The sequence below is a fragment of the Neobacillus vireti genome (assembly GCF_001026695.1).
Taxonomy (GTDB): domain Bacteria; phylum Bacillota; class Bacilli; order Bacillales; family Cytobacillaceae; genus Neobacillus; species Neobacillus vireti.
Genome location: NZ_LDNB01000015.1, coordinates 1 through 57,671, shown reverse-complemented (window position 1 = coordinate 57,671; position 57,671 = coordinate 1). Strand labels below are relative to the sequence as shown.

Genomic DNA, 57,671 nt, shown 5'->3' with positions numbered 1-57,671 from the left:
GGTTGAGACATTAAATGTACTTGAAAATAATAAAGGCGTGCTCGGTTATGAGCAGCTTGATGCAGAAAATAAATTAGCAAAGGTATCAATCGTAGGCTCTGGTATGATTTCAAACCCAGGTGTGGCAGCAAAAATGTTCGAAGTACTAGCAAATAATAATATCCAAATCAAAATGGTCAGCACATCAGAAATTAAAGTCTCAGCAGTAGTCGAAGAAAAAAACATGCTAAAAGCAGTAGAAGCCCTGCACAAAGCATTTGGACTTGGGAATAATTAGAAAAAAGTGTCAAGCACCGTCCGAAAACGGACGGTGCCTGACACCATGAAAATGTACCGCGGAATTAAATTCGGTCTTTGTTATCCCATTTGACGGTGAATTGGACTTTATTGGATTTTTTGACTGGGTGCTCAAAGGTTTCAGCGATGACTTCTTTTTGCAGTTGGATTTGTTGGGCAAGGAAGCCTGCTTCAAGCTGGAAAAAGTTCTCGGCTTTTGATTTCACACGAGACACGAATAAAGGGCTGCTTAGTTCAAACTCAATTTCATTTTTATTTTCCTTTTTAATTTCTAGCTGGCCCCATGAAGCATTAGCGAAAAATTCGATGACTTTATCGTAATCAGGTAACGGGAATTTTCGTGCTAGCAGTTTTCCCGCCCAATACAAGATTTCCGGGGTATCTTTCCCTAGAATTTCAGGTAAAAGGATTTCCCTGATTATTTCATAACCGAACATGGAGATGGTTCTTGGTTCTGCGGCATTTAGATTTTGATCAACAACTTGGCTTTCTTTCACATGTTTCCCCTCTTTCTATTATTCTATTATATCAATTTGTGTTTGATTTCAGAACCGTTAACCTTGAAAATCTAAAAGATGACTTTATTATTTTGCGATATTTTTACTTGTTTCCCATCATAATTATCTTTTCCTTACAGATGAAAATTCCTACAGTAAGAAGTTGGCAATTAAAAAGAAGGAAATATAGTTAAATATCATATCTTCTAATGAAATAAAGGGAATAAATGCCAATCTATAATAATATCAATATATTTTAAAAATTTTATTTTTTAGTAAAAAATTGTGTATCCGTTTTCTTGACGCTCCCTGATGTTGGGAGTAAAATGGACTTGTCACATTATTGTCACAGTGGTGGTTTGGTTTTAATTCTTGAAGGGGATTAACAAAGAGGAGAAACTTAACATCATTTTTTACAAATCAAAGGGGGGTAAAATAATGGCAGGTAATCGAGAGTTTTTTAATCGCAGATTGCACTCGCTGCTGGGCGTTATTCCAATCGGAGTATTCCTGGTGCAGCATCTTGTAGTCAACCATTTTATCACAGGAGGACCAGAATCCTTCAACAAGGCTGCAGATTTTATGGGGAATCTGCCTTTCCAGATTGTTCTGGAGACTGTAGTAATTTATTTACCAATACTATTTCACGCAATTTATGGACTTTATATTGCTTTTACTGCTAATAGCAATGTCAACAAGTATGGTACATATAGGAACTGGATGTACATATTGCAGCGTATTTCAGGTGTAATTACTCTGATTTTTATCGCATGGCACGTATGGCAAACACGCGTAGCTGCAGCATTTGGTGCCGAGGTTTCCTATGATATGATGCATGATATTCTATCATCCCCATTTATGTTTGTTTTCTATTTAGTTGGGGTTCTATCAACTATTTTCCATTTTGCCAATGGTTTATGGTCATTCCTAGTTAGCTGGGGAATCACTGTGTCACCTCGTTCACAAGTCATTTCTACATATGTGACAATTGGTGTTTTTATTGTTCTAGCATTTATTGCTGTTCAAACACTAATTGCATTTGTTTAATAGGAAAGCGGAAGCGCCCGTTTAGCGCTGGAGCTGGACAGTTATCAAAGTTCAAAGTTTTGATATCACAAGTTGAGATTGGAAAAATAAGTATTTTTGATTGAGGGAGTGAGTCACGAATGAGTAAGGGTAAAGTGATTGTAGTCGGCGGCGGCTTAGCAGGCTTAATGGCTACTATCAAGGTTGCAGAATCAGGAACACCGGTAGAACTATTTTCGTTAGTTCCGGTTAAACGTTCTCACTCTGTTTGTGCCCAAGGCGGTATTAATGGAGCAGTAAATACAAAAGGTGAAGGGGATTCACCGTGGATTCACTTTGACGATACCGTTTATGGCGGCGATTTCTTAGCGAATCAGCCTCCAGTGAAGGCGATGTGTGACGCGGCACCATTTATTATTAATTTATTTGACCGGATGGGAGTTATGTTTAACCGTACTCCTGAAGGATTACTAGATTTCCGTCGCTTTGGCGGAACACAGCATCACCGTACAGCATTTGCTGGTGCAACAACTGGCCAGCAATTGCTCTATGCGTTGGACGAACAGGTTCGCCGCCATGAAGTGGACGGCTTAGTTACGAAGTACGAGGGCTGGGAATTCCTTGGTACCGTTATTGACGATGATGGCGTATGCCGCGGGGTTGTCGTTCAAAACCTTAAAACGATGGAAATTAAATCGTTCTCTGCTGATGCTGTCATCATGGCAACAGGCGGCCCTGGGATTATTTTTGGCAAGTCAACTAACTCGGTTATTAATACTGGCTCTGCTGCATCAATCGTTTATCAGCAGGGTGCTACTTATGCAAATGGTGAGATGATCCAAATCCATCCTACTGCGATCCCTGGTGATGATAAGCTGCGATTAATGAGTGAGTCAGCACGTGGTGAAGGCGGCCGGATTTGGACATATAGAGATGGAAAGCCATGGTACTTCTTGGAAGAGAAATATCCTGCATACGGAAACCTTGTACCAAGGGATATTGCCACACGTGAAATTTTTGATGTTTGTGTTCGTCAGAAACTTGGAATTAATGGCGAGAACATGGTATTCCTTGATTTATCGCACAAGGATCCGCATGAATTGGATGTAAAACTGGGTGGTATTATCGAGATTTATGAAAAATTCATGGGCGATAATCCACGTAAAGTTCCGATGAAAATTTTCCCAGCTGTTCACTATTCGATGGGTGGACTATGGGTTGATTATGACCAAATGACAACCATTCCTGGACTATTCGCCGCTGGTGAATGTGATTACTCACAGCATGGTGCAAACCGATTAGGTGCAAACTCATTGCTTTCAGCTGTATACGGCGGAATGGTCGCAGGACCAAACGCTGTTAAATATGTAGATGGACTTGAGAAAAGTTCTGAGGCAGTATCGTCTTCCGTGTTTGACAGTCATGTCAAAGAGCAGGAAGAGAAATGGAATTCGATAATGTCGCTAAGTGGTACTGAAAATGCTTATGTTCTTCACAAGGAGCTCGGTGAATGGATGACAGATAACGTTACCGTTGTTCGCTACAACGATCAGCTGTTAAAGACAGACGAAAAGATTCAGGAACTTCTGGAACGTTACCAAAACATTAACATTAATGATACATCTAAATGGAGCAACCAAGGAGCAGCATTCACTCGTCAATTACAAAATATGCTGCAATTGGCCCGCGTCATTACGATTGGTGCATACAACAGGAATGAGAGCCGTGGTGCGCATTATAAGCCTGATTTCCCTAAACGTAACGATGAGGAGTTCTTAAAAACAACAATGGCTAATTTCGTTGATGCGAAGACTGCTCCGGAATTCCATTATGCTGATGTCGATACCTCATTAATAAAACCGCGTGAGCGCGATTATACGAAAAAACATTAAATGAAAGGGGAGTAGGAAAGAATGGCAGAAAATAAAACGGTGAAATTTACAATTATGCGTCAGGATAGCGAAAATTCTGCTGCATATGAGGAAGAATTTGAAATTCCTTATCGTCCGAATATGAACGTGATTTCGGCATTAATGGAAATTCGTAAAAACCCTGTCAATGTAAAGGGACAAGCTACTACCCCAATCACTTGGGATATGAACTGTCTTGAAGAGGTTTGCGGTGCCTGTTCTATGGTTATCAATGGCAAGCCGCGTCAATCTTGTTCGGCACTTGTTGATCAATTAACGCAGCCGATTCGCTTAGAGCCAATGAGGACATTCCCTGTCGTCCGTGACCTTCAGGTTGACCGGAGCAGAATGTTTGATTCCTTGAAAAAAGTAAAAGCTTGGATTCCAATCGACGGAACCTATGATCTAGGACCTGGGCCGCGGATGCCTGAGAAAAAACGTCAATGGGCATATGAGCTTTCTAAATGTATGACATGTGGTGTTTGTTTAGAAGCGTGTCCAAACGTTAATAGCAAAACCAACTTCATGGGACCTGCGGTATTTAACCAAGTTCGTTTATTTAATGCCCATCCAACCGGTGAAATGAATAAATCAGAACGTTTAAATGCCTTTATGGAAGACGGCGGAATGCAGGGCTGCGGTAACTCGCAAAACTGCGTGCAAGCATGTCCGAAAGGAATTCCGATTACGACTTCAATCGCAGCAGTTAACCGCGATGCGACAATGCAAGCATTTAGAAACTTCTTCGGCAGTGATCACGACTAAAATTTAAAAGACCTTCTTTTCTCCTTGGAAAAGAAGGTTTTTTGTTGTTTACTGAGGAAGAATACTTAAATGGTTCTTTCCATAACATTTTGTTATACTTGGAACTAACAATGGCCTATTGAGAAGGAAGGTATGTAAAGGTGAAATCAAAGCTTCCATTAATTATTATTCTAGCGGGTCTGATTTTTTTAGGAATTGGAATCTGGCAACTGGTAGATGTAAAAATACAAACAAAAGCATCTCTTGATAAAGCAAAGGAAATCATCACGGGGCAGTCCGGGGAACCGGCCCAAAAAAGAGATAAAAACAGCCCGCTGCCAGAAATGGGAGATACAGTCGGTCTATTAACGATACCAAAGATCAAAGCAGAATTAGCGATTGTAGAGGGAACAAATCCGGATGATCTTGAAAAAGGTGTAGGTCATTATAAAGGCTCCTATTTTCCAGGCGATAATGGACAAATTGTCTTATCAGGGCATCGGGATACGGTATTCCGAAAATTGGGCGAATTGAAAATTGGCGATTTCCTTAAACTGCAAATGCCATATGGTAATTTTAATTATGAAATTACTCATACAAAAATTGTGAAATCCGATGATACCAGTATTATTACCTTACAAAATAACGAGGAGGAACTAATCGTAACGACCTGTTATCCGTTTCGATATGTCGGTAATGCACCAAAACGATATATCATTTACGCAAAAGCAAAAGAGTAGATTTTTCTGTAAAAAATATCAAGGGTTCTAAAAAGAATGAATTGAAAAATAATTATTAAAATGATAGTCTAATAGATAAGTGAAAACGGTTGCACTGTTTTCTTTTTTCTTGTTAATTTATGCAAACGTTTGCACTAATGCATAAAAAGAGGGAGGTTTTCTTTTGAAAAGGATATTTTCAATGTTACTGGCATTTGTACTGTTGCTTAGCACCTTTATGGTACCGGTTGCGCAAAATGTAAATGCGGCAGACAAAACCTATGACAAGGTTGTATTACGTGGAAATGCTGAAGCACTGGATTGGAGCTCGGATAATCATCCACTAACGTACGATGCCAACGCCGGAGCTTGGAAAAGTACAGCGATTCCATTACAGGGCGGGAAAGAAGTAGAATACAAATTCGTTATGAATGATCAGTGGATGGCTGGTGACAATCTTACGTTTACACCGCCACAATCAGGTGACTACGTCTTCGTTTTTCATCCTGATCAAGAAAGAACGGTCGACGTTAAGTTGGATTTTTCGAAGTTTACGGGGAAATTAACGTTAAATGTAGCTTTGCCCGCGAACACACCGGATTGGGCAGTTCCAACGGTTGGCTCGTCGTTAAATGGTTTTAACTACTCCGTTACGCCATTAACGAAAACTGCTGATGGTACATGGTCGGTAACCCTTGCTGGGAATGAAGGAGAAGAGATTGAATATCTATACTCGTTGGGAGATGCAAAGCTTACTGAAAAAACAGCCGTAAAACGGAAAGCTGTTTTTACGAAATCTGGGAAAGTATATCAGGACACCGTGTCAAGCTGGAATGAAATTCCTGTCGCAAAAGATGTCAAAAATAATAATTCGTATACCCCGGTAATCCCAACTAGTAATGATGATGTAACTGTTAATGTGACTGTAAAGCATTACGGGTCGGTTGATGCAGGGGCGATCTATTATTCTGCAGATGGATCCTTCCCGTCTGGGGGCAGGGGAACAGCCGTTATTGGTAAAGTCGTGAAGCTGGAAAAAAGTGCTGAAACAACCGCGAACGGGCTTACGACAACTGTTTTTAAAGGAGTCATTCCGAAACAGCCAAATGGAACTGCGGTAAAATATATTACCGATGTCTGGAGCGCAGCTGGAGTTGGTTCACAATATGCCGATTCAAATAGTCAAACCCCTGAAGAAGCGACACCATTTGGCTATTATGTTGATCAATTTAAGTCACCGCAATGGGCAAAGGATGCAGTCATCTATCAAGTATTTGTTGATCGCTTCAACAATGGAGATTCCTCCAATGATGATCCAACCACAGTAAACCTGCCGTATGATGAAAAATTAAAAGGCTGGATGGGCGGAGATCTCCAAGGTGTTATCAATAAAATCGACTATATTAAGGGGTTAGGTGTAAATACCATTTGGATTTCGCCAGTCTTTGAAGGGCCATATTCCCATGGCTATCACCCTGCTGATTTCAAGCAAATCGACAAGCGCTTTGGTGATAAGGAGACCCTGAAGAAATTAGTTGACCAGGCCCATGCAAAAGGGATGAAGATTGTCTATGACTTTGTTGCCAACCATACTTCATCACAGCATCCATTTTTCGAGGATGCCAAGGCAAAGGGTGAAGGAAGTCCATATTACAACTGGTATACATTCACTGAATGGCCCAATAAATACAAGTCATTTTCCGGAATTTCTGAACTCCCGGAATTAAATAATGACAACCCCGAAGTAAGGAATTATATCATCAATGATGTTGTCCCATATTGGTTAAAGGATCTTGATTTTGACGGCTTCCGTTTGGATTATGCAAAAGGGCCAAGCTATAGCTATTGGGTCGATTTCCGTCATAAGGTTAAAGAGCTTAAACCGAATGCTTATATTTTCGGGGAAATTTGGGACAGTCGTGAAAAAATCAATTCTTATGCTGGTGAGCTTGATGGGGCATTAGATTTTGGAATGAACGATGCGCTTGTGAATACCTTTGCGAAAGATCAATCAATGGTCGACCTAAGCAAAACCGTGAAGGAAAATATCGCGACATACCCTGCTGAATATGTAGTTTCATCATTCCTTGACAGCCATGATAAGCCGCGCTTTATTTATGAAGCGGGCGGAGATGTCAAAAAAATGGAGCTCGCTGTCGCGACACAGTTCACCCTTCCTGGACCGCCAATCATCTATTACGGTGATGAAGTCGGGCTTTCGATGAGCAAGGATCCAAATTCGGTGCAGGATTGGAAGGATCGCTATTATCGCGAAATGATGCCATGGGAGCCTGAAGCCCAAAACGCGGAGCTGCTTAACCATTACAAGGATTTGATAAAACTTCGTAATGATGTTTCAGCGTTCAGAACTGGTTCGTTTCATTCCTTATTGGCTAATCAAAACCTGTTTGCCTATGAAAGAGCCGATAAAAATGGCCAATATCTTGTCGTTGTGAACAAAGGTTCCAAAGCGGAAGAAATTGATGTCAACCAACTATATAACCAGTTAGAGATTAAAAATGTTTCCTTGAAAAATCAGCTTGAATCGGAAGAACTAAAAAATGATAGCAATGGAAATTTGAAGTTTACAAGTAACGGGAAATCCTTCAAGATCTATAAAGTGGAAGGCTCACTGCAATACAGTGATACACCACTAGATCGAAATAAGCTATATAAAGAGGTTTTATTAAGAGGATCAACACCGCTTTCGTGGGACAGCTCAAATGATAAGCTTACCTATAACTTTGCCGAAAAAGTATGGGAAAGCGAGCCGATTGCCTTAACGAAGGATGCAAAGGTAGAATTCAAATTTGTTATGGATGGCCAATGGCTGGACGGGGAAAACCTCACCTTTACACCGGAGAACTCTGGAAAATATGTTTTTGTTTTCCATGCGCTGGATGAGAGAAAAGTGGACGTCCGTGTGGCACAGCAAAAAGTAACAACCAAGGTAAAAATTCATTATCAGCCAAAAGCAGGTGATACAAAGGATTGGAATCTCTGGGTTTGGGGAGATGGCAAGGAAGGCAAGGTATATCCATTTACCGGTCAAGACAAGTTTGGCAAAGTGGCAGATGTAGAGCTTGATGGCGATTTTAATCGTGTTGGTTTTATTGTCCGTACCGATGCCTGGGAAAAGGATGGCGGCGACCGGATAATTGATCAGATTTGGTACGGAACTGATGAGGTTTGGATAAAGAATGGTGATGATAAAGTATACACCAGTCCGCCTGACGGAGAGTACCGCGATATACCAAAATACGATGATTTAGAAGTTAGCTTCAACTATTATCGTTACGATCTTAATTATGATGATTGGGATATTTGGGTATGGACCGATAAATCCGAAGGTCAAGCATTGTCATTATCCAATGAAACATCATACGGAAAGCAAGGAACGCTCAAGCTTTCTAACTTAAATGGGGCTACGAAAGTAGGGTTTATCGTCCGTAAAAAAGACTGGTCAGCCAAAGATACAGATGGTGACAGATTTATCACCAAATTTACCGCCGATGGAAAGGCGGAGGTTTGGCTTGCTCAAGGACAAGCTCGGATATTTGATAATCCGGCTAAGGTTGACCGCAACCCGCGGATTGTCATGGCAGCGATTGATGAGCTAAATCAAATTACATTTGAAACCAATTTCCCGTTTGCTTTGAGTGATGCTGAAAATGGGGGCATTAAGTTAACCGGGGCTGAAATTGCGAAGGTTGAACCAATCGGGGAGTTAACGAACGGATTAACCAATAAGGTGAAGTTGACAACCAAAGAAGACTTGGACTTGACTAAGGTTTATAGGGTAAGCAAAGAAGGTTTTGGCGAGGCAACCGTTCAAATGGGTAAAGTAATTGGCAGCAAGTCGTTTGAAGACCAATTCTATTATTCAGGAGCTGACCTTGGAAATAACTATTCTAAGGAAAAAACAAACTTCCGTTTATGGGCGCCAACGGCAAGCGCAGCAAAAATAGTAACCTATGAAAAATGGAATTCAGAAACTGGTACAGAAATCCCGATGACCCGTTCTGAAAAAGGCACCTGGACTGCTGAATTATCCGGTGATCAAAAGGGCTTACTTTATACCTATAAGGTGAAAATTGGCGATGCTTGGAATGAAGCTGTCGATCCATATGCAAAAGCCGTTTCGGTTAATGGTGATAAAGGGGCGGTAATGGATGCAGCGGCAACCAATCCGCAAAATTGGAACAGCAAAAAGCCGGCATTTAAAAATCCGGTGGATGCTATTATTTACGAAACACATATCCGTGACCTGACGATTTCAGTTGACAGCGGTGTAAGCGATCAATATAAAGGAAAATTCCTTGGCGTTGCAGAAGCTGGCACTAAAGGGCCGAACGGTGTCAACACAGGGCTGAGTCATCTAAAAGACTTAGGCATCACCCATGTTCAAATTTTACCAATGTACGATTATAATACTGTCGATGAAACCAAACTGGATCAGCCGCAATTTAACTGGGGATACGACCCAAAAAACTATAACGCGCCGGATGGTTCCTATTCAACAGATCCATACACACCAACCGTACGGATCAATGAAATGAAGACCATGGTTCAAGCGCTCCACGATAATAATCTGCGTGTTATTATGGATGTCGTTTACAATCATATGTACAATGCCGGAGAGTCAAATTTTCAAAAGCTAGTACCAGGTTATTATTTCCGTTATAACGAGGACGGCACACTTGCAAATGGAACGGGTGTCGGTAATGACACAGCATCAGAGCATAAAATGATGCGTAAATTCATTGTCGATTCCGTCACTTATTGGGCGAAAGAATATCATATTGATGGTTTCCGTTTTGACTTAATGGGAATTCACGATATTGAAACGATGAAACAAGTCCGTTCTGCGCTAAATAAAATTGATCCGTCGATTATCGTTCTCGGTGAAGGATGGGATTTAAATACACCGCTCGATCCTGAGCTTAAGGCAAACCAAAAGAATGCGACCAAGATGGAAGGCATTGCCCATTTTAACGATGATATTCGCGATGGCTTAAAAGGCAGTGTTTTCGATGAGCTTGATAAAGGGTTTGTAAATGGAAAGACAGGCATGGAGAACCGAATTAAAAAGGGTGTTGTCGGCGGTATCGAATATAGCGACACGATTAAAACCTTTGCTGATGAACCTAGTAAAACCATCACCTATGTTGAAGCACATGATAATTTAACATTGTGGGATAAATTGAAGAAGACGAATCCAAATGATAGTGATGATGTGTTAAAACAAATGCATAAATTAGCGTCATCGATTGTCTTGACTTCACAAGGAACATCATTTATCCATGCCGGCCAGGAATTTTTGAGAACAAAAGGCGGCAACGAAAACAGTTATAACGCACCGGATTCAGTAAACCAATTAGATTGGACACGGCGCAGTCAATTTGCTGCCGAAGTGGAATATTTTAAGGGCTTAGTGGAGGTCCGCAAGGCTCACCCGGCATTCCGGTTGACAACGGCAACGGATATTAAAAACCATTTGAAATTTATCGATACGAAGGCAAACTCTGTCGCCTTCTATCTTGACGGAAATGCAAATGGCGATTCAGCGGAAAAAATCGCAGTTGCCTACAATGCTAATCGCAATCCTGTAGAGATTACCTTACCGGAAATGGGCAGTTGGAAGCTGATTGTTAATGGTGTCAAAGCAGGTACCGAGGCTATCGAAGTGATAAATGGCGACAAAATTACCATTCCGGCTCTAAGCACCTATGTTTTAACGCTTGGTGAAAAGGAGAACGGTGGCGCTAATCCAGGTGATAACAATGGCGGACAACCGGGAACAGATCCAGGAACTAACAATCCAGGTGAAAACAATGGCAGTCAGCCTGGAACAGGTAACGGAAACACAAATCCGGATCAACCTGACAAGACGCCACCAGTGGATTCAAATCATGGACTGCCTTCTACGGCTACCACAATCTATAACTATCTCCTAGCAGGAGGAATCCTCCTATTAGTTGGTGCAAGCATCCTTTTATTTAGAAAAAGAAAAACATATTCATGATTTGAAGGGTTCCTGTATCATTTCAGGAACCCTTTCATTTATTAAATATTGTAAAATTCTTATTTTTATGTAAATAATATAAGGTAAGAAATAAAATGAACAATCATTCATAATTACGAAGGGGTTTGTCAGAATGGCAAAAGCAACGTACATCGAGGATTTCCATCACTGGGAGCAGGAGTTTGTATTTAATATCCCAATAACGGTTCGTTTTTCCGAGACGGATATGTTTGGACACATGAATAATACGGTTCCGTTCGTTTATTTCGAAGCGGCCAGGATTGAATTTTTTCAAGCCATCGGGTTAATGCAAGCATGGACTCGGCCGGAAAGTGAAACGATTCCTGTGGTTGCCGATCTTCAATGTGACTTTTTACAGCAAATCTTTTTCGATGAGAAGCTAACCATTTATGTGAAGGCACAATCTGTTGGGAATTCGTCGGTTGACATTCACTATCTAGCGAAAAAAGAAGATGGCTCTGCCGGGTTTGTTGGCATAGGAACGATGGTGCAAATTTCGAAAAGGACGGGCAGAGGGTTTGAGTGGACAGAGAAAATGAAAAATTTACTTGTCAGCAGCAAAAAAGTTGGAATATAATCAGATTTTTTTTACAAAAACGTTCTCCTTATAGCAAATATAGTCACTTCATTTGTACCCTTCACATAAGATATGGTGACTAAATATATACCCACCCCACGATTCATTACTGGCGAAGGCAAGGAGGGTTACATTACTTGAAGGAGAATGATTATAATCACAAGCCATTACTCACCAAACGAGAAAGAGAAGTATTCGAACTGTTAGTACAAGACAAAACAACGAAGGAAATCGCTGGTGAATTATTTATAAGCGAAAAAACGGTTCGGAATCATATTTCAAACGCCATGCAAAAGCTTGGTGTCAAGGGGCGTTCACAAGCAGTTGTAGAGCTCCTTCGAATGGGAGAGCTAGAACTTTAGACATGGCCGGCATCCATTATTGGAGGCCGGTTATTTTGATTAGAAAATCTATTTTGGAATAATTCATATTATTAAGTTGGTAAATCTAAAAATCTTGTAAATATTTGACTATTCTAAAAAAATCCGATAATATAAAATGGGGATAAAAGAAAATAATACATACTTTCGATAAAAGTGCCATCATACTGTTTTTTTTAAAAGCAGCATAGGGCGAAATTGGGCTGGACAATTCAGTCGAGCTAGACTTAAGCCAGGATGGGACGTTGTCCTATCTTGGCTTTTTTACATATTATTTGGAAAAAATTTAAAGGGGAAGGAACTGAGTAAAGAGAGATGAACAGTTCTATTAAAGTAAGTAAACATGAAAAGAAGCTCCTTTTAAACAATTATCTTGAGAAAAATGTAAACAGGTGCCATACATTGTTGACCAATAACCAAGATGCAATTTTTGCCATAGATTTAGAGGGTTATTTTGTCCAAGTTAATCCAGCATATGAGAAATTAACAGGCTTTTCAGCTGAAGAGGCTGTTAGCATGAAACTTCAGTCGCTTATTCCTGTTGAGAACTTGGATAAAGTATTTCACCATTTTCACAAAGCAGTATTAGGTCAATTTCATAATTTCGATTGCAGGATGACAAACAAAATCGGGCAAATCCTTGATATTAATTTAACAAATATTCCAATTAGCGTGGATGACCAAATTGTCGGGGTCTATGGTGTAGCTAAGGATATTACCCAATTAAAAAGGAAAAAAGAAGAAGTAAGGAAAATGGAGGAAATCCATCGTTCATTGACAGAAAATGTCTTTGATTTAATTGTCAGCACGAATTTGCAAGGGGAACTTCTTTATGTCTCGCCGGCATGCGAACATATCCTTGGCTATACGCGTGAAGAATTGGTAAACCGCAATAGCTTATCATTACTGCATGTCGATGATCGGGACCGGGCATATACGGATTTCAAAGGTGTGCTCATCAACCAAGAAAATGGGAGCGGTACGTATCGGATTAATAAAAAGGACGGAAGATTTATTTGGGTGGAAATACTTTGTAAACCAATTGTTGATCCTGATACTCGTTTTATTGTAGAAGTGGTGAGCGTCATTAGGGATATCTCGGAACGAAAAAGAGCCGAAGAAGAGGCCGAAAAACGTGAAGACACTTATCGAAATTTAGTAGAAAATTCACCTGACGCGGTGATTATTGCCAGAGGGTGTGAAATACTATTTATTAACGAAACGGGAAGGAAATTATTAGGTGCTTCAAATAAAGATGACATATTACAAAAGAATCTCTTAGATCTCATTCATCCTGATTTACAGAAAACTGCAAGAAAACGGGCCGAATTTATTAATGAAGCTTCTATGGATTTTTTTGAATTCAAACTTATCCGTTTGGATGGTACTTTTATTGAAGCGGAAGTAAAAGGCATACCCACCATTTATGAAAATAAGCCTGCCCGGCATATCATTTTTCGGGATATAACGGAAAGGAAAAAAACACAGCAGCTATTACTTAACTCAGAAAAGTTAACGATTGCTGGACAGCTGGCAGCAGGTATCGCACACGAAGTCCGAAATCCACTTACCGCGATTAAAGGGTTTCTGCAGTTAATGGAAGCTCAAATGGATAATAAAACATACTTCACGATTATCCATTCAGAAATGGAGAGAATTGAAATCATCCTCAGTGAGTTATTGTTGCTTGCCAAACCACAGGATATTAAATTTGAGAAAGAAAATCTAAAAGCGTTAATTGATAATGTGAAGACGCTAATTGATACACAAGCAATTTTGAATAATATTCAGGTGGAAATTGTAAATTATTGTGATGATTTAACGATTAGATGTGATAAAAACCAATTAAAGCAAGTATTTATTAATCTCTTAAAGAACGCCATCGAGGCGATGAATAAGGGTGGGATCATTACGATTGAGATAAAAGAATATGGACTTGATAAAGTTAAGATTTATATTAAAGACACTGGAAATGGAGTCCCCAAGCAAATTTTAAATCGGATTGGCGAGCCTTTCTTCACAACAAAAGAGAGCGGGACTGGTTTAGGAATCATGATTTCAAAAAAAATTATTGAAAATCATAATGGAAAGTTCCATTTTTGGAGCGATGGGAATGGAACGATGATAGAGGTTATTTTGCCGATAAGTTAACAAAATCGCAAGCCTTTTTGCATGCTGTCTTTCAACAAGTTGTACTTGAAATTTTAACGGAAAAAGTAGAAAATAAGTACAAGCTATACGATATTTAAATCGGAAAAGTGCTTTGTTTTTTCTTGTCTTAGGGAGCAGCATAAATTAGGAGTGTATTTTAAATGAAACGGGAAAATTCACAACAAGTGAATGGGGAAATTGTCGCAAATATTGAAAAGGATTTGCGCTATATTTCAGGAATTATCAAGCAAAAAGGAAGAGAATTGTTAAGCAATTATAAGATTACTCCTCCACAATTTGTTGCCTTACAATGGCTGTTTGAGGATGGCGATATGACAATTGGAGAGCTTTCTAATAAAATGTATTTGGCCTGCAGTACAACCACTGACCTCGTTGACCGGATGGAGAAAAATGTCCTCGTTGAGCGGGTAAAGGATCCGAGCGACCGTCGTGTGGTGCGGATTCATTTACTTGAAGAGGGCAATAGAATTATTGATGAAGTAATCAAGAAGCGGCAAGTGTATTTGCAGGAAGTATTAGTAAATTTCTCTGTGGAAGAAATTCAAGTTCTTCAAAGCAGCATGATGAAACTGCATCAGGAAATGCGTTAAATGAGGCGAGAAGTTTGAAACAACCAATTGGTGTAATAGATTCCGGTGTGGGTGGACTAACTGTTGCCAAAGAGGTGATGCGGCAGCTGCCAAACGAGAAAATTATCTATTTGGGAGATACTGCGCGTTGTCCATATGGCCCTAGGACTTCGAGGGAAGTTAAACGGTTCACCTGGGAACTAACTACTTTTTTATTAGAAAAAAATATTAAGATGCTGGTTATTGCCTGCAATACGGCAACGGCGGCAGCTCTTGATGAAATTCGCAAGGAACTGAAAATACCTGTCCTTGGTGTTATTAATCCAGGGGCGCGTGCGGCGATTAAGCAAACGAAAAACTATCGGGTCGGCATTATTGGCACGGAAGGAACGGTCAAAAGCGGCGCCTATGAAAAGGCACTGAAATCGCTAAATAGCCGGCTTTTTGTCACCAGTCAAGCTTGTCCAAAGTTTGTTCCTCTTGTAGAGAGCAGCGAATTTGAGGGTCCGATTGCTGAAAGAATTGTTGAGGAAGCCTTAAAGCCGCTGCAGAACCAAAATTTAGATACGCTCATTTTAGGCTGTACACATTATCCATTACTCGAGCCTCTTATAAATAAGGTAATGGGTGAAAGAGTTAGCGTTATAAGTTCTGGCGATGAGACGGCCCATGAGATAAGTGCCATCCTTCAATATAACGGGCTGCTCGACACGGATGATGAAGAGCCGGAGCATGAATTTTACACGACCGGTTCGAGAAGAATATTTTCAAAAATCGCTTCACAATGGCTCGGGATACCGATTAATAATGTGAAAAAAATTAAACTTTGACGTGACCCCCCTTATCAATATGATAGGGGATTTTTATTGTGCCCGTTAGACGGGGAAAATTGGCCGTGACGGTTACAAAAAGGTTGCCACTCCCCCAAAGAAGAGAGTCCATAAAAATTTCTTTCAGAAGGCGGTCTATTTTTTCGCCGGGCTCGTATACATGATAGTACAAACTGTCTTGGGAGGGAATTTATGTGTCGAAAAATAAAGCGAAGATTCTAGGTGTGACTGTGCTTTCTTCAACAGTGATGCTTTCTGGATGCGGCTTGTTTGGCGGTGAAACAAAGAAGAAAATTGATCCGCCAAAAACCGTTGCCATCGGAGATAAAAATGCTAGTAAGGAAACGGCTGCAAAAGAAAAAGGTCAGGTTGAAAACACGGTAAAAACAGAACTTTATTTGATTGATAAAAATGGATATGTTGTACCGCAAACATTAAATCTGCCGAAAACCACTTCAGTCGCCAAACAGGCACTTGAATATTTAGTTGCCAACGGCGCGATCACTAACTTGCTCCCGAATCATTTTCGAGCCGTCCTGCCTGAGGACACAGTGCCTACTGTTGATATAAGTAAAGATGGTGTCGCCACCGTTGACTTCTCGAAGGAATTTAAGAATTATCAGCCTGAAGATGAGATGAAAATCCTGCAATCGGTCACATGGACGCTGACACAATTTAATAATATTAATTCAGTCAAGCTTAAAATGAATGGGCATGAACTGACTGAAATGCCGGTCAACGGAACCCCTATCAGCGAACATCTCTCAAGGGCCTCCGGAATCAATTTGGATACAGCCGATGTTGTTGATATTACCAATACAAAACCTTTGACTGTTTATTATGTTGGCGGCGAAGAGAACTCCTATTACTTTGTTCCGGTTACACGCCGTGTAAGCAATAAGGAAAAGGATAACTATGTGGCGGTCGTTAATCAATTAATCAAAGGACCGAGCGGAAAATCACCGCTAGTGTCGGAATTTATGTCTGACGTGAAGCTATTAGAGGCTCCGAAATATGCGGATGGCACTGTTACCTTGAACTTCAATAAGAATATCTTTGGAGGCATCGAGGATAAAGAAATTTCCCAATCCTTATTGGATGCCCTTGTACTATCATTGACTGAGCAAAATGGGGTGGAAAAAGTCGCCGTTCAAGTTGATGGTAAAGCAGATATCAAAAATGATAAAGGTAAAAAACTGTCCGAACCAGTAACTCGTCCCGAAAAAGTCAACACAGGTAGTTTTTAAAAAATAATTTTTGTTATACTATATAGTGACCATGAAAGAGGTTGGCCCGAATGCCGCCTCTTCTTTATTTGGTATTATCTGTTGTGAGGTTAATACCAAATTTCAAAAAAGGTAAATAAGGGAGGAAGTTTTGTGCGTGTTGATGGAAGAGAGCAGTTGCAGCTGCGGCCGATACATATTGATAGCAATTATTTAATGCACCCTGAAGGCTCTGTCCTTATTTCGGTAGGAAATACGAAGGTGATTTGCACTGCCAGTATAGAAGATAGAGTTCCGCATTTTATGAGGGGGGAAGGCAAAGGATGGATCACCGCTGAGTACTCGATGCTCCCGAGAGCAACAGAAACGAGAAACATTCGTGAATCCTCAAAAGGGAAGGTCTCAGGAAGGACAATGGAAATCCAGCGCTTAATTGGCCGCGCCTTAAGAGCAATTGTCGATCTTGAAGTACTTGGTGAAAAAACAGTTTGGATTGATTGTGATGTCATTCAAGCCGATGGCGGAACGCGAACGGCTTCTATTACCGGTGCATTTGTTGCAATGGCACTCGCGTTGAATTCATATGCTGCGAAAAAGTCATTTTCAAAGTTTCCAATAACCGATTATTTAGCCGCAACCAGTGTCGGGATTTTACAAAATAACGAAACGGTTTTAGACTTAAACTATGCCGAAGATTCCAAGGCTCAGGTCGACATGAATGTGGTCATGACTGGGAATGGCGAATTTGTTGAATTACAGGGGACAGGTGAAGAAGCAACGTTTTCCTATGATCAGCTTCAAGGCCTGTTACATGCGGCTCAAGAAGGAATCGTGGAATTATTTGAACAGCAAAAAGCAGCCCTTGGTGAGGAAATAACAAAAAAAATTGATAGCAGAAGAAAGAAATAAGAGGGGATTACAATGAACGAAGTTATTATTGCTACCAAGAATCCAGGAAAAGCTAGGGAATTTGAGCATATTTTTGCGAGCAGGGGAATCGTGGTCCGGACATTACTTGATTTTCCGGAAATCCCTGATGTGGAAGAAACGGGTTCAACCTTCGAGGAAAATGCTATTTTGAAAGCGGAGGCTGTCTCCAAAGCCCTTAATAAAATGGTGATTGGCGACGATTCCGGTTTGATGGTCGATGCCCTCGAAGGCAGACCGGGAATCTACTCAGCACGTTATGCGGGCGAGCCGAAAAACGATCAAAACAACACTGATAAAGTCCTGTCCGAATTAAAAGACGTTCCAGAGGTGGAGAGAACAGCGCGATTCTATTGTGCATTAGCAGTTGCAGTTCCGGGGCAGGAAACGATAACGGTGTCAGGCACCTGTGAAGGCCGGATTCTTGAAGAACGGAGAGGCTCAAATGGATTTGGCTATGATCCAGTCTTTTATGTGCCAGAACAAGGTTCGGCAATGGCTGAACTATCTTCAGATGAAAAAAATAAAATCAGCCACCGTGCCAATGCGCTAAAAAAATTGGATGTGGTGCTTGATTCAATTTTAAAGAGAGCCGGACAGTCATGAGCAAGGTGTTAGTCGTCAGCGATAGTCATGGATTGACGAAGGAGTTAGAGGTCCTAAAGGAACGGCATAAAGGGGAAGTAGAATTAATGATTCATTGCGGTGATTCAGAGCTGTCACCGGACGATAAAGCTATTTCTGAATATCTGACGGTCTTGGGGAATTGTGACTTCGGTGGAGGATATCCATTGGAGACAACCTCTGAGGTTGCGGGGCGTAAGTTCCTAGTTACCCATGGGCATCGGTATTCTGTAAAATCTTCGTTGATGAATTTAAACTATAAGGCCAAGGAAGTTAAGGCAGATATCGTCTGTTTTGGACACTCGCATGTACTCGGAGCGGAAGTAATTGACGGCATCTTATTCTTAAATCCAGGCAGCATCCGTCTGCCGCGCGGGCGTTTGGAAAAAACATATGTGATTCTCGATTTGCTTGAAGAAAAAATAATTCTATCCGTATTTGAAGCGAATGGCCGGGAAATAAGTGAACTGGCGCGGGAATTTGTATTACCAAAGTGATAGGGGAAAACTCTTCCCCTTTTCTTCTTTAAAAAAATTGAAAAAACCTGTTGACTTTAAATTGCTAGGGTAATATAATAAATCTTGTCGCTGATACTTAAACATGTCCCAGTAGCTCAGCCGGATAGAGCATACGCCTTCTAAGCGTACGGTCGGGAGTTCGAATCTCTCCTGGGACGCCATACTACATACCAAAAAAGCGGTGTAAACCGCGTTGCAAAGCCTTTTAGTTCAAACGGATGAATCGGTCAATGATCGGTCTACCGACGAATTAGGAGGCTATTTTTTATGTCCAAGAAAAAAGCATCATTACATGTTCAAACCGATCTGTCGAATCTGTTCAGCAATCCGCCATCCCAAAAGAATACGGATGGCTATCCGATTGAAAAAGCTCTGGCTGCAATCCTACGTCAGATGAATGCGGCTGGAATGCGTAAAAGAACCATCAGCGACTATCAGCTGCATGTCGAACACTTTGCGAAGATTACAGGAGCAACTGTCATCGAAGAATTGACGACTGACCACATTTACAGATGGCTTTCATCGATGGACGTCAGCAATTCAACGAAGTTAATCCGTCTGAAGTGTTTAAAAGCATTTTTGTCCCGTTGTTTTAAAAATGGCTGGATCACGACTAATTTTTGGGCTGACATAAAGATTAAAGTCGATCAGCCAGTCAAGGAAGGGGCAACAGACCGCGAAATAAATCTTCTGTTATCTTTATTGGATTTGACGAAGTTCGTCGAACTACGGGACGCTGCAGCGGTCCTGTTAATGTACCAGACAGGAGTCAGGATAGGGACTTTATCCCAATTGGAACAAAAGCACGTTGATTTGGAATCGAAACTGCTTCGAATTGATGGCGGAATCATAAAAAACCATGAAGCAATCTATCTACCTTTTGATGATGTTCTGGCGCGAATCCTGGCGGCACTCATGAAGCAAAATGACCTGATCCGTTCGGATTCCAAGATAAATAATGATTTACTATTCATAACTATAAACGGCAGCATGATAACAAATAGTCCAACGAATAATAACATCACGAAAAGACTGTGCAAATATTCCCGTGATTACAGTTTGAAGAATATTAATCCTCACGCCCTGCGACGTGGTTTTGCGAAGAATTTGCTTCACAAGGGGGCAGATGTTGCGTTAATATCAAAAGCGCTGGGACATTCAGATTTGGCGGTCACAACGCGTTACCTGCATTTGTCCAAGGATGAAGTCGTCGACAGTTTAAGAAAATACCTTTAATAAGAAAAATAAATTTAAACATAAAAAATAAATAATAAATTTAAAAATAAAAACGGAAACAGGACGCCAGATAGCGTCCTGTTTCATAGCTTATTATTTTAATTAATGCCTGCCGGAGGCTTTTTCAATCGCTTTTTTGACAAGGAACTAAATAATTTTAAGCTGTAACTCTCTGATTTTATCCTCGTTATTTTCATTCGAGTTGGGGTGATAAATAAATTCAAGCTGTTTTGCCAAGCTGACCACTTCATCACACTATATGAAGAGGCGGGATTGTCCTATGATAAACAGTTAAATCATCCTAGGTAATTTTGTCAAAATTCTGAACCGAAAAAGGTATACAATTGTTTTTTTTAGTAATAATAATGAATACAATTTGCAATTCCGGAGGTATTAAATGAGTTATCTAGCCAATTATGCTAAAAACAAATCAAAAAAAAGTGAAACTGTTACTTCTCGGGTTCCGACCGATGTATATCAGAATTTTAAAAAGCATTGTGATTCATTAGGTTTGACTATTTCGGAAGCCGTTCTATTATTAATAAAAAACGAACTAAACTAAATACATAATTAATATATAACTTACTACGAGCTATAAGGCTCGTTTTTTTTGTTTTACAAAATCATTTTATTCACCTATCAGCTGATTTTATATTTAATTATGTATACAAAAAAATCCATAAAAATACCAAATGTATATTAAAAAATACAATTGGACATAATTGGAATAAGGCACAAAAAACACTACGTTTTAGGAGGAAAATTGTTGAAACGTTATGATATTCATAAAATTTTTGAAGTAGATGATGATGCTGTGTTGACGCCGGAGGAAATTTCCGAAATGTTGGGATTTCACATAGAAAGTGTGCGGCGCTGGTGCAGGTCAGGGAAATTAGATTGTTATAGCTTTGGCGGAAAGTATGTAATTTTAGGTTCAGAATTTAAGGCTTTCATGGAACGATCAAGAAAAAAGGCAATGTAAATGGGGAAAAAATTGCAGGCAATCGCGTTTTTTAAAGCGAGAAAAATTGACTATTATTATGATTCAAAAAAAATGGTCATCGCTTTTCCTTGCCCTAGCTGCGATAACAAGACAGAAATGTCAGCGGTCACAACAGATTGGTCGTGTGATATTTGCGGAGAAAATGGAAATCTAGCAACATTAATTTCCATTCCTTTAAATATTGATTCTAATATCAATGGGGTCAAAATTTATAACCCTAAAAAGGAATGGAGCGATATTAAAAGAAAATTCACTAAATTATCCAAACGCCACGGAAATGACGTTGATACATTATTCGAAAGAGTTAGAAATTTAGTTAACCACTATGAAGAGAATAAATAATCTTGTATAATTGCAATGCGACATATACAACAAACACAACAAAATTAGATTGTAGGTGATTTTTTAATGATAGTAAAAGTTGCGCTAACCGTTCAAGAATTAGAAGCAAAAATCGGTTGCAAGCTTTATACAAAAAGAGAATTCGGTCGTTTGATAGGTGTTAGCAGTACAAAATTTGATCCGTTTTTTCTTGGGGGATTTTTAAAAAATTACTGTTACTACACTTTAAACGAGGATTATGTCGTTCCTGGTGTAAGTCGGAAACCACAATTTTTGTTCCCAGAAACAAGCATCGATTCTTATCGCATGTTTTTCGAGGAAAATGATCGCAGAATGTCCGCCTTGCGAAACAACAATGAACTGATTGATGATGTTCATTTGGGTCAATATTTAGGTTACAGCCTGAAAGAAATATTAGAGGAAATTGAAAGTGGTATTTGGGACGAATACATTGCAGACAAAGGTTTTGCTCATAAGGCAAAACGGACCATCTACTTCTTTCATAAAGATGCTTACAAAAATACTAAATATTGCAGCATCAAAAGACTTCATGAGTTTATTGAAGTAGGCGAGAATGTTCCTTATCTATATTATCGCCAGGGGAAATTAACTCAACCTGAGCATTTAATAGGTTCGAACAGATGGGATATTGAAATAGCAAGGCTTCAAATTGCTCAAATTAAAGAAAACAATTTTATGGAAGGCAGAGAAAAACAAAAAAAATTGGACAATTTTACTTTGTTGAGCGCAGCACAACAGCAACTAATCAATTTATATTTAAAGAAACGTCAAAAAGGTAATGGTTTTCTCTGGGAATCGAAAACATATTACGATCGAGTAGTGGGTAAAAGAGAGAAAGATCGTAAAAGAATCAAAGAAGAATTATCCAAATACTTGATTAAAATGATTGCTGCAAAAAAAATAGAAGGGGAGGAAAATTATTCGATTTTTCCTTCACAGGACGAATCAGTTGATAGGTTTTTTACCGACATGACCGAAGATGAAATTGCGGGATTAGAACGCAAAGCAGCTAAGGTTGATTTGTTCGGTATTACTAAAGACGATATTGAAAAGATGTTGGAAGGATACAACCCCATAAGCGAATGGAATGTTGCAAGTTATATTAAACCATTTTTGTTTTTTCTATTGTCAGAATGGGAATCGAAGTTTCCTATGTGGGAAATCCATCTGGATCAAGAATATCGTTTAAAATATTATTTAACCCGTAAAAATCTTTTTGAAGCAACAACTGTTTTATTGAGCAGAGAACCAAAAACGCCAAAAGAAAAAAAGCGCGGAAAGGCGTTCTTGGTAAGAAAAGAAATTCTTCAAGTTTATTTTGCCATTAGAGCAACAGGTAAAAGAAGACATCCGAGCAAAATGTATCAAAGAAACGCTCTTATGTGGATGATCGGTAGTTTTTGCGCAATTAGACCTATGGAGATAGACGGTCTTCGTATCGAACATTTTGAATTAGACGAAAATGGTTTTGTCAAAAAAATTAATTCCGACGGTTATGGTATCTTAAGGGTTCCGGCTGAAATCAGTAAAGGAACTTATTCAAGATCCCACGATTACGGAACTTTGGTTGTTCCTAATTTGGTAAATTTAATAAATGATTACTTGATAGGTGAAATTTACACACGTCAAAAAACACGTGGGGTAGGGTATTTATTTAGGGGTTTTCGTACTTTGTCAAACCCGGAAATGAAATTGAATCATCCGATAAGCTGGATAAAAAAAGACAAAGACATTTTCAAATTTTTAAGCAAAGAAATGTGGGAGTCATTCCAATTTAAATCATCACGTCATACCTTAAACAACCTGTTTGATAAAACGGGTCTCCGTTCTGCTAGATTAAACGCTGCCAAAAAAAGAGCAGCTCAAATTCAAATGCGTCATGATGTTGAGAAAACATCCGGGAATATTGGTGATGTTTATTATAGTGACGACATTACTATTCGCGATTATATTTCATGCTTAGATGAAGTTCTTAATTTTCCATGGGATCTTGACGATCTTGAAATTTGGGAAAAAGCCAAGGGTTATGATTCGTTTGAAAACGATATGTATTTGAGCAACCCTTATGAACTCAGTAATGATACGACATCCGCTTTCGAGCAGGCACCTGAAAAAACATTTGTTAAAAATGATATTAAAAATATCAATAAACAAATTATTGATAAGGTAATGGCAACAAAATCAAGTCAAAACGATGACCAAGAAAAAAAGAAACAGCGATTAGATATATTGGAAAAGGAATACGCTCAATATCTGCGTAATTCCGCCAAAAAGCTGAAAGTGACAACAGATGAAAGGCAAAACAAGCTAAAAGAGCTTAGGGAAGAAATTGCCTTAATTAAAGCTGAGGTTGCTTCTTAATACAGCGCCAGAGATTTTGGACATTTTAATTGGGGGTAAGCCTGATTTAATTCATGGTTTACCTCATATTTTTATATTTTGCTGCGTAATACTATTATTATCGTTAAAAAAACAGTCAGGGGAAATGAAAATGACATACGATGAATATGTAAAAAAAGCAAAATCAATCGGGACAATGGGAGAGTTACCTGAATATTATCATACTATTGATGACCAGCAGCTATTAACCCCTAATGAAATCAGTGGGATTGTCGGAGTGCACGAAGAAACAGTTAGAAGATGGATAAGGAGCGGAAAACTACCCGCAAAAGGTTTTGCACATTACACAATTATTGGGATTGAATTAAAGAGATTTCTTTTCCAAAAAGATAAAAAAAAATTACCCGTTTGATTTAAATAAAAAACCTGCACGGCAATAATTGCTGTGCAGGTTTTTCGTTGCCAAAAAATAGGCGAACACTACAAACACAATTTTCACAATAAACCCAACAAGTTATGTGTGGGAAAGCGCTATTTTTGTTTTGTGACTAGTTGTGTTTATTGTCAAAAGTGTGTTTGTGGTATTTGTGGTCTTTTGTGATAAACAGGTGTTACGAATATATAAATAATTAAAGAGGGCTAAAATGAACTTTGAAATTTTTAATCAAAAGTTAAACGAATTAAAATTGAAGGGACTTGTCATCCCAAGTTATTATTTTACCATTGATGACAAAACAATATACACTCCAAAGACTATTGCTGAACTATTCCATAAATCACCTAAGGTAGTTCGCGAGTGGTTTAATAAGGGGCTAAAAAAACAAGGTCGTTTACCAAGCATGGATCCATCCCGGCACAAAGTTACCGGCTACGAATTAAAAAAATGGATGTACAAAAAAGATATCGAAAAATTGGCAGACGATGATAAATTCCAAAATCAATTTTAATACAAAAAAGCCATCGTTTTACTTACGATGGTTTTTTTGTGAAAATCGACATGTCCACACGGCTGAACTGCAAATAGGATGGCAACGGAGACCCTAAATGATTTTCACACATACGATGGAGTATAATGTACACACAGAACAACTACACATATGTTGGTATTTATGTACCCTATTAAATCCATACATATGTGCATGGTAAGCAAGTATAACGCTTCGTACGGCATATTGCCCTCTATTACCATATGGACAAGAGTAACGAAATTCTTAACTACCGAAAATACATAAGCACATACACACATTTGGTGGTATTGTATTACGGGGATACTAACGTACAAGTGTGTGTGCGTCTAGTATGACAAATTACACTTACATACTGTACGGATAAGGTAACGGTTTATATACCAATGTAGTGTACATATATCAAGCCGTACATGGTGCAGTATAAAGCCCCTCTGAATAATTCACACATACATGTGGAACATTAAGTATAACTAATATACGGTGATTATCCCTTACATATTGCCGGAAAGGAAGGCAGCCAGAAAATGAAAATTGATTTGGAGGAGTTTGCTAAAAGGAAGAAAAAACTTAAGCGGAAGGATGCCCGCATTGAATTTAGGCTAGACCCTGACCTTCACACTTGGTTCAAAAATTATGTAGAAGGATTGGGTTTAACTATTACTGAGGCTCTCACTTTTTATATGGAGCAACTTCGACAGTCAGCCTCTGAGGAAATAATTGAAGAACAAAAAAATGGAGGCACCGTATCAAATGAATGTGTACAGCAACCGCATGATGAAACCGAAACATCATTAAAGCAAAAACAAATTGATGGTTCTGGGCAAAAGGAAAATAAAACGGCTAACGCAATTGAAGAGCCTTCAGAAATAATAAAAAAAGAAAAGAAAGCTAGATCCAACCTTAATGCTTTTAAAATTGGTAATATTGCCCCTTGCCCATTGTGTCGTGAGTGGACAAATTATTCTAAATTTGTTGACCACCTCCGAAAATATCACGGGATCGAAAAAACAAAAGAAATTCTTAAATCTGATGAAAACCTCAAAATTATGTTCAAAATGTACCTTGTTAAAAAGGAAGAAATAGCACAGGGAAAATAGAATCTGTTAGCTTTTTCTATGAGCTGAGGATTACGGCAGTGATTTTATTTTTAGGAAAATGGGAAAACTAGGAATATGAAAATTATGATTAATCGAATCCGACCATTCGAAGATACGTATCAAGTCTACGGAATGCTATCTGCTTTTGATTTTTTGGTTTCATGGTTTGCTAAAACCAACGACCGCTTTCAAATACAAACGGAGGATGACGTATTTTTACTGGATTTAGTAGGGAAAAACCAGTTCTACACGGAAATGGAAATGAAAAAAGCCGTTCAACAGGAGATCCACCTTCATTTTAAGAATGCGCCCGGTCTGTAAAACTGCATCGTCTTCCATATATAACAGGATTAGCAGACGCCCAGTAAAGGGCGTTTTTTATTTTTAGTAAACAGCTAAATTTTTTCGTTATCATCAAGAACGTCAGTTTGCGTATAATAATATCGAGGAGATGACCGAGATGAAAATACGCGACCGCGGAAAAATTAAATGGCAGCCAGCATCATTTATGCCGGAAGGATTTGCCCTGACACGCGAGATGTTTAAGGTCAGCAGCGGTTGGCAAAGCCGTTGATTGACGACCTGCGCATTGCTTATGCATTGGAGTATCATTTGGCGGTAAATCTATCCGTCTGGGATGACGGCTTTACGGAGCAAATAACGGGTAATGTACATTACGTCGACCCGTTAACGAAGCAGTTGTGTGTGGAAGTTAAGCCGGGTGAATTTGAGCGGCTGGCATTCGATAAAATCGTCGGCGTAACTGTTGTCGATTAATAATAAAAGGTATCACTCTAAGAGCGCCAGTTGATGACGCTTTTAAGTTATCCAATCTCTCGTGATTAATTAAGGTAAATATGGAAATAACTGATGAAAAAATATGCTGGAGGGATAGCGATGGAAGTTAGAAAATATGAGGTATTGGCTTTTCTCGACACTTTAACTTTTCAACAAAAAAAGCAAGGATACGAAGGAATCTTGGCTCAGTATTTAATTGAATTCCAGAAAGGGATTATTCCCGGAGATGAAAGCATGGAATATGAGAAAGTTCTTCATAACATCTCTGATTTTATGAGGAGGAATTTAGAGGGCTTTGATGATGAGTGGTTTTGGGACGATGTTTTTGACAATGCACCAAATATTGACTTGATATTCGATTGGTTTTTGGATGGATTACCGATAGAGAATCCCAAATTTAAATTTTTTGAAGATATGAAGAAACGTTGGGACCTAGATGAAGGGGACCAGTTGGGCGCTATTTAATGGCGTCTTTTTTATACCCATTGATTTCTCCTGAACATTAGCTGCTTCAACGCAATTGTCTTAGGCAAAAAAGCGCCTAAGGATATTTCAAAATGTCCCTCTCAACTAGGAGTAGGGCTTTTTTGTTGTGAATCCCTAAAGCCGGATTCCCCGATGTTTAACTGGCTGGCTCTTCAATTTTAAATCTTTTATCCGATATCCCCAAGAATTGATATTTTTATTTTCATTAATTATCACCCATTAGTATTTTTCCCTCCTTGAGGAGAAACTATTGGAGAAGGAGGTGGACAAATGAAAAAATGGTTAATTGCTTTTTCCTTTCTATTCTTTTTGTATGTTGGACCATCGCTTCATGCGCATGCGTTAACATTTGATCACTTACCAACTAAACAAACAAGTGACCAGTGGTCAGTACAGGTTGGAAAAGCAATGGAATCTGAAAATTCCGTTATATCCGAAAAAGGCAAATTTCACACATATTCATTAAAGGTTGATAACCTTGGAGATGAAATAGCTTCAGTCAAAATTAATATGTATCGAAATGAGCCTGATTCGAAAACAAAATATTCTCTTTTTGGATGTCCCGATGGGCAAGCAAACAAAATAGCCATGAGCAAGCAATAGCTTTAGCAAAACAATTAAATGAAAAGACGCCATATGTATTTCAAAATTTCCTTTTAGCAGAAAAGGCAACAGAATTAGAAGTTGAAATTGTTTGGACCCAAAAAGAAAACCCAGGCAGACCGTTAAAAGAAACATTTTTATTTACCGGAAATTAGGTATAAAAAAGAGATTGGAAATCCAATCTCTTTAATCATATTGTTTTGGAATGTCTTGCTTAAAACTAACTGATTTTACTTCATAACGACTTCCATTCCAGCCGTAAGTAAATTTCAAATAGCCAATACCTCCTCCAATAGTGATTAAAACAGGAGCCTCTGCAATAAGTTTATGATTCAAAACAGTATAATCGGTTTCATCAAGATCAATATATACTTTCGTTGAAGATGGTTTGGCGGTTGTATAATGAAAAGGTTTGACGTTTACTTTATAAGTTTTTTGCTTTGTCTTAATGGTTACAATGTTACCTTCTTTTTTCATCCTCACAAGTCTTTTAACAGCGTCATTAACCGGTTCTACAGGAACTTCCTTATAAACTGAATAAGGTTCCAATACTTGGTTTAAGATGTGAATTGGATCTTGGAAATTATCTAATACAATTATGACATCTGTTAATTTATTGCCATCCAAATCATCCCGGAATAGATAAGTATCATATTTTCCACTTTCCCATTTAGGAAAGTGATAAAGATCCTCTCCTTTGTCACCTACCTGGACCGTAAAATTACGAAAAGTCATCCAATCAATTTTATCCGCCATCAAATAAACATTATTATACCACCTATCGGTATGAAGGCTATTTACAACCACGCGCTCAGCAGCGTAGGCATTTTCAAAAGACATTGCAAAAAACATCATAAGATAAAAGATTAAAATGGACATACTTTTGATCAAAGAACTTCCACCTCCTTACTTATTATTCCCTTTAATTGAAAAAATAAATAAAGCTCTGCAACCTGCGCTTAGCCTTCATTTTATTGTTTAATGATGTGTTGCCAATTTGGAGGAAGTTCATGTGTTTCAAGATGTTCATATTTCTTTAGTTTGACTTTACCAGGAACCGGAGGGGCTATTTCAAATATTAACCTGTCTTTTCCAACGGATATGTGAGGTCCTACGACCGGTGTAGTTTCCAATATGATTAAAAAGCGAAAGGTGCGAAATACACCAACTCTTTTTACATCAACAATATCAACCATGTACGAATAAACTGTCGGTGATTCAGTTAAATATTTTGAGTAATAATCGCTAACCGCTTTTTCTATTTCATCATTTAACAAAACCATTAGGATATCATTGATTATTAATGGTTCCGAATCCTTGGGAGGTTCTACATTTTCATATTTCCATCCAGCCAGGATCCAGTCGAATAGGGCTACTGATTTCAATCGGGTGCTTTTGTTATTTTGGGTGTAGATTACTTCTTCATTTGCTAATGTGCAGATATTTGTTTGGTTTTTTTTGGAACAATTATATGCCGGTCTTATTACTACGACCTCTCCATTTTTCATATTTAATTTCAAAACGACTGGACTTTTGATTTTGTTATTGGCAGTATCTTCTACAGGTATCGCTTCGTTAATCCAATTACCAACTTTTCTAACTACGGGCTCTTCATATCCATCATTTTCTCTAAATATGCGTGATCCTCCAGATAAACGCTGTACTTCAATGAATAAAACATCTTCTGTTTTTAATTGAACGGCAGCCTTTACTGAATATTCTAGGGAAAATAATTCAACAAACAACAGAGCTAATATGGCAAGTGTTTTCAAGTTGCATCATCACCTCCAATTGTTGCTAAGTATTATTATTCCCTTTATGTATCATCTCTAATTTAGAATTTTTTGATAAAAATTTGCCACTTTGGGGACTTTATGTATATAAAGAAAATATAAGAAGATACTAATTTGCTTATTTCGTCACTTATTTTAATGGACATTAAAATTATCATAAAAATTAAATCTAGTAATCAAAGGAGTAAATTCGATGAATACATTTGAAGCTTTGGAATGGCTAAAAAATAATAAAAATCCATCCGCGTTGGCTACTGACCGGTTTGGCGAAACCGCTGATGCCAAGGAGCATAAAAAAGTCGCCGTATCTAAACAAATACGACGACATCCAATCTATAATTCTTTTTTAATAAACTGATTTAATTCAAATAAAATTTCCATTAAATCGTTTGTTGGTTTAGCATTGGAAATGTTGAACTCATTTTTTAAGTTATGGATGTTTTTCCATCCTTTTTGGAACGGATAAGGTTTCTTTTTGTATCTCCACGATATTCGACCATAAGTGTCACCGTCTGCATTAATCACATCTATATCCTTTGAAAACCAATAATCTTGTTTTCCAAGAATACCAAAAATTATTTCTTGGTCATAATACAAAATCTCAAAATCTCGGAAATAATGCTTTGATTGAGCTTCATATTGCAATTGATTTATCAAACTTTTATACAATCTGTTAATTTCTGGAAGATTAATGATTATTCACCTCTGAGATAGTTAGAAAATTACTCTCAACTATATCTTTTAAGCGATAATCAAACAATCCTTCTAGCAACAAACTTTACGAAAACAGCGAAAAAATAAAGGTAATCTTTAGGATAAAACAAAACGAAGAAAGCTATACCTTTTATTTAACGGAAAAAGAAGGCGCAACTTATGAAACTTTGCCTGATTATCTCTTCGATTATTGTATTGATGAAGCTAATCGATTTATTGACTTTAGTATGCCCAAATGGCACTGACCATCCTTCGAACTTATTACAACTTCTGTTTTGCTTGTAAATCAAACCGTGTTATAGAAACCGCTGCCCAACGGATAGGAATTGCAAAAAAGAAATTCAATATAAATGACATCATCTATATGCAGTAATTCGATTGTAAATATAAAGGTTTTCTTCTAATTTTAAAGAAAGAGTAGATAGAGGACCAATGAAATATAGAGGTGTGTATATGAATCTGACGCAAAATTTAATGTATTTAATTCCATTTCTTGTAACTATTGCAATGGGTTTTTTACTTAAGAGTAAATGGTCTGTTAAAGGTAGCGAAAAATATGAGCAATTTTGGAAAGGGTATGCAACTTCAGCTACTCTTTTAACGTTTTTTGCTTTTATGTTCTGGGTTTTGCCAAGTTTATTAAGAAGATAGATAAATTTAAAAGCAGAGGATTTTACATCTCTATGCTTTTTCTATTGCTAAATTATTGTCAAAAGATATGCGAATTGCTTTGAAAATTCAGTTGCAAATTTATGTTTTTAAAAGGCATTGGATATCGTTTTCCAATGCCTTTTTTGTTTTACAAAATCTTCGTATTGTGAACTACTTACTATCAGTAATAACACCTTGATCAATTAATTTTTTATACTTTTCATTAAGCAAATTCCATATATCGCTATATCCATTTTTCGTTGCTGTACGTACTTCATCCACTGTCACAACATCTAATTTTATTAACAATGTAAAAGCTGCTGATAATACTTCTTCTGTAGTTATTTCTCTGTACTTCATATCCCTTTCAGAAACGTCCTTCATCTTTTTTAATGCTTCATCATTTCTATCACATGCTTCATTTGCGAGTTTTCGTATTTCTTCCATTTTACTCTCGATTCTATGATGAAAGTCTTTCTCTTCTTGTTTCCACTTATTTCGTAATTCTTCTAATTTTGTCATTTTTAATCACCTCTAGTTCTTCTTTCCACATCTTCTTTTTAATTGTTCGATTTCTTCTTGTTGCTCCTCAACTGTTCGAATCAGTTCTTCAGCTAGTGAAATTAAATAATTACCATCATTTGTAGAAATATAAGTTTGTGCTGTAATGCCTAATTTTATTTCTTCTAATTTGTCTTTAAATATCTGTAATTCTTCCATTTCCCAAATCCTTCCTTGTATCTAAATATGTTTACTTATTTCCAAACCAACCCTTATTTCCTATAAGCCATACTAAGTAAAGACTTATTGCTACAATTAGCACATTCATCTGATTTCCCTTGTTTACGAGAAGTTCTTACCATTTTTTCTATTTTATCTTTTGTATCCAACCTTTTTATCTTTACTTACAATTCAATATTAGTTCATTTTTGAATTTAATGGTAAAAAACATTAAATTTTTTTGGCGAAGCTTTATGCCGGGTAAACTAGCGAAGAACTCCGTCGAGGAACGCCTAACACCCTAACAAAAAGGAAATTGGAATAAATCAAGCCAAAAATTTCCGTAATAATAAAAAAAAGTTGTGAAAAGTAGAGAGAATTCTATTAAAAAGTATGGGGGTAGATCTATGAAAAATATTTTATTAAGAAATGGTTTGAAAATGAAATTCTGAAAAGAAAAATAGAGGAAAGGAGTGGAAATTGGATGAGATTGTTCCCACCCAAAGAAAAAAATCAAATAAAGATTGAAAACAATAATGAATATAACTATATCTTAGAGTGGTCAAAAAGAAACTCTATAATCAATGATTTAAAGTCCCTTTACGACTTTATCTTTCGTAAATACAGCGAAGAAGAACTAAATAAGTTTGGAGAGGAACCATTAAAAGTAGCTTGGAATTCATTGTCGGATGTCGAACAAAATATTTTAACTTGCGAATTATCAGAAGTTTACAGAAATCGAATAAAATAACTTTTTCCATCACAAAATCCGAACACTTATGTAACTATTACTGTTCAGTTACATTTTTTTATGCACTTCTTCTAAACATCTTTGAAGTGGGAACTCCTGCTCAACGATTAGGTTTAAGGGAAAAGTTTTTTCTTTAAAAGATATAATCTATATGAGATAAAAATTATTCTACAAAAAAAGACCTGAATTCTTTCAGGTCTTATAAAATTTTGATATACAATACAAAAAAACGCCCAAAATGTATTTTGGAAAAATCAGCTCAAGATACTATAATGATCTACCAGTCGAAATCTACGTAAATGGCAAATATATGGAGGTGAAACTTATATGAACAAATTTTGGAAACTGCTTATTGGATTGTTTTTCGTCTTTTCTTTAACAGGATGTTTTGGGGAGAGTTATGATTTTAACCCACCCTCTGTTAAACTTTCAAGCAATAGTAATATTGAGTCAGAAGAATTAGCACAAGCAAATATTGTTTGGCGTGGAGAAGGCAATAAAATTAAAAAGGAACTAAAAATAAAAGACATTTTTTCATTGGCAAAACACCAACAACAAATGAACTTTATTGCAGGGGAAAAAGTTGATTTACTTTTTGAACATACAGATTTTGCTCCTAAAGGGTTAAGTGTTTCGGTTTGGCAAAATGATAAAAAATTTGATTTGGAGGTAAACGACATTTCCTTCTATTTGCCAAAAGATAAGGGTGAGTATGTAATTGAGGTAAATCTTCATACTGATAGAGGGGATGCTCAATATGTTGGGAATATTAACATTGGTGAGTAATAAAGGAAAGCAGGGTGAAATCTTTATGAATTGCCATGCTTTTTCTTTTGCCATTTTAAGTGTTATATTTTGCATCTCAAAAGAGAACCCGTTATTCAACAAACGGGGGCGATTGCTGAACAGCGGCATCGCTTCTTGTGCTAAAGGGGGAAGGATCTTGAGAGGAGTTCTCTCTGTGTCACTATGGGTGATTATGAATAAAACAGTCAATTCTTAATTGGGTTAATAGCAGGAAATTTCCCCCTTTGTTCCGAATTAATTAATTATTATCTCTCATATATATCAATAACGCATTTTTTTACGAGGAATTGAAAGGGGGGATGTTATGAACAGGTTATTTGGACTTTTAATAATTAGTTTATCATTGCTTACAGCCTCAATTGTCTTGCAAGTTGCTTGGCTAATTTTAATTGTTTTAATCTTGGGTATTTTATTGTTAATTCCTAATAGTAAGAACCGAAACAATGAAAATGAATTTGTGCCAGACGAAGAAATAGAGGCAGAAATACTGAATTCGAATCATAAAAATAAATGAAATTGAGGGATGTGCCGTTCCGGTGAAGTCAATGCATTTTTTTAAGCATTAAACAAACGTGGCAGCATTCCTATGATAAGTTTATGAACAAATGTACTTAAGCTAACGGGGGCTTTAGTTGAAAATCGCGCTGCCATTTAGGCGGCGTTTTCTTGTTTAACGAACTGATCATTTTGTTAAAGATTATTTGAAATAATTTGGATTATTTTACTAATAGGGCAAAAAAATAATAATTCGAATAATAATTGCGATGTACGAAAAACGACCGTTTAATCGTTATATTTCCAGAAATCCAAAACGGGTCATTTTTTTGATAAAATAGAGGTAAAATTTGTAAGTAAAAGGGTCCGGAAAATAAAATGTCGGGAAAATTTCCGTTTGACCCTTTTTCTTACAAGAATTGGAGGGAAATAATGAAGCTGGGTTACGCTCGCGTGTCGACTGATGATCAGGACATGTTGATGCAAATGGAAGCACTTAAGGCTGCCGATGTTGAAGAAAAAAATATTTATAAAGAGCATGTTTCGGGAATGAAAAAAGACAGACCGGAATTAAAACGTTTGCTTGATTATGCCCGCGAGGGCGATGGAATCGTAGTGTTTAAGCTTGACCGCATCAGCCGCAGCTTAAAGCATCTGGAGGAACTTGCCGGTCATCTTGAAGAACGAGGGATAGAATTCATTTCACTTCGTGAAAGAATCGATACAACGACCGCCCAGGGAAAACTCTTCTTCCGGATGATGGGGGCATTTGCTGAGTTTGAACGTGACATTATTTCTGAACGAACAAAAGAGCAATTAGCTGCCAAAAAGAAAAATGGCATTAAGCTCGGTCGACCAAAAGTTGATACCGAAAAACTCGAAATGGCGTTAGCGCTTCATGAATCAAAGCGCTATTCCGTTAAAGAAATAACTGAAAAAGTTGGAATTAGTAGAACTACCTTTTATGAGTATTTAAAAAAATCGTCCTAAGACTAGGGCGATTTTTTAGATTAGAAAAAGCACTAAATTATAATGAAATGCAAAAAAATATATTTTTTGCAGGAAATTTCATAAGTATTTCCCTTTCCTACTAAATAATTTTAACCAAATTTTATCATTCAAATTTCTCGCTTTGAAAAATTACCCAATCCAAAATATTAAGAAAAGTTAATAAAGGGTAATGGTAATATGTGTTAAAATTGGAATGTAGATAATATAAGGAAGGATGGTCGTTGGGAACTTTTAAATGGATTATTTTATTTTGATGGATCTCTTTCGGTGTTTCAATCATTTCAATGATATATGGCTTATTTAAACGGTTGTGCATTACTCTATAATTTACCAAATTATTGTAAAGTTAATTTTAGGGGGAAATAAAATGAAAAAAATACTCGCGCTTTTATTAATTACAATACTGGCTTTAACAGCATGTACAGAAACTACAAAAAATGAAGTTGAAAAAAATAAGATTACTAACAATAATTATAAATTTATCGGAGAAAGTGAACATTGGAAAGCTGAATATATTTACAAAGGTACGGAAACATGGGGAGATGAAAACGGAACAACGACTTACAATAACAAAGACAGTTATGAATTTGTATTAAAATACAAAGGTTCTTTAGAAGAGTTATCTTCCATGCAAGAACTACACTATTCCTACAAAACAAATTTCAGTAGTGGGGATTCAAATGCGGAATTTACTGAACCTCCTAAAGAACGAGTATTTACTTCCGGAGGGGGTTCCGAAGGTGGGGCAAATGTTAAAGAAGATGAAGTTATACACGTGAATGTGAAATGGGACCAATTTGAAGAATCATTTGAATTGCATAATAAAAGGAAGTAGCTTTGTTGAACTAACGTGGCAGGATAGTTCAATAAGCATTACCATGGTATTTGTGTTATTTTTAACAAATACTGTATAATTTAAAATGAGAATATTTAACTTTGAGTATTTCTAAAGAATTATTGGGGAGGGAAAAGTTTGTTATATTTAGCCTTATTTATTGGTATCGTTTCAATTGTAATTACAACTAAGCTTACTCAAGCTTTTAAATTATCAAGCATTTGGGGGTTGCTAGGTCAAATTTGTGCGTCACTTGTAATAATAATGGGCGGCAAACTCGAGGTTAGTCATATTAATCTAGGTAATTACATCGAATTAGGATATTTGACGATTCCACTTACTTTAGTATTGCTTGTAGGTTTTACAAATGTGATGAATATGGAAACAGTGCAAAATCCTTCAATATTGCTGTTGCCATGCGTTTCTTTAGTTTGTTTCTCAATATTTGCTTTCTTCACTGGCGATTCATTTGTTTTAATAACGGGAATTTGTGCCAGTTTAACGATTATGTTTATTCTGCTATACGGCTATTTTTCAGGTAAAATATTTGTAGGAAGAACGCTTACTACGTCAATAGGTTTCATAATAGCGGTGCTTTCAATATCCCTTCTTAAAATATCTATTGTAACAATTTATATTCCGATATTTACTTTAGTACTACCATTCACTTTATATTATTTAATTCAAGATAAAATTACGAGTGTACAATCAATTACAGTTACCTCTTTAATAGCTATTTTATTTGGTGTATTAATGTTTATAATTCCTTCTAATATATTATGGTATCTCGTTGTTGGGTTGACGATTATTTTGGTTATCACGCAATTTTCACGTAAATATCGCTTTATTTAGAAACTAAAGTTCTTCTTCAACGAGGGCAAGAGTTGAACAACGGAAGCTGCTTCGGCAGCTTTTTTTGCTTGTTTCACTAAAGTGGCAGGTTAGTGCAAGAAGGAATTTAACCATTCAATAAAGAAATCAATAGATTATGCCATTATAGGAGGATTTAAATGTCCAATTTTATAAATCTAAGGGACTTTAAAAAATGGATATTAAAGAAGGAGTTAGAGCGAGAGACTATTGAAGGGTTTTGGGAGAATTTTAATAGTTGGAAGAAAGAGTGCCCTGAAGAATATGAAGAAAAATTTAAGGAAGGCTTTAAACCTGAGAAACTTTCCATTTATATTAATACAGTTTCTTTTACAATTACAAACTATCCAGATGAGGACTTTAATCACGTAGTTATAAAACTCAATTATGAGTACGATGATTCAGTGATAGGCGAATATAGAATGGTTTTTGATTATGGAACAGGTGAAATATTTGATGATATATTTAGTGTGTATTAATTCTGCACCTTTCTTAAGCTAACGGGGCAGGTTTGCTTAAGAAGGGGAATAAAAAACAAACAGAGAATTATTAATTATATAAAGATACAAGGACTGAGCTACTTACATTAAACTGTCAATAACGGCGGTCTTTATCTTATTGAGATAAAATTTGATGGGAGGAAGGGATTTTATTGAAAATAAAAACAAAGGAAATTGAACGTCTGCTATTGATGCTTTTGGATAAGTTGAATGAAAAAGGTATTAATGAAATTAATACTGAAACCGACAACTATTGGCTGGTTGACTGGGATGATATAGAGGATTTTAACAGTGATTCTCTTGAACTCGGAGTAGGTTCTTTTTATGATGATTGGAATCATTTACAAAAGTTACTCTCAGGTGAATATGAACTAAATGTACTGGATTTACAAAGACTTTCTACTCTTTTGAACATTTTAGGTAAAACCATATACCAATCGGAAGATGTTTTATAAAGAACAAGCCTTCTTGTTTCACTAACGGGTGCGTAACCGATGATGATCGCTGCCGCGGTAATTTTTCTTGTTGAACTAATGGGGCAGGTTAGTTTAAAAAACTCTTTAACTGGAGGTGTGGTTGGTGGAGGAATATGGCACTTTATTTATCCTGTGTATCTTTTTTATTGTATGGACACCAATTTATTATTTTAGGCACATCCGTAAAAGGGGAATAAAATTTCATAAATCCTTTGATTCTATAGTAGCTGCCTGCATTTTCTTGTTTTTCATTGGTTCTTTCACCTATCTTCTTCAGGATATAACAAGTGTTTTAAAACAACGCACAATGGTTTATAAAGGAAGATGCGAAGTTGAAGAATACAATACAGCTAAAAACTCAGGTATAGCAGTCTTATTTGAGGACAAATATATTAACTTTAACCGTTTTAAAGGTGAAGTTAAAGATGGGCAATATGATTGCCGAGTTGAGTATTACCCCAAAACTGAAATTGGGTACTCCTTAGAGCTGTACGAATCTAATAACGGAAGTTTAGTAAAAGAAATTAAAAACTAGGATGCGTAAAAAGGGTTATTCCTGAACCCTTCTAAAGCTATCGGGGCAGCATTCCTGTAATAAATCTAAGTTTGTGAAAGAGTGTACTTAAACTATAGGGGGCTTTATTTAAACAAGAATAAATAATAAATACACAAAAAACACTGTACTAGTTTCGGTGTTTTTTGTGTGAGATTTAACTTGTTATTTGCCCATCTATTTTTCGTTTTGTACTTCAAAACAGAACCCGTTAGCCGTTAGGCGCTTTTTACTTTAAATATTCTGGCTCAATCCGTTTCACCATAACAGCCATTTCATCGAGCAGTGCAACAAGATTCGTTAAGTCGGGCACCATCATTTCTTTATTGTACAGATCATCGCCGATTACCATGCTCAGGATTCCCAGCACCTTTGCTTTAATTGATGCTACTTTTTCTTTTCGTTCAAAATCAATCATAATTTCGCCTTCTTTGTTGTTCGTTTTTCAACATTTTTCCTACCGTAAATAAAATTATTCCCGAGTGAACAAATTGCCGGTGGGGCATTTTATTACAAAAGGAGGATGAAAAATGAAGTTAAGGCTTATGGTTGTTGGTACTGAAACAGGGACAATAGGTTTGCCCATATTCATTCCGAGCGGAATGATAACAATATCTGCTGTATTTGATACAAATTGGAGATTGTTGGATGTTTATACTCATCCAAATGAAATAAACCGATTACATTTAAATGATGATGAAACCAGACTATGTTATAAGCAAATAGATAATTATATTGACTATTTAAAGTCCTTCGTCCGAAAGAATCGTATGAGGTTTCTAACGCGTACGGCTTATGATGAAGATGATTTTATCATGAAAGATTCGTACGATATCACGGATGAAGAGTTAATATATTCGGAGTAATTATTTGGGGCAAAATCGTAACGGGTTTACTTTTGAGGTACAAAATGAAAAAACACAGTATAAATAACAAACACATTCTCACATTTCTCATTATAAATCACGCATCAATTCACAAGAAAAGAGCTTTGGATTCCCAAGCTCTTTTTATTCTGATTATGTAATTTCTCTATTTAAGAAAATCCTGTTTAGTCCGATTGTTTATTCGCTTTGTTCCGCATAATTGTCAGTGACTTTTACATTATTTTCTTTCAGTTTGGCTAATATTAGATTTTCATACGCCTTAAATTCTGCTCTGATAGGTACGGTTATTACTTTTTTATCTTCTGTTATAAATTGATACTCATCTAATTGGATGGCATTTGTCGATTCATTTTTTGAATAAACTATTTTCACTTCCTGAAGTTTTGACCATTCATTCGTTTTTTCATTGAGTGTGTTTAATGAATTGTAATGGACCCCTTTTTCATCGAAATAGTAATAATTCGTTATGCCTCCCATCAAAACGGGGACGCTTAATAAAATAAGCAACAATGTCACCCATTTCATTTTCTTGAACTCATATTTGTTTTGAATGATTAAATGCAATGTCAACACTATCGGAATCCAAAGCATACCGATTAAACAGGCAACGTAGGCTGAAGGAGGTGATATGAAAAACCATTGCGAGCGGCGGTCGTGATAAAGAGTATCTTGTACCAGACCAAGCAATAAAAACGGCGTAAAGAAGCTGCTTAAAAACAATATAATTGTCGAAATCAGAAGAGCAGGTCCTCTTTCAGTATGTCCTTTTTCAGTTTTAGTAAATAAGTTGCTCATTTTATCCTCTCCTTTAATTGTTATTTACTTTTTTATAAATAATCTCTGTATTGATAAAGCATTCCAGCAAAGGTAACAATGGTATAAAACAGCGATGTAATAAAAACCAGATTTGGCGAAAATTCAAATTTTTGATGTTCCATCTTGATACCAGTCGTTGATTGGACCAACATATCCGTATTTTTGGTTGTTATTCCTCCCTTAGAGGTAAAAAACCATATGACTATGGAGACAGCTAAACCTACAAAAAATGAATAATCAAAAAATTTCGATTGGATATAAAGCGATAATCCAAAACTTAAACCTATTAATACTAATAATGTAATAACAATTATTACTAATTTTTTAAACATTATTAACTTCCCCCTTTGCTTTTTCTGTATATTTAAATAATAACATAATAAATAGTTTGGGTTTCCAAAAATAGAAAAAATTGAAAATTTATCGCTCCACTATGATTTGGAGATATATTTCATTTTTCCTCAAAAAAAATCACTCCTGTTGTCTAAAGGAGTGATTTCATTTAAAATACAAAATGTCATTTAGTGTAAATTGTTTGTCTGAAGGTGCGTACCTTTAGAATTGACTACTACGGGAATCAAAAGTATATAATATAGTAGAAACTAAATAACGGTCAGTTGACCGGCAAACGACCGATTCATCGAGCGGACTTAAGCGCGGTATGACAGGATTTTTCGGCATTCGCCAAAAACACACGTCCGGGAGTTCGAATCTCTCCTGGGACGCCATACTACATACCAAAATCATTTAACTCACTTTTATAGTGAGTTTTTTTTATGTTCCATTTATGCTAAACTATTTTTCAACGACAAGCCAAAGGGCGGATTTTTATGAAAAAACGGGAACGAGCCAAAAGAATTGATAATGTTATCTTCTTCCCAGGAATTGAAAAGAGATTAACGGATAAAGGTTTAGAGAGTCTGCATAATAAAAAATTCAACGAAGCGATCACTCTTTTGGAAGAAGCAAAAGTGCTGGATCCTGATAATGATGACATTTTAGTCGGACTTGTCCTTGCCTATTTTGAAGCAGGTTCTTTTAAAAAGGCGAAAAAACTTGCGAATGAAATGCTGTTAAAAGGTATTGGCGACTATTTACAATTGGTGGACTTATATTTGACAATCCTCATTCAACTGCATGAATACCAGGAAATCGTCGAAACAATTGAGGCTTTATTAGAAGAAAAAGAGATTCCGCCGGAGAAAATTGATCATTTTATAACTATCCTGCAATTTAGCAAGAGGATGGCAGAGAATCATCTTCAAGGTGATAGTGAAGATGATCCGGAAGAAAGTAATCACAATAAGCTAAATCTGTTTGAAAACAACAATCTAAACCAACAAATGCTCCTTATTTCAGGTTTGGCGGAGAAAAATATCCGCCCCTATGTCGCGGAAATTGCCGATTATTTAAAAGCTGACAATGGCCATCCCTTTCTCAAAACGATTCTGTTAACTCTATTAAAAGAGCAGGAAATTGATAAAGAATTAGTGGTCAGGAAATTCTCGCTAGAGGAAAACGTAATTCCTGCAAATCTGCCTGAGGTAAGGGGACAGCCCAGGATGGAAGAAGTAAAGGTGTTACTAGAAAGTGGCTTGGAAAGTAATAATCCAGTTCTTTTTGAAAATACCATTGGAATGGTAGAGCGGATTTTTTTTATGAGTTATCCTTTCACGCTTGAACCGGATAGCCCCGCTGCATGGGCTGGAGCCATTCAATTACTAGCCGAAGAATATCTAGGCTTAGATCCGAAAATAGGAGATATTGCGAGGGAATACGCTGTTCACCCGAAAGAAATCGGGCAGGCGATTGTAAAAATAGAGGAAATTGAGAAAATTTCTTATCCTAATATATAGGCTTTGCTGTTGAAAGAAAACAAACCTATGATATAATGTAGGGGTTGCATTGTGTAAAAAATATATTTTACATTTAAAAAATGGAAAAATGGCTTGATGAGCAAGACATTTTTCGACTCAAATTCGTAACGAATGATATGAGAATAGATTGTTGGAGGGAAAAAGGTATGACAGCAAAATGGGAAAAATTAGAAGGAAACCGCGGCGTTCTTACAGTTGAAGTAAGTGCTGAAAAGGTTGGCCAAGGCTTAGACGCAGCATTCCAAAAAGTAGTTAAACAAGTAAGTGTTCCAGGCTTCCGTAAGGGGAAAATGCCACGTGGAATGTTTGAGAAGCGCTTTGGTGTAGAATCACTTTATCAAGATGCATTAGATATTCTTCTTCCTGAAGCATATGGAAATGCAATTGATGAAACAGGAATCGAGCCTGTAGACCGTCCTGATATCGACATCGAGCAAATGGAAAAAGGCAAAGAGCTTATCTTTAAAGCAACTGTTCAGGTTAAGCCTGAAGTGAAATTAGGCGAATACAAAGGTATTGAAGTAGAAGCTTTCGATACCACTGTTACTGAAGAAGATGTAGCTAACGAATTAAAAACTCTTCAAGAGCGTCAAGCAGAGCTTGTTATCAAAGAAGAAGGCACTGCTGAAAATGGTGATACAGTTGTTCTTGATTTTGAAGGATTCGTTAATGGCGAAGCCTTCGAAGGTGGAAAAGCTGAGAACCACACTCTTGAATTAGGGTCAGGTTCTTTCATCCCTGGATTTGAAGAGCAGCTAGTAGGTGTAGCAGCCGGCGAATCTAAAGACGTGGAAGTTACATTCCCTGAAGAATACCATGCAGCTGAACTTGCTGGTAAGCCAGCAGTTTTCAAAGTAACTGTTCATGAAATTAAAGGTAAAGAACTTCCTGAATTAGATGACGAGTTTGCAAAAGATGTTGACGATGAAGTTGAAACATTAGATGCACTTAAAGAAAAAATCAAAACTCGTTTAGAAGACAGCAAGAAGCATGAAGCTGAGCATCACCTACGTGATACAGTCGTTGAGTCAGCTGCAGCAAACGCTGAAGTAGAAGTTCCAGAAGTAATGGTTGAAACAGAAGTAAACCGTATGCTTCAAGAATTCGAACAACGCTTACAAATGCAAGGTATGAACCTTGAGCTTTACTTCCAATTCTCAGGTCAAGACGAAAAAGCCTTACGTGACCAAATGAAGGAAGAAGCAGGAAATCGCGTGAAAATCAACTTAACTTTAGAAGCGATTGCTAAAGCGGAAAACCTTGAAGTATCAAACGAAGATGTAGACTCCGAGCTTGAGAAAATGGCTGGCATGTACAACATGACTGTTGACAGCATTAAACAAGCCCTTGGCGGTTTAGAAGGCATTAAAGCAGATCTTCAACTTAAAAAAGCAGTAGACTTTCTTGTTGAAAATAAGAAATAACTAAATCAATATGGCAAGGCGCGATTTTAATCGTGCCTTGTTTTATACATTTTTCAAATTACATATTATAATAAGTAGAGGGAAAGCTTTTTAACAAGCAGGAAAAAGTTCTCTCAAAGGCGAATAAATAATTTCCAAACGGCTTTAAGATTTATTTTGATATATAATGGTTAAGATTAATGAGTACATAGGTTTTTTAATTGAATGACACAAACAAAAGAAGAAAACATAATGGCGGAAAGCTTTTTATTTCCAGTCGATTGGCTTCATGTGTTACAATGCAAAATACATACCATTGAATATTTAGTAAAAAAGTTTTGTTTGTGTAATTCGCGGGCATTAAATATAGTTTTAACATGTTTTAAGGGGTGAAAGGTTTGTTTAAATTTAATGATGAAAAAGGACAATTAAAGTGTTCTTTCTGTGGCAAAACACAGGATCAAGTTCGAAAATTAGTTGCAGGGCCGGGAGTTTATATCTGTGATGAATGTATCGAGCTTTGCACAGAAATCGTTGAGGAAGAACTTGGGACAGAAGAAGAAGTAGAATTTAAAGATGTTCCAAAGCCGAAAGAAATCTGTGAAATTCTCAATGAATATGTCATCGGTCAGGACCAGGCGAAAAAATCGCTGTCGGTTGCGGTCTATAACCATTACAAGCGCATTAATTCTAACAGCAAAATTGATGATGTCGAGCTTTCAAAGAGTAATATTTGTATGATTGGACCAACAGGAAGCGGTAAAACATTATTAGCGCAAACATTAGCACGTATTCTGAATGTACCATTCGCAATTGCCGATGCTACTTCTCTTACTGAAGCGGGCTATGTCGGTGAAGACGTAGAGAACATTTTATTAAAATTGATTCAAGCGGCCGATTATGATGTGGAAAAAGCAGAAAAAGGGATTATTTATATTGATGAAATTGATAAAATTGCCCGAAAATCTGAAAATCCATCGATTACAAGAGATGTATCCGGTGAAGGTGTTCAGCAGGCGTTATTAAAAATTCTTGAAGGCACGGTGGCAAGTGTTCCGCCTCAAGGTGGCAGAAAGCATCCGCATCAAGAATTTATCCAAATCGATACAACAAATATTCTATTTATCTGCGGTGGAGCTTTTGACGGAATTGAACCGATTATCAAGCGCCGCTTAGGCCAAAAAGTAATTGGTTTTGGTTCAGGTCCAAAGCAGGAGGAGATTGGCCAAAAAGAGCTTCTTTCAAAGGTATTGCCTGAGGATTTACTCCGTTTTGGATTAATTCCGGAATTCATCGGTCGTCTTCCGGTTATTGCCAGCCTCGAGCAGCTTGATGAAGCGGCATTAATTGAAATTTTAACAAAGCCAAAAAATGCGCTTGTTAAACAATATCAAAAAATGCTGGAAATCGATGAAGTTGAGCTGGAATTCGAAGAAGGCGCATTGACTGAAATCGCTAAAAAAGCAATTGAACGTAAAACGGGTGCCCGTGGTCTACGTTCGATCATTGAAGGAATCATGCTTGATGTCATGTTTGATCTTCCATCACGTGATGATATTACCAAGTGTATCATTACAAAGGATACCGTTATCGAAAACAGTATTCCGAAGCTAGTTTTGGAAGACGGAACTGTTATTGAAGAAAAATCAGCTTAAACTGTACGGGACCTGGTCTTATGGCTGGGTCTTTTTGTTTGTGTGTTTTCCGTGTCAAAAATAAACAAAACCCTATGGGAATTAGACGAAAATCCATGAAAATGCATTTTGCTTTTTCCACAAAATGTCTAAATGGACAAAACCCTTTGGAAAATAGACAAAACCATTTGAAAAATAGACAAAACCATTTGAAAAATAGACAAAACCTCATTAAAATTCACGTTTATTTTTCCAATAAATGTCTAATTAGCCAAAACTCCATAAAAAATAGCCAAAACCCTTCGAAAAATAGCCAAAACCTCATAAAAAATAGCCAAAACCTCATAAAAAATAGCCATAACCGCTCAGAAAGTAGCCAAACTAAAAAATCCCCACTAAAAACCATCAGAAAGTTGGTCTTAAACCGATCCACCATCGGAATTTGTTTTTAATTTTGTGGTTTATTCCGCCAATCTGCAGGAAATACTTATTAATATATATTGAGTATGAAGTGCAGGAGGGAAATGTATGAGTTGGACGGGGATTGCCTTATTTATACAGCTATTTTTCGGAATAATCATAGGGCTGTATTTTTGGAATTTGCTAAGAAACCAGCGAACGCAAAAAGTATCCATTGATCGGGAATCCCGTAAGGAAATGGATCAGCTTCGCAAAATGAGAGCAATATCATTAACTGAACCATTAGCTGAGAAAGTTCGTCCTACAAGCTTCAAGGATATTGTAGGTCAAGAGGATGGGATAAAATCATTAAAAGCCGCTCTATGCGGACCAAATCCACAGCATGTGATTATTTACGGACCGCCGGGTATCGGGAAAACAGCAGCTGCCCGCCTCGTATTGGAGGAAGCAAAAAAGAATCAGAAATCACCTTTTAAGCCAGCTTCGGTTTTTATTGAATTAGATGCGACAACTGCACGATTCGATGAAAGAGGAATTGCCGACCCGCTTATTGGCTCTGTCCATGACCCGATTTATCAAGGGGCAGGAGCGATGGGACAAGCGGGAATACCACAGCCGAAACAGGGAGCGGTCACCAACGCTCATGGCGGAGTCCTTTTTATCGATGAAATCGGCGAATTGCACCCGATTCAAATGAACAAGCTGTTAAAAGTATTAGAGGATCGCAAGGTTTTCCTCGAAAGTGCCTATTATCACGAGGAAAATAATCAAATCCCTACACATATCCATGATATTTTTAAAAATGGGCTGCCCGCCGATTTTCGCTTAATTGGGGCAACAACAAGGACTCCGAGCGAAATTCCACCCGCCATCCGTTCGCGTTGTATGGAGGTTTTCTTTCGCGATTTAACTCAGGAAGAAATTGTAAGTGTAGCCAAGAAGGCGGCTGAAAAAGTAAACCTGAAAATTAATGATACAGGTGTGAATACCTTGTCTACATATGCGCGAAATGGCCGTGAGACGGTTAATATGATCCAAATTGCTGCCGGACTTGCCATTACCGAAGACCGCACATATATCAAGGACGAAGATATTGAGTGGGTCATCCATTCCAGCCAGATGACGCCGCGGATGGAAAGAAAAATAAATGATATCTCCCACGTGGGCCTTGTAAATGGACTTGCTGTATATGGGCCGAATTCCGGTGCCTTGCTCGAAATTGAAGTGACTGTAATCCCTGCTAAGGACAAGGGAACCATCAATATTACCGGTATCGTCGAAGAAGAAAGCATTGGCGGTCAAGGGAAATCGATTCGTCGAAAAAGCATGGCCCGCGGTTCAATTGAAAATGTTATTACCGTTTTACGTTCGATGGGTGTGCCTGCAAACGATTATGATATCCACGTTAACTTCCCGGGCGGGGTTCCGATAGACGGCCCATCGGCGGGAATTGCGATGGCGACCGGGATTTATTCCGCCATTTATAAAATCCCGATTGATAACACGGTTGCAATGACCGGTGAAATCAGTATTCATGGTAATGTGAAACCAATCGGCGGTGTCTATCCGAAAGTGAAGGCGGCAAAAAAGGCTGGCGCCAAAATTGTAATCATTCCAGAAGAAAATATGCAAACCATTTTGAATGAGATTGACGGTATCCGGATTGTTCCAGTTACCCATCTCCATCAAGTTTTTGAACTGGCACTGGTGAATGCCTATCCGAAAAAAGAAATGATTGACTTCTCGAAAAAAGATGCCATTACTGCCTCGATCGATTTCTCAAAAAAAGAAACGATTTAATTACATACTCCGGTTTGTTTTCAAACAAGCAAACCGGAGTTTTTTCGTGTAAATAGAAACGTAAAGGAAGAAATCTGATTAGTTGGGGAAAATAAAGTTATCTTGAAAAAGTGAATACGAATCACACTAAAAATAGACACTTAAAAACAAATGAGATAGAATTGTACAAAGACTATTCAACAAAAATTGATTTGTATATGGAGGTGCAGTATTTTGGCGAATAAAAACGAATTGACCGTCCCCCTCCTGCCACTTCGAGGATTGCTTGTCTATCCAACAATGGTGCTTCATTTAGATGTAGGCCGCGAAAGATCGGTGCAGGCACTCGAAAAGGCAATGGTAGGCGACCATTTAATATTCTTAACAACTCAAAAAGATGTCTCAATCGATGAGCCGTCCGAAGAAGACTTATACAAGCTGGGAACGCTAACAAAGGTTAAGCAAATGCTAAAACTGCCAAACGGCACGATTAGAGTACTAGTTGAAGGTCTAAACAGAGCGGAAATTGTCTCAATTTATGAAGAAGAAGATTATTACTCCGTCCAAATTGTCACTTATGAGGATGCGGTTACAAAAGATGTCGAAGACCAAGCCTTAATGAGAACAATGCTTGATTATTTCGAACAATACATAAAATTATCGAAAAAAATATCGGCAGAAACATATGCCTCTGTTACCGACATTGAGGAACCTGGCAGAATGGCGGATATTATTGCTTCCCACCTACCAATCAAGCTAAAGGAAAAGCAAGAAATCCTTGAGACAATTGATGTCAAACAAAGGGTAAACAGGGTAATTGACACCATCCACAATGAAAAAGAAGTTCTTAATCTTGAAAAGAAAATTGGACAGCGTGTCAAGCGATCGATGGAAAGAACGCAAAAGGAATATTATTTGCGTGAACAAATGAAGGCGATTCAGAAGGAGTTAGGCGATAAAGAAGGCAAAACAGGCGAAATCGCCGAACTCACGAAAAAAATCGAGCAAGCAGGCATGCCTGAACATGCTCTTAAAGCAGCTCTGAAAGAACTGGATCGCTACGAAAAGGTACCGACAAGTTCTGCAGAAAGTGCTGTCATTCGCAATTATATTGATTGGCTGATTTCGATCCCTTGGTCAAAAAAGACTAAAGACGATATTAATATTAATCGTGCTGAAAAGGTTTTAAATCAAGACCATTACGGCCTTGAAAAAGTAAAGGAACGGGTTCTCGAATATTTAGCTGTTCAAAAACTGACCAATTCCCTAAAAGGGCCGATTCTTTGTCTTGCCGGACCTCCGGGTGTTGGTAAAACAAGCCTTGCGCGCTCAATCGCCACATCGCTTAACCGTCACTTTGTCCGGATATCACTTGGCGGTGTCCGTGACGAGTCAGAAATTCGCGGTCATCGCAGAACGTACGTCGGAGCAATGCCAGGCCGCATCATTCAAGGAATGAAAAAAGCAGGAACGATTAACCCCGTCTTTTTGTTAGACGAAATCGATAAAATGTCGAGCGATTTCCGCGGGGATCCATCAAGCGCAATGCTTGAGGTCCTAGATCCCGAACAGAATCGGAATTTTAGCGACCATTATATAGAAGAAACTTACGATTTATCAAAAGTCATGTTCATTGCCACAGCTAATAATCTATCAACAATCCCTGCTCCGCTGTTAGATAGAATGGAAATCATTACTATCTCCGGCTATACGGAGCTGGAAAAAGTTCATATTTGCCGTGATCACTTGCTTCCGAAGCAGGTCGCAGAAAATGGACTTACAAAAGGAATTATACAAGTTCGTGATGATGCTATCCTTAAAATCGTCCGATATTACACACGTGAGGCTGGGGTTCGAAGCTTAGAACGCCAAATGGCAACCATCTGCCGGAAAACGGCGAAAATCATTGTCGCTGGTGAGAAGAAACGTGTCATTATTACTGAAAAGAATCTTGAAGAATTTTTAGGGAAACCGAGGTTCCGCTATGGAATGGCGGAGGCGGAAGACCAAGTTGGGGTGGCAACAGGTCTAGCTTATACAACCGTTGGCGGCGACACCCTGCAAATCGAGGTATCGCTATCACCGGGAAAAGGTAAGCTTGTTCTAACCGGTAAACTTGGTGACGTTATGAAAGAATCAGCTCAGGCAGCTTTTAGCTATATTCGTTCGAAGGCAAAGGAATTGGGGATTGAAAAAGATTTTCATGAAAAATATGATATCCATATTCACGTTCCCGAAGGTGCGGTTCCGAAGGACGGGCCTTCAGCCGGAATTACCATGGCTACGGCACTAGTTTCTGCTTTAACGGGCAGACCAATCCGGCGCGAGGTAGGAATGACAGGCGAGATTACGTTAAGAGGCAGAGTACTTCCGATTGGCGGGTTAAAAGAGAAAACACTCAGTGCCCATCGAGCAGGTCTGACGAAGGTTATTCTTCCGAAAGACAATGAAATGGATATCGATGACATTCCGGAAAGTGTCCGTAACGAATTGGAATTTGTCCCGGTAACCCATTTGGATGAAGTTCTAAAGCATGCCCTTTTAGAAGGTGGAAGAGAATGAAGGTAGTCAGTTCAGATATTGTAATAAGTGCGGTTAAACCGGAACAGTACCCGGAAACAGCATTGCCCGAATTTGCGCTCGCTGGGCGCTCAAATGTCGGCAAGTCTTCTTTTATCAATAAGATGCTCAATCGAAAGGGCTTAGCGCGGATTTCTTCAAAGCCCGGTAAAACACAAACATTAAACTTCTTTCTTATTAATGAAGTGCTTCACTTTGTAGATGTCCCGGGCTATGGGTATGCAAAGGTTTCAAAGACGGAGCGTGCCGCATGGGGAAAGATGATTGAGACTTATTTTACGACTCGTGAGCAGCTAAAGGCAGCTGTTTTGATTGTTGATTTGCGCCATCCGCCTACTGCAGACGATGTGATGATGTATGAATTTTTAAAGCATTACGACATCCCTTGCGTCATAATTGCAACAAAGGCGGATAAAATTCCTAAGGGAAAATGGCAAAAACATTTAAAGGTAACAAAAGAGACATTAGACCTTGATGCTAACGACCATATTATCGTCTTCTCCTCAGAAACAGGTGAAGGAAAAGATAAAGCGTGGTCGATTCTAGAGAGCTATATGTGAAAAAACGCCGGGCGCAATGCGCTCGGCGGTTATTTTTTCTTTTTTAGTAGAAAATAAATACCAATAACGATTAACAGAGCAGGCCAAAATTTCCAGATGAAGCTCATTCCATTTTGGAGCAAACCAAAGTATCCGGCAATTTTATCATAAAATAGCAGCATGACTGATAAAATGAGAAAGAGAAAAGCCTGAAACAACCCAGTGCCGGTCTTTTGAAACCGAAGAAAAAATCCAATTGAAATAATCAAGATTAACATGCCGATATGATTCTCCGGCCAGAACGACACACGGCCGGCAAGATAGAATTGAAGACCCAATCCAGCCATAATGACCCCGGGAAGAACGGCCTCGTAATCCTTAGCCAAATACCCTTGCCCTAAAAAGGCGGCACCAACAATGATGATCAGGGTAGGCCATGTTGAAATTTGTTGAAAAAAGCTCAATCCAGTTTGCTGTAATAAAAAATATCCGCCAAATCCAATCAGGATTATTCCAGGGAATATTCGCTGGTTTTTCATCACTTAACACCGCTTCCAGTAAGGTTCACTTGAATCATGTCTGTTTTTTTGATACTGTACATAGGGAAGTATATAAACATATCCTATTCAATTTCTAATATTACCACAATAGTTTCGTTTTCTGTTCACATTTAACGGGTAAAAGTCGAAATTGCTCGTGATATAATTTTACTAGTTGAAACTGTATTATTTAGTGGGGGTGTCCAAAACATATGCATATATTAGTGCTCGGTCTTAATTATAAAACTGCCCCTGTAGAAATCCGTGAGCGGTTGACCTTTAATGAAGCCGATCTTGTGGATGCCATTAAGAAGTTAAACTCCAAAAAAAGCATCCTGGAAAATATCATCTTGTCTACGTGTAATCGAACGGAAATTTATGCGGTTGTTGACCAGCTCCATACAGGCCGCTATTATATGAAAGAATTTCTGTCCGAATGGTTCGGAATGGAACAGCAAGAATTTTCGCCATTTTTATTTGTTTACGAAGACGATGGTGCGGTAGAACATTTATTCAATGTGACTTGCGGCTTGAACTCCATGGTTTTAGGGGAAACGCAAATCCTTGGACAGGTACGGACGAGCTTCATGTCAGCTCAAGCGGAAGAAACGACTGGGTCCGTGTTTAACCACTTGTTTAAACAGGCAATTACCTTGGCAAAACGCGGTCACTCAGAAACAGAGATTGGTGCAAATGCCGTTTCTGTCAGCTATGCAGCGGTGGAACTTGCGAAGAAAATCTTCGGCTCCCTTTCTGGAAAGCATGTATTGATTTTTGGAGCGGGAAAAATGGGCGAACTCGCAGCCCAAAACTTGCACGGTAACGGCGTGAAAAAAGTAACAGTCATCAATCGGACGTATGATAAAGCGAAGGCGCTTGCGAGCCGTTTTAATGGTGAAGCAAAAACAGCAGCTGAATTGGAGAAGTCACTGGTGGAGGCAGATATCCTCATCAGCTCGACTGGTGCAAAAGACTTCGTCATTTCAAAAGAAATGATGGCAAAGGTCGAAAAGAAGCGCAAGGGCAAACCGTTATTTATGGTTGACATAGCTGTACCGCGCGACTTGGACCCTAGAATAGCCGAGCTTGAAAACATCTTTTTATATGATATTGACGATCTAGAAGGAATTGTCGAGGCCAATTTACAAGAGCGTAAGAAAGCAGCTGAAAAAATCGGGCTCATGATTGAAAAAGAAATTGTGGATTTTAACCAGTGGCTGGGAACGCTCGGTGTAGTTCCGGTTATTTCCGCTCTTAGGGAAAAGGCTTTAGCGATTCAGGCGGAAACAATGGATAGCTTGGAGCGAAAACTGCCAAACTTAACGGACCGGGATATTAAAGTGTTAAATAAACATACAAAGAGTATCATCAACCAACTCTTAAAGGATCCGATTTTACAAGCAAAAGAATTGGCTGCAAGACCCGATGCTGATCAGGCGATGGGTTTATTTATGAAAATATTTAATATTGAAGAGCAGGCCCAGGAACAACATTCGAAAGCAGCCGAAACCAATAACATGCCGGTCCAAGAAGTTCAGGCTTCCTTTCGGTCATAGAGGGGGTCTCGTCTATGTTTGAAGTCTTCATGACAAGGATTCATGAATTAACAGTAGTCGTTTACGCCATCAGTGTACTGCTTTATTTCTTTGATTTCCTACATCATAACCGGAAGGCAAACCGTATTGCCTTCTGGTTACTTGCATTTGTATGGATATTGCAAACCGTTTTTCTATCTTCCTATATGATAAGAACAGGCAGGTTCCCTGTGTTAACAATCTTTGAGGGACTCTATTTTTATGCTTGGGTATTAGTCACATTGTCACTTGGGATAAATCGGTTATTGCGGGTCGACTTTATCGTTTTTTTTACGAATATACTCGGCTTTATCGTCATGGCGATTCATACCTTTGCCCCGATGCAATATCATTCCCATATCATGGCCAAACAGCTTGTGTCTGAACTGCTGTTAATCCATATCACAATGGCAATTCTGTCTTACGGTGCCTTTTCATTGTCGTTTGTCTTTTCGACGTTATACCTGCTTCAGTACGATTTATTAAAGAGAAAAAAATGGGGAACCAGACTCATTAGACTCGCAGATTTAGAGAAGCTAGAAAGATTATCCTACATATTGGCAGTCATCGGTGTTCCCATGCTGCTCCTGAGCCTTATTCTCGGTCTGCAGTGGGCGTTTCTAATGGTTCCGGGAATGCCATGGTACGATATGAAAATTATCGGCTCATTCATATTGTTGACGGCTTATAGCATTTTCCTATACCTGCGGATTGTGAAAAACCTGTCCGGCAGAAAATTAGCGATTTGGAATACGGCATCTTTTTTAATTGTTATCATTAACTTTTTCTTATTTGGTCAATTATCATCCTTTCATTTATGGTACGCATAAGAAAAGCGAAGGCGCCCGTTTAGCGGCGCTGGAGCTGGACAATACTCAAAGTCGAATGATATAGATTTTTGTAATGAAATCATAGGAGGCAATCATGCGAAAAATTATTGTAGGTTCCAGACGAAGCAAGTTGGCATTAACACAAACAAATTGGGTAATGGACCAGTTGAAGAAGCTTGATCCATCCTTCGAATTTGAAGTGAAAGAAATCGTAACAAAAGGCGATCAAATCCTTGATGTTACCCTTTCGAAGGTGGGCGGTAAAGGGTTGTTTGTAAAGGAAATCGAGCAGGCGATGCTTGATAAAGAGATTGATATGGCTGTTCATAGTATGAAAGATATGCCGGCTGTATTGCCGGAGGGTCTCACTATCGGCTGTATTCCTTTCCGTGAAGACCACCGCGATGCCCTTATTTCAAAAGGTCACGTGAAATTAAACGATTTGAAGCCAGGTGCAATCATCGGCACGAGCAGCCTGCGCCGCAGTGCTCAGTTGTTAGCACAACGCCCAGATTTAGAGATTAAATGGATCCGCGGCAATGTCGATACACGATTAGCAAAACTAGAGACTGAGGAATACGATGCGATTATTTTAGCGGCGGCAGGTCTTTCCCGCCTTGGCTGGGCTTCTGACGTAGTAACTGAATTTTTGGATGCTGACCTTTGTATTCCTGCCGTTGGCCAAGGGGCATTATCGATTGAATGCCGTGAAGACGATAAAGATCTACTAGAACTGTTTGAAAAATTCACCTGCAAAAAAACAGAAAGAGCCGTTCGTGCCGAGCGCGCCTTCCTGCAAAAAATGGAGGGCGGCTGTCAGGTGCCGATAGCTGGTTTTGCTCGTGTTGAAGAGAACGATGAAGTGGTCTTAAATGTATTGGTTGCTTCTCCTGAAGGCCAAGAAATTTTCAAAGAAGAACTTAGAGGGCAAAATCCAGAAGAGCTTGGCAATCAAGCTGCAGAACTTTTAATTAAAAGAGGAGCCAAGGACCTGATTGAAAAGGTCAAACGGGAGCTCGAGGGTCAATGATAAAATCCTTGCCATTGCTTGACAAGAAAGTTCTTGTTCCAAGAGGAAAAGATCAAGCAGGCTCCTTCTCCAAGCTTGTTGAAAGGGCTGGAGGGATTCCGATTGAAATCCCTCTGATTGCCTTTCGTCCGCTTGAAAAAAACGAGCGTCTTCTAGAAGCAATGAAGGTCCTTGATACATATGACTGGATTATTTTTACGAGCAATGTTACGGTCGAAACCTTCTTTTCTTTTTATGAAGAGGCTGGTGTCGATTTTCCAAAGATCGCTGTGATTGGGAAAAGGACGGCAGAGGTCTTGCAGGAGCGGGGGCTTCGTGCAGAATTCGTCCCCTCTGCATATGTGGCGGAAGTATTTGCTGAAGAGTTCTTGCCTTATATCCACAGTGGTTCCCGGGTCTTGCTGCCGAAAGGAAATCTCGCCCGTGAATATATTGCCAGCACCTTGTCAAGTGTTGGTGCTTTGGTTGATGAGGTCGTCATTTATGAAACATTCATGCCGGAAGAGAGCCGGGTAAAGCTCGCAGGAATGCTGACCGATAACCAGCTTGATATCCTGACGTTTACAAGCCCATCGACGGTCGATCATCTGATGAAAGTTGTGAAGGAATATCAACTGGAAGAGGAACTGCAAAAATGTGTAATCGGCTGCATCGGACCTGTAACGGAGAAGAAACTACATGGATATGGATTGACAGTTCATGCTTCTCCAGAGGAGTACACCGTGGCAGAAATGATTAAAAGCTTGATAGCTTATTTAGAGGTATCTGAGGATTGAGGTGGCGGCTGAGCCGCCAGTAAAGTGACATTTTCCGCGAGTAAAGTGGGGGTATCCACTAGTAAACGGGTGCAGCCCGCCAGTAAAGTGGTGGTATTCGCCAGTAAACGGGTGCAGCTCGCCAGTAAAGTGGTGGTATTCGCCAGTAAACGGGCGTTATCCGCCAGTAAATTGGCGCTATTCGCCAGTAATGGCGCTGTACGCTAGTAAAGTGGTGTCAACCGCCAGTAAAGCAGCATTTTCCGCCAGTAAACAGGCGCCATCCGCCAGTAAAACAGCGCACTACAAATAAGGTAATTTTTTCGGGGGGTATTTATATAATGGAATTACAATTTTCACGTCATCGCAAACTGCGTTCAAGTGCCAATATGCGCGCACTTGTCAGAGAGAATCATTTAAGAGCGGAGGATTTCATTTATCCGTTATTTATCTATGAAGGTGAAAACATCCGTAACGAGGTTTCATCAATGCCTGGTGTTTTCCAAGTATCGCTGGATCACCTTCAAGCGGAGATGGAAGATATCGTCGCACATGGGATTAAGTCGGTCCTCCTTTTTGGCATTCCGAAAACAAAGGATGCGTGCGGCGAGCAGGCATATCATGAACATGGCATCGTTCAGGAAGCGACACGTTTCATTAAAGAAAAATTTCCGGAAATCATCGTTGTTGCCGATACATGCCTGTGTGAGTATACAGACCACGGTCACTGCGGAGTGGTCGAAGGTGAAAAGATCCTTAACGACCAATCGCTGGAACTACTCGTAAAAACAGCAGTGGCCCAGGCGAAAGCAGGAGCAGATATTATTGCACCATCGAACATGATGGACGGCTTCGTGGCAGCGATTCGCGCCGGTTTAGATGAAGCTGGGTATACCGATATACCAATCATGTCGTATGCAGTTAAATATGCATCCGCATTTTACGGACCTTTCCGTGAAGCGGCAGAGGGCGCACCGCAGTTTGGCGATCGCAAGACATATCAAATGGATCCGGCAAACCGCATGGAAGCATTCAGAGAAGCAGAATCCGATGTCGCAGAAGGGGCAGATTTTTTAATCATTAAGCCTGGAATGCCTTACCTTGATATTGTTCGTGATGTGAAAAATAACTTTAATTTACCTGTCGTTGTCTACAACGTCAGCGGTGAATATTCAATGGTTAAAGCAGCTGCACTAAACGGCTGGATCGATGAGAAAAAGACCGTGCTAGAAATGCTTATCGGCATGAAGCGAGCTGGTGCAGATCTAATCATTACCTACGCGGCAAAAGATGCCATTCGCTGGTTAAAAGAAGACGAATAAACATTATTTGAAAAGAGGGAATAGAATGCGTTCGTATACAAAATCGATTGAAGCATTTAAAGAAGCCCAAAACCTAATGCCCGGCGGTGTGAACAGCCCGGTTCGTGCCTTTAAATCCGTTGACATGAGTCCGATTTTTATGGAAAGAGGCAAAGGGTCAAAAATCTATGATATCGACGGCAACGAATATATTGATTACGTCCTTTCATGGGGTCCGCTCATTTTAGGACACTCCAACGACCGTGTTGTCGAAGCGTTGAAAAAAACAGCAGAACAAGGGACAAGCTTTGGAGCTCCGACCTTATTAGAAAATAAATTAGCCAAGCTAGTAATCGAACGCGTGCCCTCGATTGAAGTAGTACGGATGGTCAATTCAGGTACAGAAGCAACGATGAGCGCACTTCGTTTAGCTCGCGGCTATACTGGCCGCAACAAGATTTTGAAATTTGAAGGCTGCTATCACGGCCACGGCGATTCATTATTGATTAAAGCTGGCTCAGGCGTGGCTACACTTGGCTTGCCTGACAGTCCTGGGGTGCCGGAAGGGGTAGCCTCAAATACGATTACCGTTCCTTACAATGACCTGGAAAGTGTAAAATTTGCCTTCGAACAATTTGGCGAAGATATCGCTTGTATAATTGTTGAACCTGTTGCCGGTAACATGGGGCTAGTCCCGCCGCTTCCAGGCTTCTTAGAAGGTCTGCGTGAGCTAACTTCAGCAAACGGGTCTTTACTGATTTTTGATGAAGTTATGACTGGCTTCCGGGTTGGCTACAATTGTGCACAAGGTTATTTCAATGTCACACCAGACATTACCTGCCTCGGCAAAGTAATCGGTGGCGGACTTCCTGTTGGCGCATACGGCGGTAAAGCGGAAATCATGCAGCAAATCGCTCCGAGCGGTCCGATTTATCAAGCGGGAACCCTCTCAGGAAACCCATTAGCGATGACGGCAGGACTTGAGACATTAAGTCAATTAACACCTGAGCACTATCAGGAATTTATTCGCAAAGGCGACATGCTTCAAAAAGGCTTTGAGGCAGCTGCTAAAAAATACGAGGTACCAATTACCTTTAACCGTGCTGGTTCGATGATTGGCTTCTTCTTTACAAATGAGGAAGTTATCAACTATGACATAGCAAAACAGTCTAATTTGAAATTCTTTGCTGCGTACTATCGGGAAATGGCTAATCAAGGAATATTCTTGCCGCCTTCACAGTTTGAAGGATTGTTCTTATCTACCGAGCACTCCGATGAAGATATTGAAAAAACAATTCAAGCAGCGGAGGTTGCTTTCTCAAGGCTTAAATAAAAATTTGTTCAAACTGCACCCACTCGCTTTGTGGGTGTATTTTTTATTGCCAGAGCCAGTCCACGGACTGGCTTTTAAATTGACCTATTTTGTGCGGACGAAAGCAGTTTGGCGGAATTCGCCTCAAGTTTGGCGAAATAACAATCAAACTTGGCGAAAATCAATCCCCAAGTTGGCGATATAAATTCAAAAGTTGGCGAGATTCTAGTTCAAATCGGCGAAATCCCCTCGAACATTCAACA

The 57,671-nt window shown here is 38.5% G+C and carries 62 protein-coding genes, 1 tRNA gene and 2 pseudogenes (1 of these 65 running past the window's edge); 55 read left to right on the top strand and 10 right to left on the bottom strand.

The window, feature by feature from the left end; translation table 11 throughout:
- Window positions 1-277, top strand: the end of a protein-coding gene (locus tag AA980_RS19490; RefSeq protein WP_024029215.1) for an aspartate kinase. Its footprint begins 941 nt before the window's first position; the window shows 277 of its 1,218 coding nt (coding positions 942-1,218); its start codon lies off the left edge, out of view; the stop codon is at window positions 275-277.
- A 64-nt stretch (window positions 278-341) separates the two neighbouring features.
- On the opposite strand, the gene AA980_RS19485 is transcribed toward AA980_RS19490, so the two are convergent.
- The gene (locus AA980_RS19485; protein WP_024029216.1) at window positions 342-794 is read right to left on the bottom strand and encodes a YslB family protein; all 453 of its coding nucleotides are present in this window, start codon (window positions 792-794) and stop codon (window positions 342-344) included.
- Window positions 795-1,232: 438 nt separating this feature from the next.
- Between AA980_RS19485 and AA980_RS19480 the strand changes: the two genes are divergently transcribed.
- The 28 genes and pseudogenes from AA980_RS19480 to AA980_RS19355 all read left to right on the top strand — a co-directional run bounded on the left by AA980_RS19480 (window position 1,233) and on the right by AA980_RS19355 (window position 27,956).
- Entirely contained in the window at window positions 1,233-1,841 is a 609-nt protein-coding gene (locus AA980_RS19480; protein WP_024029217.1) for a succinate dehydrogenase cytochrome b558 subunit, read from the top strand.
- A 119-nt stretch (window positions 1,842-1,960) separates the two neighbouring features.
- Window positions 1,961-3,712: a succinate dehydrogenase flavoprotein subunit gene (gene sdhA / locus AA980_RS19475; protein WP_024029218.1), complete on the top strand. Its 1,752-nt coding sequence runs from the start codon at window positions 1,961-1,963 to the stop codon at window positions 3,710-3,712.
- A 21-nt stretch (window positions 3,713-3,733) separates the two neighbouring features.
- On the top strand, window positions 3,734-4,495 hold the full coding sequence (gene sdhB, locus AA980_RS19470) for a succinate dehydrogenase iron-sulfur subunit (protein ID WP_024029219.1): 762 nt from the start codon (window positions 3,734-3,736) through the stop codon (window positions 4,493-4,495).
- A gap of 140 nt (window positions 4,496-4,635) precedes the next feature.
- Window positions 4,636-5,214 carry a class D sortase gene (locus tag AA980_RS19465; RefSeq protein ID WP_024029220.1) on the top strand — a complete coding sequence of 193 codons (579 nt, stop codon included), beginning with the start codon at window positions 4,636-4,638 and terminating at the stop codon, window positions 5,212-5,214.
- Window positions 5,215-5,395: 181 nt separating this feature from the next.
- Window positions 5,396-7,492: pseudogene (locus AA980_RS28310) on the top strand (alpha-amylase family glycosyl hydrolase); the annotation flags it as partial.
- A gap of 651 nt (window positions 7,493-8,143) precedes the next feature.
- A pseudogene (pulA, locus tag AA980_RS28305) lies at window positions 8,144-10,930 on the top strand (type I pullulanase); the annotation flags it as partial.
- A 162-nt stretch (window positions 10,931-11,092) separates the two neighbouring features.
- Window positions 11,093-11,218 (top strand): LPXTG cell wall anchor domain-containing protein, encoded by a 126-nt coding sequence (locus AA980_RS28300; protein ID WP_407937473.1) that lies wholly within the window; start codon window positions 11,093-11,095, stop codon window positions 11,216-11,218.
- 133 nt (window positions 11,219-11,351) lie between these two features.
- Window positions 11,352-11,816, top strand: coding sequence for an acyl-CoA thioesterase (locus AA980_RS19455; RefSeq protein WP_024029222.1), 465 nt, complete (start codon window positions 11,352-11,354; stop codon window positions 11,814-11,816).
- Between the two features lie 137 nt (window positions 11,817-11,953).
- Window positions 11,954-12,178 carry a spore germination transcription factor GerE gene (gene gerE / locus AA980_RS19450; RefSeq protein ID WP_007087335.1) on the top strand — a complete coding sequence of 75 codons (225 nt, stop codon included), beginning with the start codon at window positions 11,954-11,956 and terminating at the stop codon, window positions 12,176-12,178.
- Between the two features lie 423 nt (window positions 12,179-12,601).
- Complete coding sequence (locus tag AA980_RS19445) at window positions 12,602-14,347, top strand: PAS domain-containing sensor histidine kinase (protein ID WP_024029223.1); 1,746 nt, start codon at window positions 12,602-12,604, stop codon at window positions 14,345-14,347.
- A 161-nt stretch (window positions 14,348-14,508) separates the two neighbouring features.
- Window positions 14,509-14,958, top strand: a complete 450-nt coding sequence (locus AA980_RS19440) for a MarR family winged helix-turn-helix transcriptional regulator (RefSeq protein ID WP_024029224.1) — start codon at window positions 14,509-14,511, stop codon at window positions 14,956-14,958.
- A 14-nt stretch (window positions 14,959-14,972) separates the two neighbouring features.
- Entirely contained in the window at window positions 14,973-15,767 is a 795-nt protein-coding gene (gene racE, locus AA980_RS19435; protein ID WP_024029225.1) for a glutamate racemase, read from the top strand.
- Between the two features lie 194 nt (window positions 15,768-15,961).
- A complete protein-coding gene (locus AA980_RS19430) occupies window positions 15,962-17,014 on the top strand; it encodes a GerMN domain-containing protein (RefSeq protein WP_024029226.1) in 1,053 nt (350 codons plus the stop codon).
- Between the two features lie 132 nt (window positions 17,015-17,146).
- Window positions 17,147-17,902 carry a ribonuclease PH gene (rph, locus tag AA980_RS19425; protein ID WP_024029227.1) on the top strand — a complete coding sequence of 252 codons (756 nt, stop codon included), beginning with the start codon at window positions 17,147-17,149 and terminating at the stop codon, window positions 17,900-17,902.
- Window positions 17,903-17,914: 12 nt separating this feature from the next.
- Window positions 17,915-18,526: an XTP/dITP diphosphatase gene (locus tag AA980_RS19420; protein ID WP_024029228.1), complete on the top strand. Its 612-nt coding sequence runs from the start codon at window positions 17,915-17,917 to the stop codon at window positions 18,524-18,526.
- Window positions 18,523-19,041 (top strand): metallophosphoesterase family protein, encoded by a 519-nt coding sequence (locus AA980_RS19415; RefSeq protein WP_024029229.1) that lies wholly within the window; start codon window positions 18,523-18,525, stop codon window positions 19,039-19,041. The genes AA980_RS19420 and AA980_RS19415 overlap by 4 nt, the downstream gene beginning before the upstream one ends.
- Before the next feature lie 105 nt (window positions 19,042-19,146).
- Window positions 19,147-19,223, top strand: a tRNA-Arg gene (locus tag AA980_RS19410).
- Window positions 19,224-19,329: 106 nt separating this feature from the next.
- Complete coding sequence (locus tag AA980_RS19405; protein ID WP_024029230.1) at window positions 19,330-20,298, top strand: tyrosine-type recombinase/integrase; 969 nt, start codon at window positions 19,330-19,332, stop codon at window positions 20,296-20,298.
- Between the two features lie 766 nt (window positions 20,299-21,064).
- Window positions 21,065-21,280 carry a helix-turn-helix domain-containing protein gene (locus AA980_RS19400; RefSeq protein ID WP_024029231.1) on the top strand — a complete coding sequence of 72 codons (216 nt, stop codon included), beginning with the start codon at window positions 21,065-21,067 and terminating at the stop codon, window positions 21,278-21,280.
- Window positions 21,281-21,643 carry a hypothetical protein gene (locus AA980_RS19395; protein WP_024029232.1) on the top strand — a complete coding sequence of 121 codons (363 nt, stop codon included), beginning with the start codon at window positions 21,281-21,283 and terminating at the stop codon, window positions 21,641-21,643.
- A gap of 66 nt (window positions 21,644-21,709) precedes the next feature.
- The gene (locus tag AA980_RS19390) at window positions 21,710-24,025 is read left to right on the top strand and encodes a hypothetical protein (RefSeq protein ID WP_024029233.1); all 2,316 of its coding nucleotides are present in this window, start codon (window positions 21,710-21,712) and stop codon (window positions 24,023-24,025) included.
- A gap of 130 nt (window positions 24,026-24,155) precedes the next feature.
- A complete protein-coding gene (locus AA980_RS27325; RefSeq protein ID WP_024029234.1) occupies window positions 24,156-24,416 on the top strand; it encodes a helix-turn-helix domain-containing protein in 261 nt (86 codons plus the stop codon).
- Between the two features lie 232 nt (window positions 24,417-24,648).
- On the top strand, window positions 24,649-24,951 hold the full coding sequence (locus tag AA980_RS19380; RefSeq protein WP_024029235.1) for a hypothetical protein: 303 nt from the start codon (window positions 24,649-24,651) through the stop codon (window positions 24,949-24,951).
- A gap of 545 nt (window positions 24,952-25,496) precedes the next feature.
- Window positions 25,497-26,069 (top strand): hypothetical protein, encoded by a 573-nt coding sequence (locus tag AA980_RS19375; protein ID WP_024029357.1) that lies wholly within the window; start codon window positions 25,497-25,499, stop codon window positions 26,067-26,069.
- Between the two features lie 84 nt (window positions 26,070-26,153).
- Window positions 26,154-26,390 carry a hypothetical protein gene (locus AA980_RS19370; RefSeq protein ID WP_152681185.1) on the top strand — a complete coding sequence of 79 codons (237 nt, stop codon included), beginning with the start codon at window positions 26,154-26,156 and terminating at the stop codon, window positions 26,388-26,390.
- 291 nt (window positions 26,391-26,681) lie between these two features.
- On the top strand, window positions 26,682-26,846 hold the full coding sequence (locus tag AA980_RS19365) for a YolD-like family protein (protein ID WP_235815166.1): 165 nt from the start codon (window positions 26,682-26,684) through the stop codon (window positions 26,844-26,846).
- A gap of 120 nt (window positions 26,847-26,966) precedes the next feature.
- On the top strand, window positions 26,967-27,332 hold the full coding sequence (locus tag AA980_RS19360) for a hypothetical protein (RefSeq protein WP_024029360.1): 366 nt from the start codon (window positions 26,967-26,969) through the stop codon (window positions 27,330-27,332).
- A gap of 291 nt (window positions 27,333-27,623) precedes the next feature.
- Window positions 27,624-27,956: a hypothetical protein gene (locus AA980_RS19355; RefSeq protein ID WP_235815167.1), complete on the top strand. Its 333-nt coding sequence runs from the start codon at window positions 27,624-27,626 to the stop codon at window positions 27,954-27,956.
- A 186-nt stretch (window positions 27,957-28,142) separates the two neighbouring features.
- Here the strand turns inward: AA980_RS19355 and AA980_RS19350 are convergent, their stop codons facing one another.
- Both AA980_RS19350 and AA980_RS25890 read right to left on the bottom strand, forming a co-directional pair.
- On the bottom strand, window positions 28,143-28,847 hold the full coding sequence (locus tag AA980_RS19350; RefSeq protein ID WP_024029361.1) for a hypothetical protein: 705 nt from the start codon (window positions 28,845-28,847) through the stop codon (window positions 28,143-28,145).
- An 80-nt stretch (window positions 28,848-28,927) separates the two neighbouring features.
- The gene (locus AA980_RS25890) at window positions 28,928-29,728 is read right to left on the bottom strand and encodes a DUF3888 domain-containing protein (RefSeq protein ID WP_024029362.1); all 801 of its coding nucleotides are present in this window, start codon (window positions 29,726-29,728) and stop codon (window positions 28,928-28,930) included.
- Window positions 29,729-29,942: 214 nt separating this feature from the next.
- Between AA980_RS25890 and AA980_RS27320 the strand changes: the two genes are divergently transcribed.
- Entirely contained in the window at window positions 29,943-30,107 is a 165-nt protein-coding gene (locus tag AA980_RS27320) for a hypothetical protein (protein ID WP_156351197.1), read from the top strand.
- On the opposite strand, the gene AA980_RS19340 is transcribed toward AA980_RS27320, so the two are convergent.
- Window positions 30,083-30,406 (bottom strand): hypothetical protein, encoded by a 324-nt coding sequence (locus AA980_RS19340; protein ID WP_024029363.1) that lies wholly within the window; start codon window positions 30,404-30,406, stop codon window positions 30,083-30,085. The genes AA980_RS27320 and AA980_RS19340 overlap by 25 nt on opposite strands.
- Window positions 30,407-30,916: 510 nt before the next feature.
- Between AA980_RS19340 and AA980_RS19335 the strand changes: the two genes are divergently transcribed.
- Window positions 30,917-31,114 (top strand): hypothetical protein, encoded by a 198-nt coding sequence (locus tag AA980_RS19335; RefSeq protein ID WP_024029364.1) that lies wholly within the window; start codon window positions 30,917-30,919, stop codon window positions 31,112-31,114.
- Between the two features lie 171 nt (window positions 31,115-31,285).
- On the opposite strand, the gene AA980_RS19330 is transcribed toward AA980_RS19335, so the two are convergent.
- Both AA980_RS19330 and AA980_RS19325 read right to left on the bottom strand, forming a co-directional pair.
- Window positions 31,286-31,636, bottom strand: coding sequence for a hypothetical protein (locus AA980_RS19330; RefSeq protein WP_024029365.1), 351 nt, complete (start codon window positions 31,634-31,636; stop codon window positions 31,286-31,288).
- Window positions 31,637-31,648: 12 nt separating this feature from the next.
- A complete protein-coding gene (locus AA980_RS19325) occupies window positions 31,649-31,834 on the bottom strand; it encodes a hypothetical protein (RefSeq protein ID WP_024029366.1) in 186 nt (61 codons plus the stop codon).
- A gap of 87 nt (window positions 31,835-31,921) precedes the next feature.
- Here AA980_RS19325 and AA980_RS28295 point away from each other — a divergent pair, with 87 nt between their 5' ends.
- The 11 genes from AA980_RS28295 (at window position 31,922) to AA980_RS19270 (ending at window position 38,114) form a co-directional block, all read left to right on the top strand.
- Entirely contained in the window at window positions 31,922-32,047 is a 126-nt protein-coding gene (locus AA980_RS28295; RefSeq protein WP_407937472.1) for a hypothetical protein, read from the top strand.
- A 271-nt stretch (window positions 32,048-32,318) separates the two neighbouring features.
- Window positions 32,319-32,585, top strand: coding sequence for a hypothetical protein (locus AA980_RS19320; protein ID WP_024029367.1), 267 nt, complete (start codon window positions 32,319-32,321; stop codon window positions 32,583-32,585).
- A gap of 327 nt (window positions 32,586-32,912) precedes the next feature.
- Window positions 32,913-33,371, top strand: a complete 459-nt coding sequence (locus AA980_RS19315) for a hypothetical protein (protein WP_024029368.1) — start codon at window positions 32,913-32,915, stop codon at window positions 33,369-33,371.
- Window positions 33,343-33,588, top strand: coding sequence for a hypothetical protein (locus AA980_RS27425; RefSeq protein WP_024029369.1), 246 nt, complete (start codon window positions 33,343-33,345; stop codon window positions 33,586-33,588). Before AA980_RS19315 ends, AA980_RS27425 begins: the two co-directional genes overlap by 29 nt.
- A 108-nt stretch (window positions 33,589-33,696) precedes the next feature.
- Complete coding sequence (locus AA980_RS19305) at window positions 33,697-33,906, top strand: hypothetical protein (protein ID WP_024029370.1); 210 nt, start codon at window positions 33,697-33,699, stop codon at window positions 33,904-33,906.
- A 413-nt stretch (window positions 33,907-34,319) separates the two neighbouring features.
- Window positions 34,320-34,877 (top strand): recombinase family protein, encoded by a 558-nt coding sequence (locus AA980_RS19300; protein ID WP_024029371.1) that lies wholly within the window; start codon window positions 34,320-34,322, stop codon window positions 34,875-34,877.
- Between the two features lie 388 nt (window positions 34,878-35,265).
- Window positions 35,266-35,733, top strand: coding sequence for a hypothetical protein (locus AA980_RS19290; RefSeq protein ID WP_024029373.1), 468 nt, complete (start codon window positions 35,266-35,268; stop codon window positions 35,731-35,733).
- A gap of 138 nt (window positions 35,734-35,871) precedes the next feature.
- Window positions 35,872-36,585: an MraY family glycosyltransferase gene (locus AA980_RS19285; protein WP_024029374.1), complete on the top strand. Its 714-nt coding sequence runs from the start codon at window positions 35,872-35,874 to the stop codon at window positions 36,583-36,585.
- A gap of 158 nt (window positions 36,586-36,743) precedes the next feature.
- Window positions 36,744-37,082 (top strand): hypothetical protein, encoded by a 339-nt coding sequence (locus tag AA980_RS19280; RefSeq protein WP_024029375.1) that lies wholly within the window; start codon window positions 36,744-36,746, stop codon window positions 37,080-37,082.
- A gap of 173 nt (window positions 37,083-37,255) precedes the next feature.
- Entirely contained in the window at window positions 37,256-37,558 is a 303-nt protein-coding gene (locus AA980_RS19275) for a hypothetical protein (protein ID WP_024029376.1), read from the top strand.
- 124 nt (window positions 37,559-37,682) lie between these two features.
- The gene (locus tag AA980_RS19270) at window positions 37,683-38,114 is read left to right on the top strand and encodes a hypothetical protein (protein ID WP_024029377.1); all 432 of its coding nucleotides are present in this window, start codon (window positions 37,683-37,685) and stop codon (window positions 38,112-38,114) included.
- Between the two features lie 247 nt (window positions 38,115-38,361).
- Here AA980_RS19270 and AA980_RS19265 read toward each other — a convergent pair whose 3' ends face one another.
- Window positions 38,362-38,550, bottom strand: a complete 189-nt coding sequence (locus AA980_RS19265; RefSeq protein WP_024029378.1) for a hypothetical protein — start codon at window positions 38,548-38,550, stop codon at window positions 38,362-38,364.
- 112 nt (window positions 38,551-38,662) lie between these two features.
- Here AA980_RS19265 and AA980_RS19260 point away from each other — a divergent pair, with 112 nt between their 5' ends.
- Window positions 38,663-38,998 (top strand): hypothetical protein, encoded by a 336-nt coding sequence (locus AA980_RS19260; RefSeq protein ID WP_024029379.1) that lies wholly within the window; start codon window positions 38,663-38,665, stop codon window positions 38,996-38,998.
- Window positions 38,999-39,196: 198 nt separating this feature from the next.
- On the opposite strand, the gene AA980_RS19255 is transcribed toward AA980_RS19260, so the two are convergent.
- Together AA980_RS19255 and AA980_RS19250 are read right to left on the bottom strand one after the other, a co-directional pair.
- Window positions 39,197-39,814 carry a hypothetical protein gene (locus AA980_RS19255; RefSeq protein WP_024029380.1) on the bottom strand — a complete coding sequence of 206 codons (618 nt, stop codon included), beginning with the start codon at window positions 39,812-39,814 and terminating at the stop codon, window positions 39,197-39,199.
- A gap of 32 nt (window positions 39,815-39,846) precedes the next feature.
- Window positions 39,847-40,167, bottom strand: a complete 321-nt coding sequence (locus tag AA980_RS19250; RefSeq protein WP_024029381.1) for a hypothetical protein — start codon at window positions 40,165-40,167, stop codon at window positions 39,847-39,849.
- Window positions 40,168-40,665: 498 nt separating this feature from the next.
- On the opposite strand from AA980_RS19250, the gene AA980_RS19245 reads away from it, so the two are divergent.
- The 6 genes from AA980_RS19245 (at window position 40,666) to yihA (ending at window position 50,088) form a co-directional block, all read left to right on the top strand.
- Window positions 40,666-41,691: a tetratricopeptide repeat protein gene (locus AA980_RS19245; protein ID WP_024029382.1), complete on the top strand. Its 1,026-nt coding sequence runs from the start codon at window positions 40,666-40,668 to the stop codon at window positions 41,689-41,691.
- Window positions 41,692-41,858: 167 nt separating this feature from the next.
- Window positions 41,859-43,136, top strand: a complete 1,278-nt coding sequence (gene tig / locus AA980_RS19240) for a trigger factor (RefSeq protein ID WP_024029383.1) — start codon at window positions 41,859-41,861, stop codon at window positions 43,134-43,136.
- 377 nt (window positions 43,137-43,513) lie between these two features.
- A complete protein-coding gene (gene clpX / locus AA980_RS19235) occupies window positions 43,514-44,770 on the top strand; it encodes an ATP-dependent protease ATP-binding subunit ClpX (protein WP_024029384.1) in 1,257 nt (418 codons plus the stop codon).
- A gap of 507 nt (window positions 44,771-45,277) precedes the next feature.
- Window positions 45,278-46,969 (top strand): ATP-dependent protease LonB, encoded by a 1,692-nt coding sequence (gene lonB, locus AA980_RS19230; RefSeq protein WP_024029385.1) that lies wholly within the window; start codon window positions 45,278-45,280, stop codon window positions 46,967-46,969.
- Between the two features lie 213 nt (window positions 46,970-47,182).
- The gene (lon, locus tag AA980_RS19225) at window positions 47,183-49,510 is read left to right on the top strand and encodes an endopeptidase La (protein ID WP_024029386.1); all 2,328 of its coding nucleotides are present in this window, start codon (window positions 47,183-47,185) and stop codon (window positions 49,508-49,510) included.
- Complete coding sequence (gene yihA, locus AA980_RS19220) at window positions 49,507-50,088, top strand: ribosome biogenesis GTP-binding protein YihA/YsxC (protein WP_024029387.1); 582 nt, start codon at window positions 49,507-49,509, stop codon at window positions 50,086-50,088. The genes lon and yihA overlap by 4 nt, the downstream gene beginning before the upstream one ends.
- Window positions 50,089-50,117: 29 nt before the next feature.
- Here the strand turns inward: yihA and AA980_RS19215 are convergent, their stop codons facing one another.
- Window positions 50,118-50,606, bottom strand: a complete 489-nt coding sequence (locus tag AA980_RS19215) for a LiaI-LiaF-like domain-containing protein (protein ID WP_034724422.1) — start codon at window positions 50,604-50,606, stop codon at window positions 50,118-50,120.
- 212 nt (window positions 50,607-50,818) lie between these two features.
- Here AA980_RS19215 and hemA point away from each other — a divergent pair, with 212 nt between their 5' ends.
- From hemA to hemL, 6 genes are all read left to right on the top strand, one after another.
- Window positions 50,819-52,162, top strand: coding sequence for a glutamyl-tRNA reductase (gene hemA, locus AA980_RS19210; protein WP_024029389.1), 1,344 nt, complete (start codon window positions 50,819-50,821; stop codon window positions 52,160-52,162).
- Between the two features lie 14 nt (window positions 52,163-52,176).
- Entirely contained in the window at window positions 52,177-53,010 is an 834-nt protein-coding gene (locus tag AA980_RS19205) for a cytochrome C assembly family protein (protein WP_024029390.1), read from the top strand.
- A gap of 94 nt (window positions 53,011-53,104) precedes the next feature.
- Window positions 53,105-54,040, top strand: a complete 936-nt coding sequence (hemC, locus tag AA980_RS19200; protein ID WP_024029391.1) for a hydroxymethylbilane synthase — start codon at window positions 53,105-53,107, stop codon at window positions 54,038-54,040.
- Entirely contained in the window at window positions 54,037-54,816 is a 780-nt protein-coding gene (locus tag AA980_RS19195) for a uroporphyrinogen-III synthase (RefSeq protein WP_024029392.1), read from the top strand. The genes hemC and AA980_RS19195 overlap by 4 nt, the downstream gene beginning before the upstream one ends.
- A gap of 320 nt (window positions 54,817-55,136) precedes the next feature.
- Window positions 55,137-56,117 (top strand): porphobilinogen synthase, encoded by a 981-nt coding sequence (gene hemB, locus AA980_RS19190; RefSeq protein ID WP_024029393.1) that lies wholly within the window; start codon window positions 55,137-55,139, stop codon window positions 56,115-56,117.
- A 25-nt stretch (window positions 56,118-56,142) separates the two neighbouring features.
- Window positions 56,143-57,429, top strand: coding sequence for a glutamate-1-semialdehyde 2,1-aminomutase (gene hemL, locus AA980_RS19185; protein ID WP_024029394.1), 1,287 nt, complete (start codon window positions 56,143-56,145; stop codon window positions 57,427-57,429).
- Window positions 57,430-57,671 lie beyond the last annotated feature (242 nt).

What these genes read in the sequence shown, in the direction of transcription:
- AA980_RS19480 (WP_024029217.1), top strand. Translation starts at nt 1,233, where the DNA reads ATGGCAGGTAATCGAGAGTTTTTTAATCGCAGATTGCACTCGCTGCTG.
- sdhA (WP_024029218.1), top strand. Translation starts at nt 1,961, where the DNA reads ATGAGTAAGGGTAAAGTGATTGTAGTCGGCGGCGGCTTAGCAGGCTTA.
- sdhB (WP_024029219.1), top strand. Translation starts at nt 3,734, where the DNA reads ATGGCAGAAAATAAAACGGTGAAATTTACAATTATGCGTCAGGATAGC.
- AA980_RS19455 (WP_024029222.1), top strand. Translation starts at nt 11,352, where the DNA reads ATGGCAAAAGCAACGTACATCGAGGATTTCCATCACTGGGAGCAGGAG.
- AA980_RS19440 (WP_024029224.1), top strand. Translation starts at nt 14,509, where the DNA reads ATGAAACGGGAAAATTCACAACAAGTGAATGGGGAAATTGTCGCAAAT.
- AA980_RS19420 (WP_024029228.1), top strand. Translation starts at nt 17,915, where the DNA reads ATGAACGAAGTTATTATTGCTACCAAGAATCCAGGAAAAGCTAGGGAA.
- AA980_RS19415 (WP_024029229.1), top strand. Translation starts at nt 18,523, where the DNA reads ATGAGCAAGGTGTTAGTCGTCAGCGATAGTCATGGATTGACGAAGGAG.
- AA980_RS19405 (WP_024029230.1), top strand. Translation starts at nt 19,330, where the DNA reads ATGTCCAAGAAAAAAGCATCATTACATGTTCAAACCGATCTGTCGAAT.
- AA980_RS19395 (WP_024029232.1), top strand. Translation starts at nt 21,281, where the DNA reads ATGGGGAAAAAATTGCAGGCAATCGCGTTTTTTAAAGCGAGAAAAATT.
- AA980_RS19390 (WP_024029233.1), top strand. Translation starts at nt 21,710, where the DNA reads ATGATAGTAAAAGTTGCGCTAACCGTTCAAGAATTAGAAGCAAAAATC.
- AA980_RS27325 (WP_024029234.1), top strand. Translation starts at nt 24,156, where the DNA reads ATGACATACGATGAATATGTAAAAAAAGCAAAATCAATCGGGACAATG.
- AA980_RS19380 (WP_024029235.1), top strand. Translation starts at nt 24,649, where the DNA reads ATGAACTTTGAAATTTTTAATCAAAAGTTAAACGAATTAAAATTGAAG.
- AA980_RS19375 (WP_024029357.1), top strand. Translation starts at nt 25,497, where the DNA reads ATGAAAATTGATTTGGAGGAGTTTGCTAAAAGGAAGAAAAAACTTAAG.
- AA980_RS19370 (WP_152681185.1), top strand. Translation starts at nt 26,154, where the DNA reads ATGATTAATCGAATCCGACCATTCGAAGATACGTATCAAGTCTACGGA.
- AA980_RS19360 (WP_024029360.1), top strand. Translation starts at nt 26,967, where the DNA reads ATGGAAGTTAGAAAATATGAGGTATTGGCTTTTCTCGACACTTTAACT.
- AA980_RS19355 (WP_235815167.1), top strand. Translation starts at nt 27,624, where the DNA reads ATGAAAAAATGGTTAATTGCTTTTTCCTTTCTATTCTTTTTGTATGTT.
- AA980_RS27320 (WP_156351197.1), top strand. Translation starts at nt 29,943, where the DNA reads ATGAATACATTTGAAGCTTTGGAATGGCTAAAAAATAATAAAAATCCA.
- AA980_RS19335 (WP_024029364.1), top strand. Translation starts at nt 30,917, where the DNA reads ATGAATCTGACGCAAAATTTAATGTATTTAATTCCATTTCTTGTAACT.
- AA980_RS19330 (WP_024029365.1), bottom strand. Translation starts at nt 31,636, where the DNA reads ATGACAAAATTAGAAGAATTACGAAATAAGTGGAAACAAGAAGAGAAA.
- AA980_RS19325 (WP_024029366.1), bottom strand. Translation starts at nt 31,834, where the DNA reads ATGGAAGAATTACAGATATTTAAAGACAAATTAGAAGAAATAAAATTA.
- AA980_RS19320 (WP_024029367.1), top strand. Translation starts at nt 32,319, where the DNA reads ATGAGATTGTTCCCACCCAAAGAAAAAAATCAAATAAAGATTGAAAAC.
- AA980_RS19315 (WP_024029368.1), top strand. Translation starts at nt 32,913, where the DNA reads ATGAACAAATTTTGGAAACTGCTTATTGGATTGTTTTTCGTCTTTTCT.
- AA980_RS27425 (WP_024029369.1), top strand. Translation starts at nt 33,343, where the DNA reads ATGTTGGGAATATTAACATTGGTGAGTAATAAAGGAAAGCAGGGTGAA.
- AA980_RS19305 (WP_024029370.1), top strand. Translation starts at nt 33,697, where the DNA reads ATGAACAGGTTATTTGGACTTTTAATAATTAGTTTATCATTGCTTACA.
- AA980_RS19300 (WP_024029371.1), top strand. Translation starts at nt 34,320, where the DNA reads ATGAAGCTGGGTTACGCTCGCGTGTCGACTGATGATCAGGACATGTTG.
- AA980_RS19290 (WP_024029373.1), top strand. Translation starts at nt 35,266, where the DNA reads ATGAAAAAAATACTCGCGCTTTTATTAATTACAATACTGGCTTTAACA.
- AA980_RS19280 (WP_024029375.1), top strand. Translation starts at nt 36,744, where the DNA reads ATGTCCAATTTTATAAATCTAAGGGACTTTAAAAAATGGATATTAAAG.
- AA980_RS19265 (WP_024029378.1), bottom strand. Translation starts at nt 38,550, where the DNA reads ATGATTGATTTTGAACGAAAAGAAAAAGTAGCATCAATTAAAGCAAAG.
- AA980_RS19260 (WP_024029379.1), top strand. Translation starts at nt 38,663, where the DNA reads ATGAAGTTAAGGCTTATGGTTGTTGGTACTGAAACAGGGACAATAGGT.
- AA980_RS19255 (WP_024029380.1), bottom strand. Translation starts at nt 39,814, where the DNA reads ATGAGCAACTTATTTACTAAAACTGAAAAAGGACATACTGAAAGAGGA.
- AA980_RS19250 (WP_024029381.1), bottom strand. Translation starts at nt 40,167, where the DNA reads ATGTTTAAAAAATTAGTAATAATTGTTATTACATTATTAGTATTAATA.
- AA980_RS19245 (WP_024029382.1), top strand. Translation starts at nt 40,666, where the DNA reads ATGAAAAAACGGGAACGAGCCAAAAGAATTGATAATGTTATCTTCTTC.
- tig (WP_024029383.1), top strand. Translation starts at nt 41,859, where the DNA reads ATGACAGCAAAATGGGAAAAATTAGAAGGAAACCGCGGCGTTCTTACA.
- lonB (WP_024029385.1), top strand. Translation starts at nt 45,278, where the DNA reads ATGAGTTGGACGGGGATTGCCTTATTTATACAGCTATTTTTCGGAATA.
- yihA (WP_024029387.1), top strand. Translation starts at nt 49,507, where the DNA reads ATGAAGGTAGTCAGTTCAGATATTGTAATAAGTGCGGTTAAACCGGAA.
- AA980_RS19215 (WP_034724422.1), bottom strand. Translation starts at nt 50,606, where the DNA reads ATGAAAAACCAGCGAATATTCCCTGGAATAATCCTGATTGGATTTGGC.
- hemA (WP_024029389.1), top strand. Translation starts at nt 50,819, where the DNA reads ATGCATATATTAGTGCTCGGTCTTAATTATAAAACTGCCCCTGTAGAA.
- AA980_RS19205 (WP_024029390.1), top strand. Translation starts at nt 52,177, where the DNA reads ATGTTTGAAGTCTTCATGACAAGGATTCATGAATTAACAGTAGTCGTT.
- hemC (WP_024029391.1), top strand. Translation starts at nt 53,105, where the DNA reads ATGCGAAAAATTATTGTAGGTTCCAGACGAAGCAAGTTGGCATTAACA.
- AA980_RS19195 (WP_024029392.1), top strand. Translation starts at nt 54,037, where the DNA reads ATGATAAAATCCTTGCCATTGCTTGACAAGAAAGTTCTTGTTCCAAGA.
- hemB (WP_024029393.1), top strand. Translation starts at nt 55,137, where the DNA reads ATGGAATTACAATTTTCACGTCATCGCAAACTGCGTTCAAGTGCCAAT.
- hemL (WP_024029394.1), top strand. Translation starts at nt 56,143, where the DNA reads ATGCGTTCGTATACAAAATCGATTGAAGCATTTAAAGAAGCCCAAAAC.